Source organism: Streptomyces sp. NPDC051909 (assembly GCF_040681095.1).
Taxonomy (GTDB): Bacteria; Actinomycetota; Actinomycetes; order Streptomycetales; family Streptomycetaceae; genus Streptomyces.
Genome location: NZ_JBFAYA010000018.1, coordinates 1 through 57,105 on the forward strand (window position 1 = coordinate 1; position 57,105 = coordinate 57,105).

Genomic DNA, 57,105 nt, shown 5'->3' on the forward strand with positions numbered 1-57,105 from the left:
AGCAGCCGCCTGCCATGAACGGTCAGCCGGGCATTACGGTGGGACACGAAGACCTCCGTTGTGCGGTGAAGCCTAGACACCTCCACCACACCGGAGGTCTTCGCCATGATCAAGACCCACAACTGTCAACAACGCTCGTGATCAATACACCTAGGGCGTGTCCCGAGGGACGGCGGCGTCCCTTCGGACAGGCGCGCCGCGGCGGTAGGCTCGGCCGGGCCGGGCGGAAGAGAGCGACAAGGAGACACGGTGTTCGTGAAGGTGTGCGGGCTCGCCACGACGGCCGAGATCGACGTGGCCGCGGAGGCCGGGGCCGACGCGATCGGTCTGGTCGTCAGCGGGACCAGCGTCCGCGGTCTGACCCGCGACCGCGCCGCGGTGCTCGCCGCCCATGCCCGCGCCCACACCCCCGAGCACGTGCTGTCCGTCCTCGTCGTCAACGACACCCCAGCCGCCGAGGCGGCCGCGCTCGCCCGGGAACTCGACGTCGACGCACTCCAGTTGCACGGCCCGGCCTACGGCGAGGAGGACTTCGCCGCGGCCGCCCGGGTCTTCCCCCGGCTCTGGCGCGCCACCTCCCTCAAGGAGCGGCCCGACACCCGTGTCGGCGCCTACGGCGAGGAGATCCTGCTGCTCGACTCGCCCCGCGCCGGCTCCGGTTCGCGCTGGGACCTCTCCCTCCTGGACACCGCCCGCCCCGAGGGCTCCTGGCTGCTCGCCGGCGGTCTTGCCCCCGACAACGTCGCCGAGGCCGTCGACCGGGCCCGCCCCTGGGGCGTCGACGTCTCCAGCGGCGTCGAGTCCGCCCCCGGCGTGAAGGACCACGACCTCATCCGCGAGTTCGTCACGGCCGCCAAGGCCGCCGCCACGGGCTGACGCGCCCGGGTCCGGCCCGTTGTCAGACCCTCCCGCTAGCGTGCGAGACGCAGCAAGAACCGCCCAGAACCGCACTCGCACTCTCACCTCTCACCGGGAGAACCGCTCGTGGACATCCTGCTCGTCGCCGGTCTGTGGCTCGACGGATCGGCGTGGGACGACGTCGTGCCCGAACTCTCCGCCCTCGGTCACCGGCCCGTACCGCTCACCCTCCCCGGACAGGGCGACGGCGCCGCCTCCGCCACGCTCGACGACCAGGTCGCGGCGGTCGTCGCCGCCGTCGACGCGGCGCCCGGCAGGCCCTTCGTGGTCGGCCACTCCGCCGCCGCGAGCCTGGCCTGGCTGGCGGCCGACGCGCGGCCCGAGAAGATCGCCGGGGTCGCCCTGATCGGCGGCTTCCCGGCCCCCGACGGCCGGGAGTACGCCCCCTTCTTCCCGGTCCGCGACGGCCTCATGGCCTTCCCCGGCTGGGAGCCCTTCGAGGGCCCCGACGCCGCCGACCTGGACGAGGCCACCCGCGAGCGCCTCGCCTCCGCCGCCCTCCCCGTCCCCGGGCCGGTCGTCCAGGGCGTCGTACGGCTCAGCGACCCGCGGCGCTTCGAGGTGCCCGTGACGCTGGTGTGTCCCGAGTTCACCCCGGACGAGGCCCGGCAGTGGCTTGCCGCCGGCGAGATCCCGGAGCTCACCGCCGCCCGGCACCTCTCGTACGTCGACATCGACTCGGGCCACTGGCCGATGACCACCCGGCCCCGCGAACTGGCCCGGATCCTGGCCGAGGCGGCGGACGGAGCCCCCATGGTGTGACCTGGGTCACATTCGGTCACGGTGGCCGATGACGCGGTGTCCTGCGGGCGAACACCTGGAACCCGAGGAGACACCATGACCGAGAACACCGTGCAGACGACGACGTCCGTGGTCGTGATCGGCGGCGGATACGCGGGCGTGATGGCGGCGAACCGGCTGACCCGGCGCGCCGGCGTGACCGTCACGCTGATCAACCCGCGCCCGGCCTTCGTCCACCGGGTCCGGCTGCACCAGCTGGTCGGCGGATCCCACGACGCCGTCGTCGCCTACGAGGACGTCCTGGCCGACGGCGTCCGCCTGGTCGTCGACAGCGTGACCCGGATCGACGCGGCCGGGCACGCCCTGACCCTGGCGGCCGGCGGCCCGCTCGCCTACGACTACCTGGTCTACGCCGTGGGCAGCGGCAGCGCCCACGGCTCGGGCGTGCCGGGGGCCGCCGAGTTCGCGCTGCCGGTCGCCACCCTGGAGGAGGCGGGGCGGCTGCGCACGGCCCTCGACGCCGAGCCCGCGTCGGCCCCCGTGACGGTGGTAGGCGCCGGTCCCACCGGCATCGAGACCGCCGCCGAGCTGGCGGAGGCCGGCCGCACGGTCACCCTGGTCTGCGGCGGCGTGCTCGGCCCGTATCTGCACCCGCGTGGCCGGCGTTCCGTCGCCAGGCACCTCGGCCGGCTCGGCGTAACGGTCGTCGAGGGGGCGGATGCCGAGGTGACGGCCGTGACCCGCGACGCCGTACGGCTCGCGGACGGGCGTGCGCTGCCGAGCCGGGTCACCGTCTGGACCGCCGGCTTCGGCGTTCCGGACCTGGCCGTCCGCAGCGGGCTGACCACCGACGCCGTGGGCCGCCTGCTCACGGACGAGACGCTGACGAGCGTCGACGACCCGCACATCGTCGCGGCCGGGGACTCGGCGGCGCCGTCCGGACTGCCGCTGCGGATGAGCTGCCAGTCCGCGATGCCGCAGGGCGCGCGGGCCGCCGACACCGTGCTCAGCCGGCTCGCGGGCGAGCGGCCGGAGGAACTCCACCAGTCGTACTACGCCCAGTGCGTCAGCCTGGGCCGGGGCGCCGGCGTCTTCCAGCTCGCGAACAGGGCGGATGTCGCCGTCGGGTTCCATGTCGACGGCCGGCTGGGCGCCCGGTTCAAGGAGATCGCCTGCACGTCCATCCACAAGCAGCTGGTGGGAGAGGCCCGCAAGCCCGGCTCGTACCGCCTGCACCGCCTGGCGGGCGGCGCCGCCAAACGCCGACAGCTCCTGCTCGCCGCCCACGCCGACCGCGAGCAGACCCCGGCCAACCGCTAGGCCAGGGGGCAGCGGATCGGGCCCTTGTCCGGCACCGGCACTCCCCCGGCGGCCGGACGCCGCGGGCTGCGCGGGTTGCGCGAATTCCCCTCGAAGGCCGAGCGGACCGCGCGAGAGGCCTTGGTCATGGCCGGATCGTGATCACCGCCGGCGAGATCCGGATGGCGGGCGGGGGATGGCCGGATGAACCGCCGGTGGCTGAACGCTCGTTCACGCGTTCGTGGCCGCCGGCCGGTCGGTCCGGTCCCCCCGCCCGTCGCTCAGTGCCGCTCAGTGCCGCTCGGGCAGGTCGCGCTCCGCCGGGCGGTCCGTCGCGGTCGGCGTCTCCTGAAGGGAGCGCGCCGACGCGGCCGGCTTCTTCGCGGTCCCGCAGAAGGCCGCCTCCAGGGTCCCGCCGAGCGCCGTGTTCGCCGCCCCGTGGTTGGAGGTGTTCGCGAGGGCGGACACGCTGCGCCGCCCGTCGCGGGTGGCGAAGGCGTACGTGTAGAAGCCCTGGACCGTGCCGGTGTGGCCGTACACCTGCGTGCCGCAGGACAGGTCGTAACGGCGCAGCCCGAGCCCGTAGAACCGGGTGTTGGCGGTGTCCGTCGGCGTCACCGTCGTCATCGCGTCGAGCATCGCGGGGGACAGCAGCCGGCCGCGCATCAGGGCGCTCATGAAGGTGTCGAGGTCGGCCGTGGTGGAGATGACCGCGCCGGCGGACTGGGCCCACGACACGGTCTGCTCGGTCGAGTCGACCAGCGGCGCGCCCGCCTCGTCCGGGTGCAGATAGCCGTGCACGTGCGGGCCCGCGATGCGGGTGTCCGGGTGGACGTACGACGTCCCGCGCAGCTTCAGCGGCTTGAAGATGCGCCGCTGGTACGCGTCGGCCACCGGGCGGCCGGTCAGCTTCTCGATCAGCATGCCGACGACGACGAAGTTGGCGTTGGAGTACTTGTAGGAGACGCCGGGCTCGGTGGTGCGGGGCAGGGCAAGGGAGAGGTCCACCAGCTCCTGGTACGTGAACACCCGGTTCCGCACGGACTCGAAGCCGGGCACGGTGTGCTCGAACATCGGGTCCGTGTAGTCGGCGAGACCGCTGCGGTGGGTGAGCAGATGGCGGACCGTGATGCGGTCGTCGGGCAGCAGGCCGGGGAGGTAGCGGTTGACGGGCTGGTCGAGTTCGAGCCGGCCCTCGTCCACGAGCTGGAGCAGCACGACCGTGGAGAAGGTCTTGCTGACGCTGCCGATCCGGAACCGCGAGCGGACGTCCATCGCCTCGCCCGTGGTGCGGTCCTGCACGCCGACCGTCCGGCTCCTGACGCCCTCCGGGCCGCTGTACCGGGCCATCGCGCCGGGCGCGCCGTTGGCCATGGCGGCGTTCAGCGCGGCGGTGATCCCGGCCATGTCGGGTGCCGGGGCGGGTGCCGGGACGGGTGCCGGGGCGGCGGTACGGGCGGGTGCCTGCGCGGCGGAGGCCTGCGTGGCCGGGACGAGCGTCCCGGCGAACGCGGCGATCAGCGCGGCGCCCGCGCCCGCGGCCAGACGTCGGTGCGGCGAAAGGAGCACGGAATCCCTCGACTTCTTGCTCGATGCGGTCGACCCGGACGTTCCGGACGACTCGTCACCGAGCATGAGTGCCGCCGCACGGGAAGGGTTCCCGCCGCCCAGGGCGTGTTCCGGCCATATCCGCAGCCACGTGGCCGGTTTCGGGGCACCCGCCACGAGCGGAACCGCCCAGCCGGAGCGCCACCCCCGCGAGTAGACTCCGAAGGGGTACGCGTGCCTGTGTCGGAGGTCGACGTGGCCGGTTCCGCCGGGTCCCCGGGGATGTACCCGGGGGCGTCCGACATCGGGGCGGAGTCCGGATTCGCGGGCTTGGCCGCCGAGAACCGGCGGCTGCGCGGGGACCGGGCGCGGGCGCATCTGATGGACCTGGCCACCGGGGTCCTCGCCGCACAGCTGGGCGTTTCCACGGCCGACGCGGCCGAGCACCTGACGGCGCTCGCGGGCGCCACCGGCCTGTCGCCCGAGGACCTCGCCGCGGACGTCCTCACCTCCGTCGCCGGCCCTGGAACGGCGCCCCCGCACCCGTCCCCCCTCCTCGCCCGCCGCAGCCGCCGCACCGCCGCCGTCGCCGAGACGGCGGAGGACGTCGGGGCGGCGGCGGAGGCGCTGCTCGAGGGCGGGCTCGGACCGCTCGGGGCGGACAGCGTGTGGCTGTGGCGGCTGGTCGACGGCGGCTGCCTGCGGCTCGCCGGGCACGCCGGGGTCGGCGCGGCGGAGGCGGCCGCGTGGTGGTGGATCCCGCCCGCCGCGCCGGAGGCGATCCGGGCCGCGCTCGCCGGGAACGCGCCGGTGTGGCTCTCCGAGGGCCCCGCAGGCGCCGCCGCCCTGCCGGGGGCCGGCGAGGATGCCGCACGGGCCGTGCTGCCGCTGCGCCGGCGCGGTACGACACAGGGCGTCGCGCTGATCGGCTGGCCCGGGCCCGTGGACTTCGACCCGGCGACGCGACGGGCCGTCGGCGGCCTGATGGACGTGGCCGTCGCGCTCCTGGACCGGCCGGACGGGGAGGAGGCCGGCGCCCCCGTCCTCGTCGACCTGCTCGACGCGCTGACCCACCCGGCCGCCCTGCTCCGTACCGGAGAGACGACCGGCGCGCCGGCCGTGGAGGTGGAACACGTCAACGAGGCCGCCGCCGGAGCCCTCGGCGGCACCCTCCCCGCCGACGACCGCTCCCTCGCCCGCGCGTTCCCGCACGTGCACACCGAGCTCGGCCGGCTGGCCCGCCGTGCCCGGCACACCCGCCGCCCCGGGCACGCCGCCCGGCTGCCCGCCGGGCCTCCGCGAGGCCCCGAGGACGGACCCGGCCCGCTGCTCGACGTACGGGTGCTGCCCGCCGGACCCGACCGTGCCGTGGTCCTCTGGCACACCACAGGCGACCCCGGGCTCGCCACCGGCCGCGCCGTCGCCCGGCTGCAGAGCGTCGCGACCTTCCAGGACAGCCTGACCGGCGGCGACACCGTGTGGTCGGAGCAGGCGTACGGCATCTTCGGCATGGCCCGCGACGAGGCCCCGCTGCCGCTGCTCGCGCTGCGGTCCCGCATCCACGAGGAGGACGGCGAGGCGCTGACCGCGCTGCTCAGGACGCTCACCGAACGCCGCTCCGGCGCCCAGACCGTGCTGCGGACCGTGCTCCCCGACGGATCCGTGCGGCATGTGCGGGTCGCGGCGGAACCGCTGCTCGACGGCGACACCGTCACCGGATTCGTCGGCGCCTACCAGGACGTCTCCGCGACCCGCCGCACCGAGCTCGCCCTGACCGCGACCTTCGACCGGCTCACCGCCGTCCGCGACCAGGCCGAACTGCGCCACCAGCTCGCCCTCCAGCTCCAGCGGGCGATCGTCCCCGAGGCGACCGCCCTGCGCGAACTCGCCGGACTCACCGTCGCCGCGCGCTACCGGCCGGCCGCCGAGGAGTACCAGGTCGGCGGCGACTGGTACGACGTGCTCCCGCTGCCCGGCGGCAAGGTGCTGCTCGCCGTCGGCGACATCGCCGGCCACGGCATCGACTCCGTCACCGGCATGGTCTCCCTGCGCAACGCCCAGCGCGCCCTCGCCTTCACCGGCCGCCCGCCCCACCAGCTGATGGGCTGGCTCAACGAGGTCACCCTCCGCACCGGCGGCGGCTCCACCGCCACCGCCGTCTGCGCGCTGTACGACCCCGAGGACGGCGGTCTCGTCTGGTCCAGCGCCGGCCACCTTCCGCTGCTGCTGATCCGCGACGGCCGGGCCCGGCTCCTCGAACCGCCGCAGGACGTCCTCCTCGGCGCGGTGCCCTCGTACGCGTACGAGGAACGCCGCACCGCCCTGCACCCGGGCGACACCCTGCTGCTCTACACCGACGGCCTCGTCGAGCGCCGCCACGAGGGCCTGGGCCCGGGGCTCGCGCGGCTGCTCGCGGTCGCGACCCGGGTGGCCGGCCGTGAGAGCCCCGAACTCCTGGTGGACGCGCTGCTCGGGATGGCCCTCGGGGACACGGACGACGACACGAGCGTGGTCGCGGTCCGCCTCCGGCGCCCGGAGGAGGAGAAGGGGCAGAAGTAGGGAGCAGGGGGAGGGAGACGGGGGAGGGAGACGGGGGAGACGTCCGGCGAGGGCGTCAGTCCGCCAGCCGGCGGCGGACCCTGACGAGCAGTTCCGCCTCGTCGACCGGCTTGGCGAGGTAGTCGTCGGCGCCCGCCTCCAGGGCGTGGGCCCGGTCGCCCGGCATGGCCTTCGCGGTGACGACGATGATGGGCAGGTCGCCGCGGCCGGGCATCCGCCGGATCTCCTCGATCGCGCGGTAGCCGTCCATGCCGGCCATCATCACGTCCATCAGGACGAGCCGGACCTCGTCGTGCGCGGCGAGCAGTTCGAGCGCCCGCCGGCCTCCGTCGGCGGTCAGCACCCGCAGCCCGTGCGTCTCCAGGACCTGGGTGAGCGCGAAGACGTTCCGGGTGTCGTCGTCCACGACCAGCACGGTCGCCGAGGGCTCCGGGGCGGGGGCCGCGCTCTCGGCCACCTCGTCCCCGGCATCGGTGCCGGTCTCCGTGCCGGCGGCGTCGGCCGGGCCCGCCGGGGCGGGGGCGGCCTGCTCCGGGAGGTGGAAGGTGAAGGTGCTGCCGCGGCCCGGGGTGCTCTCGACCTCGATCGTGCCGCCCAGGAGCGTGGCCACCTCGCGGCTGATCGAGAGGCCGAGCCCGGTCCCGCCGTACTCGCGCGCGGTCGTGCCGTCGCCCTGCTGGAACGCGTCGAAGATGTGCCGCAGCCGGTCCGCAGGGATGCCCACCCCGGTGTCCGCGACCCGGAACGCGAGCACCCGCCGCCCGTCCCGAAGCGCGGCCGGCACCTGGTCGGGCGGTGTGTGCTCGACGGTCAGCGACACCTTGCCGACCTCGGTGAACTTCAGGGCGTTGGAGAGGAGGTTGCGCAGCACCTGCCGCAGCCGCGCCTCGTCGGTGGTCAGCCGCTCGGGTACGCCGGGGGCGACGGCGACGGAGAAGTCCAGCCCCTGCTGGTCGGCGACCGGGGCGAAGGTGTCTTCCAGGGACTCCAGGAGCTGGGACAGCGCGAAGGGTTCGCGCCGCACCTCCATCTTGCCCGCCTCCACCTTCGACAGGTCGAGGATGTCGTTGATGAGCTGCAGCAGGTCGGAACCGGCCGAGTGGATGACCTCCGCGTAGTCGACCTGCTTCTCCGTCAGATTCCCCTCCGGGTTCTGTGCGAGCAGCCGGGCGAGGATCAGCAGACTGTTGAGCGGGGTGCGCAGCTCGTGGCTCATGTTGGCCAGGAACTCCGACTTGTACATGGAGGTGCGGGACAACTGCTGGGCGCGCGCCTCCAGTTCCTGCCGGGCCTGCTCGATGACCCGGTTCTTCGACTCGATGTCCTGGTTGCGCTCGGCCAGCAGCTCCGCCTGCTCCTGCAGTTCGGCGTTGGAGCGCTGGAGCTCGCGCTGGCGGGCCTGCAACTCCAGGGTGCGGGAGCGGAGTTCGTCGGCGAGGCTGCGGGACTGGGCGAGCAGTTCGTCGGTGCGGAGGTTGGCGACCAGCGAACTGAGCACGGCACCCGCGCTGACCACGAACCGGTCCAGGAAGTCGCGTTGCAGCGCGCCGAAGGGGCGCAGCGAGGCGAGCTCGACGGCGCCGAGGACCTGGTCCTCGACCACGATCGGCAGGACGATGAGCGCGGCCGGCTCGCCGGTGCCGACGGCGGAGGACACCGTCGCGTACCCCTCGGGCACCGGGTCGACGAGCAGGACGCGCCGGTCCCGGGCGGCCTGCCCGACCAGCCCCTCGCCGGTGCGGAAGCGGCGCGGCGGGTCGCCGGAGACGACCGGGAGACCGTACGAGGCGGCCATGACCAGGTCCGGCCCGTCGGGCACGGCACGGCGCGCCGCCGGACCCTCGTCCGGACCCCCGTCCGGACCCGACTCCTTTCCGGTCGCCTTTCCGGTCCGCTCGTCGGCCCCCTCACCCGGCTCGGGCCCGGGCTCGGGCTTCGGCTTGGGCTCGGGTTCGGGCTCGGCGGCCAGGAAGAACGCCCCGTACTGCGCCGATACCAGCGGCGGCACCTCCGCCATGATGAGTTCGGCGATCTCCGGCAGCCCGCGGGTGCTCTGCAGCAGCGCCGTGATCCGGGCCAGATTGGTCTGCAGCCAGTCCTGCTCCTCGTTGGCGCGGGTGGTCGCGCGCAGCGACTCGACCATGGCGTTGATGTTGTCGCGGAGTTCGCCGACCTCGCCCGGCGCCTCGACGGTGATGGAGCGGGTGAGGTCGCCCTCGGCGACCGCGCTCGTGACCTCGGCGATGGCCCGGACCTGGCGGGTCAGGTTCCCGGCCAGCTCGTTGACGTTCTCGGTGAGCCGCATCCAGGTGCCGGAGACGCCCTCCACCTCCGCCTGGCCGCCGAGCTGCCCCTCGGTGCCGACCTCGCGGGCCACCCGGGTCACCTCGGCGGCGAAGGACGACAGCTGGTCGACCATCGTGTTGATGGTGGTCTTGAGCTCCAGGATCTCGCCGCGCGCCGACACGTCGATCCGGCTGGTCAGATCGCCCTGGGCGACGGCGGTGGTCACCTGCGCGATGTTGCGGACCTGGTTGGTCAGGTTGTCCGCCATCGAGTTCACGTTGTCGGTGAGGTCCTTCCAGGTGCCGGACACCCCCCGCACCCGGGCCTGGCCGCCGAGCTTGCCCTCGGTGCCGACCTCACGGGCCACCCGGGTCACCTCCTCGGCGAAGGAGGAGAGCCGGTCGACCATGGTGTTGATGGTCTCCTTGAGCTCCAGGATCTCGCCGCGCGCGTCCACCCGGATCTTCTGCGTGAGGTCGCCGCGGGCCACGGCGGTCGCGACCTGCGCGATGGAGCGCACCTGGGAGGTCAGGTTGTCGGCCATGGTGTTCACACCGGTGGTGAGCTCCCGCCACACCCCGCTCGCCCGCGGCGCGCCCGCGCGCCCGCCCAGCAGGCCCTGCCCGCCGACCTCGCCGGCCACCCGGGTCACCTCGGAGGTCAGCAGCGACAGCCGCTCGACCATGTCGTTGTAGACGGTCGCGATCTCGCCCTGCACACCCTGCGCGCCCTCGGGCAGGCGTACGGACAGCTCCCCGTCCCGTACGGCGGTCAGCCCGGCGAGCAGCCGCCGCAGCCCCTCCTCGGCGGACTTGCCGTCCTGTGCGCCGTCGTGCCGGCCGTCGTGCCGGTCGTCGTGCGTGCCGTGGGGTGCTGGTGTGCGCTCTGCCATGAGGGCCTGCCCGGGCGGGGTCGGACGCCCCGCCCATCCACTCTAGGACCCGCCGGGTCCGGAAGCCTCTGGGAACAGGTCCACCTGGAACCAGACCGTCTTGCCGTCCGGCCCCCGGGGCACCGTGCCCCAGCGCGCGGCGAGCCGCTGGAGCAGATAGAGCCCGTGTCCGGAGGAGCGGTAGGCCCGGTGCGGGCCGTGCGGGCGGGGGCGGTGCGGGTCGGTGTCGCTGACCTGCACCCACAGGGCGCGGTCGGTCCCGTCGAGGCGCAGCTCGGACGGCACGCCGCCGTGCGTGTGCGCGTTGGTGACGACCTCGGAGACCAGCAGCAGCGCGTCCGCCACCGCCCGGGTGTCCGGGGCGTCCGCGGGACCGAACCAGGAGTTCAGGGCCCGACGGGTCGCCTCGCGGCACGCGGCGACGACACCCGGGCCCGGTGGCACCCCCGTCAGGTCGTACCGCAGGGACCGGCCGTGGCCGCGGCCACGGATCTCCTTTCCGTGCGCGATGGTCATACGCTGCGGCTTGCCGCTGCCGCGGTCCGCAAACCGGGGCGGCGGGGACGCCACGGCGGGGACGGTGGCGGGGACGGTACGGCGGGGTGTCGGGCCGGCTCAGTTCCTTCGCCAGGGCGGCCGGGACGGGCGGGTGACCTCGACCCACACGACCTTCCCGGGGGCGTCGTCCGCCTTCGGCGTCGAGCCCCAGGCCCCGGCCAGCCGGTCCAGGACCATCAGCCCGTGCCCGCCGGGCAGCGCGGGGGAGCGGGGCGCGTGCGGGCGGGGCGGGACCGGGCTCGCGTCGGCCACTTCGAGGCGCAGCCGCCCGTCGGCGTGCCGCAGCACCAGCTCCTCGGGTCCCGCGGTGTGCAGACACGCGTTGGTGACGACCTCCGACACCATCAGGAGCACGTCCTCGGCCCGCTCGCGCTCCTCCGGCGTGGCAGCGGGCAGCCAGCCCCAGTCGCGCAGCGCCGCCGCGGTGAAGTCGCGGCAGCGGGTGACGGCCCCGGCAGTGCCGCCGAGGAGGAGGCGCCGGACCTGGGCGTCGGCGAAGGCGGGCGGGTCCGGTGGGCGGTCGCCGTCGTCCGGCCGCCCGCCGGTCCCGGCCCCGGGGGCGCCGTTCCTCATGACCCCTCCGGGGCCGGGGCGTCCGCGAGGGCGCTCGCGACGGTCTCGTACACCCGGAAGACCGAGAGCGCGCCGGTGATCTCGAACATGCGGTCCACCGGGGGCCGCAGGCCCGCGATGTCGAGGCGGCCGCCCGCCTCGGTCATCCGCAGCCGGGCGCGGAGGAGCACGTTCAGGCCGGTGGAGTCGCAGAAACTCAGCTCGGAGCAGTCCACGACGACCCGGCCGCCGTTCCGGCTGCTCCCCGCGTCGCCGCCGTGCTCCGCGAGGGCGTCCCGCAGCGGGCCCGCCGTGTCGTGGTCGAGTTCGCCCGAGAGGGCGAGGACGACGGTGTCGGGGCGCCGTCCGCTCAGTACCCGGACGTCGAGTCGTCCGGTGAAGTCCTCCGCCCGATCCATGGCCTCCATGCGGTGGCGGCCTCCTTCCGGTCCGGTTCCGCCGGACCCGACAACCCTCGTGCCTCGTGCCTCACGCACCATGATCAGGCGAAGCCGAGCACCGCGCGATCCTTGACGATGGTGAACAGCCCCAGCGTCCCCGTCATCGCGAACAGCTGCTTCAGCTGCCGCGGCACCGGTCCGGCGAGGACGAGCCGCCCGTGCGCGAAGTGGGCGGTCAGCAGCTCGTGCAGGAACGACGAGTCGCCGAAGCCGATCCGGGAGATGTCGAGCACGGTCCGCCGAGGGCCCGAGTGCCGGGCCTCGGCGAGCGCCCGGCGCAGGCAGCCGACCGTGTCGACGTCGAACTCCCCGGTCGCCGAGAGCACCACGGTGTCCGGCGCCGGGGAGGTCTCGCGGACCACCCAGGCCGTGCCCGCCGGGGCACGGTAGGTCCGCGGCTCCTGGCCGGCCGGGCTCGGGTCCGGCTCCCCGCCCTGCGGCTCGAACTCCACGGGGACCATGGCGGCACCTCCGCTGGGCGCCTGCCCCGATCCGGGCCGCTCATGCGACCGGGGGCCCGGCCGCGGGGGTGGGGTCAGGGGTGCGGCGGCGCGCTGAGTTCGACGGCGCGCAGGGCCGCCGCGAGCGACAGCTCGTCGGGGATGTCGAGGGCGGTGTCGGTCAGCTTGATCACGTGTTCGTCGCCGTGCGCGAGGGCGCGCTCGAAGACCTCCTCGGGGGTGAGGCGGCCGGGCGGGGCGGGGACGACGGCCTCGGCCGGCGCGTACATCGCGGTCACCGCCGCCGACGCCGTCCACGCGGCGTGCAGGCCGGCCGCCCACAGGTCGCGGGGGAGCGCGGGCAGGGTGCGCAGGACGGCGTTGGGGGCGGTGGCGGCGTGGACCAGCATGGTCTCCTCGCCGTGGCCGTGGGTGGCATAGCGGTGGGTCGCGGCGAGGACGAGCTCGGTGAGCCGCTCGTACGCCGCTTCCGGGCCGGTCACGGACGTCGCCCACACCGGCAGCCGCGCCACCTGCCCGAGCCGGTCGGGGAGACCGCCCTCCTGTCCGTCGATGCGCGGCACCGCGTCGAGCGCGGCGGACGCGGTGGCGCCGTCCGTCCCCGGCAGCGGGGCGACGCCGGTGACGGGGCGGTGCCGGGCGGCCCAGTAGCCGAGGCCGTGCGCCAGCTCGGTGAGCCGCGGGCCGGGAGCCGTACCGCTGTCGCCGTCCGCGAGGAGGGTGCGTACGGCGTGGCCGACGCGGATCACCGGGTGCGTCGAGCCCCCGTACATGCCGGGCAGCAGTCGCGGCCACCACTCGGCGAGGACGTCCTGCCAGGGGCGCCCGTCGAGCTCCCGGCCGAAGTGCCCGATCCAGTCGGCGGCGCGGCGCGGGTCGCCCAGGGCCTCCTGCCGGTTCCCGGCGGTGACGGGGGCGAGCCCGGCCGGGAACTCCTCCAGCTTCGGCGCGTACCGGTCGAGCCACCGGTGCACCGCCCGCGCCTGCCCGTGCGCGGCCAGCGCCTCGACGGCCATCGGCGCGTGATTGGTCAGCCGGCCGAGCCGCTCGGGCCCGGTGGAGTGCAGCCGCTCCAGCGCCTCGTCGAGGACGCCGGTGGTGTCGGTGGTGTGCGTGCCAGTCGTCTCCATACGGGCGACGGTAGGCCGGACCACGGGGGCGCCGTAACGGGCGCGAGGCGTAGGGCGGGAGGCGCCGCCGGTCCAGGGCCGGTCCTAGGCCCGGTCCTGGGGCCGGATCCGCGGGTTACCCTCGGCCGGTCAACCGCGTTCCGTCAGAAGGGGGTTCGACCCGTGATGACCGCGTCTTCCCGTGGCTCGATGCTCGAACTGCTCTCGGCCGACGGTCCCGACCCGGACCACGCCGAGGCGCTGATGCTCTACGGCCGACTCGTCGGCACCTGGCGCATCGAGAACCGCTACCGGTTCCCGGACGGGGAGTGGCGCACCGCGGCGGGCGAGTGGCGGTTCGGCTGGACGCTCGGCGGCCGGGTGGTGCAGGACGTGCTCCACTGCCCCGACTTCCACGGCCCGTTCCCCGGCACCACGGTGCGGATGTACGACGTCACCACCGGGCTGTGGCAGATCACCTGGTTCTCGCCGAAGCTTCCCTCGTACTTCTCCCAGACGGGGCGGCCCGACGGCGCCGGCGGCATGATCCAGGAGGGCACCGACGCCGAGGGCCGGCTCTCGCGCTGGACGTTCGGCGACGTCACGCCGGCCTCGTTCCACTGGCAGGGCTTCGTCGCCACGCCCGACGGCGGCTGGGACCTGTTCCAGGAGATGCACGCGACCCGGGCCGACCTTCCGCACGGGGGTCATCCGACTGGCTGACTCGGGGGTCGGCCGGCCCCGGGCCGCGAGGGCGGCTCAGGCGCTCGTGAGGATCACGAGCTGCCGGGTCGCCCGGGTCATCGCGACATAGCGGTCGACGGCGCCCTCGACGCCGGTGCCGAACCGCTCGGGGTCGACCAGGACCACCAGGTCGAACTCCAGGCCCTTCGACAGCTCCGGGGTGAGCGAGAAGACCCGCTCCCTGCCCCGCGCCAGGGGACCGCCGATGACACATGCGGTCCCTTCGGCGTGCTCGGCCAGCCAGCCGTCCAGGATCCCCTCCAGGCCGGCGACCGGGCCGTGGAGCACCGGGACGCCGGAACGGCGCACCGAGGCCGGCACGTTGGCGTCCGGGAGCGCCGCCCGGATCACCGGCTCGGCCTCGGCCATCACCTCTTCCGGCGTACGGTAGTTGATGCTCAGGGAGGCCGTCTCGACCCGGTCGAGACCGATGCGCTCCAGACGCTCCCGCCACGACTCGGTGAAGCCGTGCCGGGCCTGTGCGCGGTCCCCGACCACCGTGAAGGACCGGGACGGGCAGCGCAGCAGCAGCATCTGCCATTCGGCGTCGGTGAGTTCCTGCGCCTCGTCGACCACGATGTGCGCGAACGGACCGGCGAGCGCGTCCCGTTCGGCGCCCGGCAGCACGCTCTCGTCGACCAGGCTGACCTTCGCGTCCTCGCCGCGCAGCATCCGTACCAGGCCCTCGCCGTCGTCCCCGTCCGCGCCGGAGTCGGCGGCCGCCGCGATCAGGTTGTCGACCACCGCCGACATCTCCCGGCGCTGGGCGGCGAGCGCCTGCTCGTAACGGCGCAGCCGCAGCCCCGCCTCCGGGTCGCCGAGCCGCTGCCGCGCCGCGTCCAGGAGCGGCAGGTCGGACACCGTCCAGGCCCGGGGCTCGGCGCGCTGCAGCAGCCGCACCTCGTCCCGCGACAGCCACGGCGCACAAAGACGCAGATACGCGGGCACGGACCAGAGGTCGCCCACCAGGTCGGCCGGATCGAGCACCGGCCAGGCGCCGTGCAGCGTCTCGGCCAGCTCCCGGTCGGCGCGCAGCGCCGTGCGGAACCGCTCCTCCGGCACCTCGGTGTCCTCGTCCAGCTTCTCCAGGAGCAGGCTGCCCAGCTCCTCCCAGATCCGCTCGCGGGCCTCGTTGTGCGGCACGCCGTCGGCGGCCTCGAAGGCCTCCGCCCAGTCGTCGGCGGTGAGCCGCAGCTCCGCCCACGGGGTGCTGACCGTCAGCGCCCGCGTCGGCGCCTCCTCGTAGAAGCGCACGGCGAGCTCGATCGAGCGCACCATCTCGGCGGAGGACTTCAGCCGGGCCGCCGCCGGGTCGCTCTCGGGCACCGCCGAGGCGCCCTCGGGAACCAGGTCGCGCACGGTGCAGGTGCGCACGCCCTCCTCGCCGAGGCTCGGCAGCACGTCGGAGACGTACGCCAGATACGGCCGGCTCGGGCCGACGAAGAGGACGCCGCCGCGCCGGTGGCCGAGGCGCGGGTCGGAGTAGAGCAGGTGGGCGGTGCGGTGCAGGGCGACGACGGTCTTGCCGGTGCCCGGACCGCCGTCGACGACCAGCGCGCCGCGCGAACCGGCCCGGATGATCGCGTCCTGGTCGGCCTGGATCGTGGCGAGCACGTCCCGCATGCGTTCCGAGCGGTTGGAGCCGAGGCTCGCGATGAACGCGGACTGGTCGTCGAGCGCCGCGTGCCCTTCGAGGCCGTCGGCGGTGAACACCTCGTCCCAGTAGTCGTGGATCCGGCCGCCGGCCCACTGGTAGCGGCGCCGGCTGGCCAGGCCCATCGGCCGGGCGTGGGTCGCCGCGAAGAAGGGCTCGGCGGCCGGTGAGCGCCAGTCGACGAGCAGCCGCCGCCCGGCGGCGTCGGTGAGGCCGAGGCGGCCGATGTAGACGGGGTCGCCGTCGGCGCCACCCGAAGGAACGATCCGCCCCAGACACAGGTCCAGGCCGAAGCGGCGCAGGGTGCGCAGCCGGCCGGTCAGCCGGTGGATCTCGTTGTCCCGCTCCATCGCCTCCCGGCCGATCCCGCCCGGCGCCCTGCGCAGCACGGCGAGCCGGTCCGTGAGCTCGGCGATCGACTGCTCCAGGCTCTCGGCGACGGCCGCGAAGTGCTGCTCGTCGGCGGCGATCAGCGCCGGGTCGGCCTTGGTGGAGTGGATGTCGGACAGATCGAACGCGGACGTATGCGTACGCACGTGGTGAAGCTCCCATTTCCGCAGGTTCCGGCGTCAGGAGAGCGATTGTGCGGCACCAGGGGGGCCTTGCCGCAAGGCCCCCCGTGCGCTATAAGTTGAGAGTGGCGAGGAGAGCGTTCCTCGCCTCTTCTGTTTTCCGGGGCGCCGGGTGAGACCCGGCGCCCCGCGCTACGCCTGCTACCAGGAGGACTTGGTGACTCCGGGCAGGAAGCCGGCGTGCGCGAGCTGCCGGGTGCGGACGCGGGAGAGGCCGAACCGGCGCAGATGACCGCGCGGGCGCCCGTCCACCGCGTCGCGGTTACGCACCCGGGTGGCGCTGGCGTCGCGCGGCTGGCGCCGCAGCTCGGCGAGCGCGTCGGCGCGCTCGGCCGGGGTGGAGCCGGGCCGGCGCAGGATCTCCTTGAGCTCCGCCCGGCGGGCGGCGTACCGCTCGACCGTGCGCCTGCGCTGCTCGTTCTTCGCGATCTTGCTCTTCTTCGCCATCAGACCCTCCCTCCGCGGGCGCGGATACGGGCCACGGCGGCCTCGATGCCGATGGTGTCGACCGTCCGGATCGCGCGGACGCTCAGTGTGAGCCGTACGTACCGGCTCTCGCTCGGCAGCCAGTAGCGCTTGCGCTGCACGTTCGGGTCGAAGCGGCGCGAGGTGCGCCGGTGGGAGTGGGACACGGAGTTGCCGAATCCCGGCTTGGCGCCGGTCAGTTGGCAGTGGGCGGACATGGGTGGGGCTGCCTCTCTCGACGGTCATCGTTAACGTTAATGAAAACCATTGTCACATACTGATGCCGTGCCCGTGCCCGTGCCCGTGCCCGTGGCCGTGGCCCGACCGTCACCCGTTGGAGTGGACCCGTGGCGCGGGGCGCCCCCCTTTCCGGCACAGGCGCCGTGCAACAGGCGGTTCGAGGCGCCGATGTTCGGCGCGATCTACGGGATCATCCTCGCGTTCGTCATCGTCGCCGACCTCGACCACGCGCTCAGCGGGTACGTGCACGCCGTCGTCGAGGACCAGTGGCCGCGGATGCGGGCCGGGCAGCCGGCGTACGGCGCGACCGAGACGCATCTGCGGGCCGCGTTCGACGTGCTCCAGGCGTACGACCCGAAGACCCCGCGCGAGGAGGTCTTCTACGGGCAGGCCGTCGGCCACCTGAACGACGTCGCCGCCCAGCGCCGCGCCCGCATCACCATGGCGCAGCAGGAACTCCCGCCGCTCCTCCAGGTGTTGGCGATCGGCGGCGCGGTCGTCCTCATCCCGCTGACCTTCCTCTACGGCATGCGCAAACTGCGCGTCCAGCTGCTCTTCGTCGCCTCCGTCGCCGCGCTCGTCGGCTTCAGCCTGCTCCTCGTCCTCGTCCTCGACCGACCCTTCGCCGGCGAACTCAGCGTGAGCCCCGCCCCGTACCGGGAAGGCGCCCTCGCCCGGTACTGGTAGCCCTGACGTGGTTCGAGGAGCCGTCAGGCCCTGGGCGCCGTGCTCGTGCCCGGTGTCAGACGGGGAAGGAGCAGGCGGGGCGGCGGCACGGCACCCGGCGGGGTGGCGAGGGCCAGGGCGACCGCCTCACGGGACATCTCGCGCTTCGGCAGGACCACCGAGGTGAGCGTCGAGCGGGACAGCAGGCCCTCCGGGGTGTCGTCGTGGGCGACGACCGAGAGGTCGTGCGGGACCGAGCGGCCCAGGGCGCGGGCCGCCTCCGTGGCCGCCGCCGCGAGGACGTCGTGGGTGGCGAAGAGCGCGGTGGCCTCGGGGTGGGCGCTCAGGGCGGCGAGCGCCGTGTCGAGGCCGGCGCGGAAGGCCGGGGCGGGGGACAGATGGACGGGGGAGTCCTCGCCGAAGGCGCGCCGGAAGCCCTCGACGCGTACGGAGTGGGCGGGGCTCGCCAGGATCACGGCCCGTTCGTGGCCCAGCTCGCGCAGATGGCGGCCGGCGAGCCCGCCGCCGTACGCGTAGTCGATGGTGACCACCGGGAAGCCGGGCGGCACCGGCGCCTCCCACGCGCACAGCACCACCGGGAAGCGGGCGTCCGCGAGCAGCGGCAGATGGCCGGTGAGCCCCTGGTCCCCGGCGATCAGGAGCGCGTCCACCGAGCGGCTGGTGAGCCCCGCCAGATGGCGCCGGGCGCGCTCGCCGTCCAGCCGTGTCGTGCACAGCAGCAGATGGTGGCCCCGCTCCTCCAGGGCGTCCTCGACCTCCTCGACGACGTCCGCGTAGAACGGCGCCGAGACCGTCGGCACGAACAGCCCCACCGTGCGGGTGCTGCCCGTCGCCAGCGAACGGGCCACCAGGTTGGGCACGTAACCGAGTTCGGCGATCGCCGCGCGCACCCGCGCCTCGGTGGCCGGGCGGACCGCCACCCGTCCCGTGACGACGTTCGACACGGTCTGCTTGGTGACGCCGGCCCGTTCCGCCACCTCGCGCATGGTCACCATGGCGTCGCACCGTAGCCCCGTCGCCAACCGCGGTCAAGGGGCGGTGATTTCGGGGGCCGGACTGTGCCGCGCCTCTTGTTTTACCGGTCAAATGAGCCCTATCGTCCGTGGCCGTTCGGCAACTCCGGCCCCCGCCCAGGGAGTTCACGTGCATCCTCCACGTCGCGGCAGGCTCTCGAGCCTGCTCGCCGCCACCGCGCTCGCCGTCACCGCCCCCGCCGGCTCAGCGGCCTCGGCCCCCGCCCCCGCCACGAGCCAGGACACCTACACCGTCACCGTCGGCGCCAAGGGCTCCTGGACCCACCCCGACGACACCCCCGCCAGTCCCTACATCGACAAGGACGGCACCTTCTACTTCCAGCAGGCGCACGCCCTCTACGGCGCGAACGACTCCCGCCAGTGGAACTTCTTCACCGGCACCGACCTCGACACCGCCACCCGCTCCTCCGCGATCAGCGACGCCGTCAACCCGGCCAACACCGCCGACCGCAACAACGACACCACCTGGCGCTGCGACAACAGCCCCACCGGCGTCGAATCCACCCCCGCCCCCGCCGGCAGCGGCTACGCCCACCGCAACTACTGCGACCTCACCGGCATGTGGGTCGACCCCGACACCGGCGACTGGTACGGCCTCGTGCACAACGAGTTCACCCCGCAGCCCTTCGCCGACGGCATCCACTACGACGGCATCGACTACGCCGTCTCCCGCGACCAGGGACGCACCTGGACCGTCAAGGACCACGTGATCACGTCCCCGTACAGCACCGGGCGCGGCGACACCACCGCCTTCCCCCAGCAGACGTACCACTACGGCACCGGCGACCCCCGCCTCTTCACCGACACCGCCTCCGGCTACTTCTACGTCTTCTACGGCTCGCGCATCGTCAACAAGGGCGGCGGCTGGGCCGCCTTCTACGGCCACGTCGCCCGCGCCCCCATCGCCCGGAAGATGGCCCCCGGCTCCTGGCAGAAGTGGTACGGCGGTGCCTGGTCCCAGCCCGGCGTCGGCGGACGCGAGAGCACCATGGTCCCGGTCGGGACCGACAGCACCGGCTATGTGCCCACCGACCAGGAGTACGACCCCGCCACCCCCGGCACCGTCAGCCAGCAGGTCGCCGCCGGGCAGACCCCGCCCACCTCGCCGCTCTTCGTCATGGACATCACCTACAACGCCCACCTCGGGCTCTACATCGGCGAACCGCAGGCCGTCGACCAGAGCGGCAGGGCACCGCAGGAGCTGTACGCCACCGCCGACCTCACCACCCAGAAGTGGTTCAGGCTCGGCGACACCGGCGGCTACACCACCGCCTCCTGGTACCGCTGGTTCCTCGACGCCGGCAGCCGGACCGGCTCCGGCATCGTCGGCCGGGACTTCCGCGCCTACTGCTCCTTCGGCTGCTCCGGCGGCGCGAGCAGCGAGTACGTCAACCTGCGCATCGACAGCAGCCGCCCCGCCGCGCCCGTCGACACCACCAGGACCTTCTCGATCGGCAGCGCCGACGGACGTGTCCTCGCCCAGGTCCAGGGCGCCACGACCACGACGTCCGTCGCCGCCCCCACCGGCTCGGCGCTGGAGTCCTGGACCTTCACGGCCAAGGGCGACGGCGCCTACCGCATCGCCAACGCCGCCACCGGACAGCTCCTCGGGGTCGCCGCCGGCGGCCCGGCCACCCGCGCCTGGGGCACCCGGCCCACCGTGACCGCCCCGGCCGGAGGCACCGGAGCCACCGGCCAGGAGTGGTTCGTGATCCCCGGCGCCTCGGCCGCCGACAACACCCCCACCGGCACGTACCGCCTGGTCAACCGCTACAGCGGCCTCGTCCTCGGCCTCTCCGGCGACCCCGCACGCCCGGCCGCCGAGACCACGCCCGCCCGCAGCTGGACCGACACCACCGGAAGCCCGGTCGGCGCCGGGCGCAGCGCCGCCGAGCAGACCCTCGGCCTGACCCCGACCGGCGACGCGCCGCCCGCCCTCGACGGCGTCCGCACCCTCACCACCGGCGGAAAGGCACTCGACGACCCCGACAGCAGCAGCGCCAACGGCACCCAGCTGATCACCTGGAGCCCGAACGGCGGCGCCAACCAGAAGTGGACCCTCACCCGGCGGACCGACGGCAGCTACGAGCTCCGCAACGGCTCCTCCGGCAAGTGCGCCGACATCGAGGGCGGCTCCACCGCCGCCGGCGCCCGGGTCATCCAGTGGACCTGCCACGGCGGCGCCAACCAGCGCTGGACCATCGCGCGCCTGCCGTCCGGCGGCTACACCGTCGCCTCCGTCGGCAGCGGACTGCTCCTGACCACCGCGTCCACCGGCGACGGCGCCCGCGTCACCCAGCAGCCCGACACGGGATCCGCCCTCCAGCACTGGACCATCACCTGAGGTCCTGGGGCAGCTCCTGGGTCGCCCAGATCGTCTTCCCCCGGGCGGCGAACCGGGTGCCCCAGCGGCCGGCGAGGTGCGTCACCAGGAACAGACCGCGCCCGCCCTCGTCGCCGGGGTCCGCGAGCCGCATGTGCGGGGTGGTGCTGCTGCCGTCCATGACCTCGCAGACGAGCTCACGGTCGCGCAGCATCCGCAGCGACAGGGGCGGCAGCCCGTAGCGGACGGCGTTCGTGACGAGCTCGCTGACGATCAGTTCGGTGTCGTCGGCGAGCTCGTCGAGACCCCACTCCGCCAGCTGCCGTACGGCGAGGGCGCGGGCCTCCGCCACCACCGTCGGGTCGTGCCGCAGCGGCCACTCGGCGATCCGGTCCGCGCCGAGCCGCCGGGTGCGGACCAGGAGCAGGCTCGCGTCGTCCACGGTGCGCGGGTCGTGGCGCTCGCCGAGCGCGTACACGACGTCGTCGCAGAGCTCCGCCGGCGTCCGGCCCGGGCCGCCGAGCACCGTCCGCAGGGTGGCCCGGCCCTCGGCCGCCGAACGGCCCCGGCCCAGGACCAGACCGGAGGAGTAGAGGGCCAGCAGACTGCCCTCGGCGAGCTCCGCGGTCGCGACGGAGAAACCGCCGCCCTCGCCGAGCGGCGGCCCCGGCCGGATCTCCGAGACCTGACTCCGCCCGTCCGGACCGAGCACCAGCGGCACCGGATGCCCCGCGCTCGCGCCCCGGCAGCGCCCGGACACCGGGTCGTACACGAGGTACAGACAGGTCGCCGACGGGGGCTCGACCTGCGTCGACGCAGCCCCGCCCTCCGGTCCGACCTCCCGAGCCAGCCGTACGGTCACCTCGTCGAGACCGGACAGGAGCTCGTCCGGGGCGGGGTCGCGGGCCGCGAGCGCCCGCGCGGCGGTCCGCAGCTGGCCCATGGTGGCCGCCGCCTCGATGCCCCGCCCGGCGACCGTGCCGACGGTCAGCCCGACCCGCGCCCCGGAGAGCGGGATGACATCGAACCAGTCCGCCCCGTCGTCGCCCGGCAGATGCACGTGCGCCGCCTCCACCCCCGTCAGCTCCGGCGGCGCGGACGGCAGCAGCCGGCGCTGCAGGGCGGTGGCGACGGTGCGCTCGCGGGTGTAGGCGTGGGCCTTGTCGATGCCGAGCGCCGTGAGCGTGGCGAGCTGTTCGGCGAGCTGCAGGTCGTCCCCGTCGAAGGGCTCGGGGCGGGTGGTGCGGAGGAAGACCGCGATCCCGAGGGCCGTGTCGTGCACCACGAGCGGCGCGGCGATCAGCGAGTGGGCGCCACCGCCGAACGCCTTCGCCCCCGGGGTGCCGGCGGCGAGCCGGGGGACCAGCCGCGGCCGCAGATCGGCGAGGGCCTGGGAGCACGGGGTGGGGAAGGGGAGCTCGACGAGCGCGCCCGGTGCGACGTCCCCGGCCGAGCCGTCGGCGGCGCGGAACGCGGCACGGCGCAGCGGGCTGCCCGGACCGACCCGGCCGGGCCGCAGCCGGCGCCCCTGGGACACCTCGCCCATCACGTCGACGATCACGACGTCGGCCAGGTCCGGCACCGCCACCGCCGCCAGCTGCTCGGCCGTGGCGGTCTCGTCGAGGCTCGTGCCGATCCGGCGGTGCGCCCGGTGCAGGACCTCCAGGCGGGCCAGGGCCTGCTCGCGGGCGGTGACGTTCTCGGCGAGCGCGGCGAGTCCGAGCACCTTGCCCGAGGAGTCCGTGAGCCGGAACAGGGACGCGGACACGGCGATCTCCTCGCCGTCCCCGGGCTCGGGCCCTTCGGGCCGCCGCCCGCGCAGCAGGACGCCGAGCGCGGACTCGCCGGTCTCCAGGACGCGCCGGGCGGTCTCGTGGAGCTCGTCCGTGACGAGGCTCGGGGCGAAGCCGCCGATCCGGTGACCGAGCACCCGTTCCTCCGGCACCTGCCGCATGCCGTTCGCCGCGTGGTTGAAGCGCGTCACCCGCAGCTCCGGGTCCACCAGGAACAGGCCCACCGGCGCCTGGGTGAAGAGGGCGTCCAGAAGCGCCGCCTCGGCCGCCCGTTCCTCGGCCCCGCGCTCCGCATCGCCCACGGTCGCCACCACCTCCGACTCGCCGGGCAGACGTGTGCCCCGCAAGACCACGATGGCAGCCGCCGGGCGCGCGGCAAGTCGGGGGAAGGACCGGGGAAGGGCCGGGGACGGGCGGGAAGGGCCGGGAGGCCGGTCGGGCCCGCGCCGGGGGCGGCGCCCCCGACCGGGCCCGCGCCCCGCCCCGTACGGCCTCGTCAGCCGGCGAGCCCGCCGCGCCTCACCCGGTCGGCCGGGTGTCTCCGGCTCCGGAGCCCAGCGCCCCCAGGATCCGCTCCGCCGCCAGCGTCGCCGTCAGCTCGCCGTCCCGGACCAGCCGCTCCACCTCGGGGGTGAGCGCCCGGACCGCCGGGTCGGCGTGCAGGCGGTTCAGGAGCTCGTCGCGGACCATCGACCAGGCCCAGTCGACCTGCTGGTCGCGGCGCCGCGCGTCGAGCCGGCCGGTCGCGTCGAGGAGCGCGCGGTGCTTCTCGAGCCGCCCCCACACCTCGTCGAGGCCGGTGGACTCGCGGGCGCTGCAACTCAGCACCGGCGGCGTCCAGAAGGCCTCCTGGCCGTGCATGAGCCGCAGCGCGCCCGCGAGTTCGCGCGCGGCGGCGCGGGCGTCGGTGGTGTGCGGGCCGTCGGCCTTGTTGACCGCGACCACGTCCGCCAGCTCAAGGACGCCCTTCTTGATGCCCTGGAGCTGGTCGCCGGTGCGGGCCAGGGTGAGCAGCAGGAAGGAGTCGACCATGTTCGCCACGGTCGTCTCCGACTGCCCGACGCCGACCGTCTCGACGAGCACGACGTCGTAACCGGCGGCCTCCATCACCACCATCGACTCGCGGGTGGCCTTGGCGACGCCGCCGAGCGTGCCCGCGCTGGGCGAGGGCCGCACGAACGCCGCCGGGTCGACCGCGAGCCGCTCCATCCGGGTCTTGTCGCCGAGGATGGAGCCGCCCGTGCGGGTCGAGGACGGGTCGACGGCGAGCACCGCCACCCGGTGCCCGAGACCGGTCAGCATCGTGCCGAAGGCGTCGATGAAGGTCGACTTGCCGACGCCGGGCACCCCGCTGATCCCGATCCGCCGGGCCCGGCCGCTGTGGGGCAGCAGCCGGGTCAGCAACTCCTGGGCGAGCGCCCGGTGCTGCGGCCGGGTGGACTCGACGAGGGTGATGGCGCGCGCCACGAGGGCGCGCCTCCCGTCCCTTACACCCTTCTCGTACGTGTCGATGTCGATGGCCATGGATCAGGCGTCGTCTCCCGGGCCGGCGTCGTGTCCCGGGCCGGCGTCGTGTCCCAGGTCGGCCGCGAGCCGGCGCACCAGGTCCGCGGCGGCGTCCGGGATCACCGTGCCGGGCGGGAACACCGCGGCGGCGCCCATCTCCATGAGCGTGGGCACGTCCTGGGGCGGGATGACCCCGCCGACCACGATCATGATGTCCTCGCGGCCCTCCGCCGCCAGCTCGTCCCGCAGCGCGGGGACGAGCGTGAGGTGACCGGCCGCGAGGGACGAGACGCCCACGATGTGGACGTCCGCCTCGACGGCCTGCCGGGCCACCTCGGCCGGCGTCTGGAACAGCGGGCCGACGTCGACGTCGAAGCCCAGGTCGGCGAAGGCGGTCGCGATCACCTTCTGGCCGCGGTCGTGCCCGTCCTGGCCCATCTTGGCCACCAGGATGCGGGGACGCCGGCCCTCGTTCTCCTCGAAGGAGTCGACGAGCGCGCGCGTGCCGTCCACGGACGGGGACTCGCCAGCTTCGTTGCGGTACACGCCCGAGATCGTACGGATCTGGCCCGCGTGCCGTCCGTACACCTTCTCCAGGGCGTCCGAGATCTCGCCGACGGTCGCCTTGGCGCGGGCCGCGCGCACCGCCAGTTCGAGCAGGTTGCCCTCGCCGCCGGCGGCCCGGGTGAGGTCGTCGAGCGCGTCCTGGCAGGCCCGCTCGTCGCGCTCGGCGCGCAGCCGGCGCAGCTTCTCGATCTGCTGGGCGCGGACCGAGGAGTTGTCGACCTTGAGGACCTCGATCTGCTCGTCGCCGTCCACCCGGTACTTGTTGACGCCGACGACCGGCTGCCGGCCGGAGTCGATCCGGGCCTGGGTACGGGCCGCGGCCTCCTCGACGCGCAGCTTCGGGATGCCCGCGTCGATGGCCTGCGCCATGCCGCCGGCCGCCTCGACCTCCTGGATGTGCTGCCAGGCCTTGCGCGCCAGGTCGTAGGTGAGGCGCTCCACGTACGCGCTGCCGCCCCACGGGTCGATGACCCGGGTGGTGCCCGACTCCTGCTGGATGAGCAGCTGGGTGTTGCGGGCGATGCGCGCCGAGAAGTCGGTGGGCAGGGCGAGCGCCTCGTCGAGCGCGTTGGTGTGCAGCGACTGGGTGTGGCCCTGGGTCGCCGCCATCGCCTCCACGCAGGTCCGCGTGACGTTGTTGAAGACGTCCTGGGCGGTGAGCGACCAGCCCGAGGTCTGCGAATGGGTGCGCAGGGACAGCGACTTGGCGTTCTTCGGGTCGAACTGCTTGACCAGCCTGGCCCACAGCAGACGGGCCGCGCGCAGCTTGGCGACCTCCATGAAGAAGTTCATGCCGATCGCCCAGAAGAAAGACAGGCGCGGCGCGAACGCGTCCACGTCCAGGCCCGCCTCGCGGCCCGCCCGCAGGTACTCCACACCGTCCGCGAGGGTGTACGCCAGCTCCAGGTCGGCCGTCGCACCGGCCTCCTGGATGTGGTACCCCGAGATCGAGATGGAGTTGTACCGGGGCATGTTCTTCGAGGTGAAGGCGAAGATGTCGGAGATGATCCGCATCGACGGCTTCGGCGGGTAGATGTAGGTGTTGCGGACCATGAACTCCTTGAGGATGTCGTTCTGGATGGTCCCCGCCAGCTTCTCGGCCGGCACGCCCTGCTCCTCGGCGGCGACGATGTACAGCGCGAGCACGGGCAGCACCGCGCCGTTCATCGTCATCGACACCGACATCCTGTCCAGCGGGATGCCGTCGAAGAGCTGCCGCATGTCGTAGATCGAGTCGATCGCCACGCCCGCCATGCCGACGTCGCCGGTGACGCGCGGGTGGTCGCTGTCGTAACCGCGGTGGGTCGGCAGGTCGAAGGCGACCGACAGGCCCTTCTGGCCGGCCGCCAGGTTGCGCCGGTAGAAGGCGTTGGACTCCTCGGCGGTCGAGAAGCCCGCGTACTGCCGGATCGTCCACGGCTGGTTGACGTACATCGTCGGGTACGGGCCGCGCAGGTACGGCGTCACGCCCGGGTAGGTGCCCAGGAAGTCGACGTCCTCCAGGTCGCGGCCGGTGTACAGCGGCTTGACCCCGATGCCCTCCGGCGTCTCCCACAGCAGGTCGTCGCCGCCCGAGGCGCGCTTGACCGCGTCACGCCAGTCGTCGGCGCTGCCGGCCGGGGTGGGGGATCCGAGGTCGATCCCGGTGAAGTCGGGGATTCCCATCAGGACACTCCCATGCGGTCGAGGGTGGCGGAGAGCACGGCGACGGCGTCGCACCCCGCGAAGACGTACGAGTCGGCGTCCGGGTACGCGGCCGGGCGCCCGGCGAGCACGACGTGCCCGGCACCGGCGGCGCGGAACGCGGCGGCCTCCTCGGCGGCCCGCTCCGCGTACACCGCGTCGCTGGAGCACAGACACACCTCGGTCGCGCCGCTGTCCTCGAACGAGCCCTCGGTGACGGGCTCGATGCCGCCGGCCTGGAAGAGGTTGGCGGCGAAGGTGAGGCGCGCGGTGTGCGCGGCGGCCGGGCCGAGCGCGGCCAGATAGACCCGCGGCCGGGCACCGGTCGCGGCGAGATGCGCGTCGGAACGGGCGCGCAGCGCCTCGAACGCCTCGTCGCGGCGGACCCGCGGCAGACCCCCGGAGGGCTCGGCGGGCGCGGGCTCGCGCACCACCGGCTTCTCCGCCAGGTGCGGGAACTCGCTGACACCGGTGACCGGTTCACGGCGCTTGGCGAGCGCCTTGGACCGCTCGGCCCAGGTCGCGCTCAGCCGCTGCTCGATCCACCCGGAGCGCAGCGCGGCGGCCTGACCGCCCTCCCGCTCGATCTCCTGGAAGAACTCCCAGGCGGCGCGGGCGAGTTCGTCGGTCAGCGTCTCCACGTACCAGGAGCCGCCGGCCGGGTCGATGACCCGGGACAGATGCGACTCCTCGATGAGGATCGTGGAGGTGTTGCGGGCGATCCGGCGCGCGAACGCGTCCGGCAGACCGAGCGCGTGGTCGAAGGGGTGCACGGTGACCGACTCGGCGCCGCCCACCCCGGCCGCCAGCGTGGCGACCGTGGTGCGCAGCATGTTCACCCACGGGTCGCGGGCCGTCATCATCACCGGCGAGGTGACCGCGTGCTGGAGCTGCGCCCCGGCCGCCGGCGCGCCGGACGCCTCGGCGACCCGCGCCCACAGGCGGCGTGCGGCACGCAGCTTGGCGATCGTCAGGAACTGGTCGGCGGTGGCCGCGTAGCGGAACTCCAGCTGGCCCAGGGCCTGTTCGAGACCGAGGCCGCCGTCCGTCAGGGCGCGGAGGTAGGCGACGCCGGTGGCGAGCGAGGCGCCGAGCTCCTGCGCGGCGGAGCCGCCGGCCTCGTGGTACGGCAGGGCGTCCACGGTCAGCGCCCGCAGACCCGGGTACGTGTCCGCGCAGCGGCGGGCCAGCGCGACGGAGGCCGGGAAACCCTCGGGGTCGTACCCGGCGCCGGTCCGGGCCTCGGTGCCGAGCGGGTCGGCGCCCAGGTTGCCGCGTACCGCGTCGGCGGCGACGCCCCGGCGCCCGTACAGCGCGAAGAGCTCCTCCGCGGCGGCGGTGGTGTCGGCGCCGGCGTCCAGGACGACGGGCGCGAGGTCGAGATAGACGCCCTCCAGGACCCGGCCGAGCGCGTCCACCGGGATGCCGCCGGAGTCGCCGGAGCCGACGGACAGCCACAGCGAGGTGACGCCGTTCTCCAGGTCGGTCAGGACCGCCTCGGGGTCCGCCGTGCGGTGGCGCTGGCGCACGTCCCAGCCGCCCGCCGTGTTGCCCTCGGCGCGGCCGGAGCGCACGAACGGGGCGAAGCCGGGCAGCCCGGGATCGGGCACGCCGTCGGCGGCGGTGTACAGCGGCCGGGCCCGTACGCCGTCCTCCAGCTGGGTGGAGAGCGCGTCCTCGGCCTCGGTCTCGGGAACGTCCTTGCCCGACCTGCTCAGTACGCCCGCCACGAGGCGCTGCCACTGCGCATGGGTCGCTGCGGGGAACTCGGCGGCCAGGGAGAGGCCGTCGTCAGGCAGCACAGTCATGTTCGGAGCCTAGGTTGTCACGCATACGAGCAGCAGCGCGATCAGCTGTGACCTTGACCTCCCCGGATTTCCCTTGATCAGGGCAGAGGTCCGTGCTGTTCCGGTTACCCGGGGCTGTTCCGGTTACCGGGGCGGGGCCGACTCCGGCCGCGGGCCGCTCGACCTCGCGCCGGAGACCGGAGACCGGAGACCGCGGCCCGGCGACGACGGCGTACGTCAGACGTTGACGCCGAAGTCCAGGGCGATGCCGCGCAGCCCGGAGGCGTAGCCCTGTCCGACGGCGCGGAACTTCCACTCGCCGCCGTGGCGGTAGAGCTCGCCGAAGACCATCGCGGTCTCGGTGGAGGCGTCCTCGGAGAGGTCGTAACGGGCGATCTCCCGGCCGTCGGCCTGGTTCACGACCCGGATGAAGGCGTTGCGGACCTGGCCGAAGCTCTGCCCGCGGTTCTCGGCGTCGTGGATCGACACCGGGAAGACGATCTTGTCGATCCGGTCCGGCACGGCGGCCAGGTCGACCTTGACGGACTCGTCGTCGCCGTCGCCCTCACCGGTCAGGTTGTCACCGGTGTGCTCGACGGAGCCGTCCGGGCTGGTGAGGTTGTTGTAGAAGACGAAGTGCGCGTCGGACACGACCTTGCCGGAGGCGTCGCAGAGCAGGGCGGACGCGTCCAGGTCGTAGGCGGCGCCGGTGGTCGTCCGCACGTCCCAGCCCAGGCCGACCAGAACGGCGCTCAGGCCGGGGGCCTCCTTGCTGAGGGACACGTTGCCGCCCTTGGCCAGGGAAACGCCCACTGTTCTTCCTCCACGGTCGAGCTCACACCTGTTCGCCCAGGGAGACGTGCGAACAGCGCTCGTGGTTGCCCCCAGGAGCGTGCCGGGAGCGTGCCGGGAGCATGCAACCCCGTGGCCCCACCACTCGTCTCCCTCTGCAGGGCCGGACGAACGAGGGCGAACCGATGACTGCCAGGCAACTGCACCATGCTCCGCGACGGCGCCGCGGCGGGCGACTGCTCACCACGGCGCTGGCGCTGCTCGTGCTCGCCGTGTCCGGAGTCGGCTGGATCTACCTCGAACTCGGCGGCGACATCGAGACCTTCGGCGCCGACGGACTCTCCGACAACCGCCCCGCCGGCTCCGACGCCGGGCAGAACGTCCTCGTCATCGGCTCCGACGCGCGCACCGACGGAAACAGCGAACTCGGCGGCGGCGACGCGCACGACATCGGGCGTTCCGACACCGCCTTCCTGCTGCACGTCTACCGCGACCGCCGGCACGCCGTCGCCGTGTCCTTCCCGCGGGACACCCTCGTCGACATCCCGCCGTGCCGCCTGCCCGACGGGACGTGGACCCGGCCGCGTACCCGGGTCATGTTCAACTCGGCGTTCAGCACGGGCGAGACGGCCAAGGGCAACCCCGCCTGCACCCAGAACACGGTCGAGAAGCTCACCGGACTGCGCGTCGACCACACCATGGTCGTCGACTTCAAGGGCTTCGCCGCGCTGACGGAGGTCGTCGACGGGGTGCGGGTGTGCCTGCCCGACGACGTGTACCAGAAGGACCTCAACCCCAAGCGCGCCACGCGCGGCGACCTCCTCTTCCCCAAGGGCGAACAGACCGTCGCGGGGCAGCAGGCCCTCGACTACGTGCGGCTGCGGCACGGCATCGGCGACGGCTCCGACATAGGCCGGATCAAGCGCCAACAGGCCTTCGTGGGCAGTCTGTTCAAGAAGATCAAGAGCGACGGACTGACCCCGGCGAAGCTGCTGCCGCTGGCGAACGCCGCCACCGAGTCCCTGACCGTCGACCCCGGGCTCGGCTCCGCCGACAAGCTGATCGACTTCGCGATGTCCCTGAAGGACGTCGACCTGCACGACACCACCTTCGTGACGCTGCCCTGGCGGTACGAGGGCGCGCGCGTCGCGATCGTCGAGCCCGAGGCGGACGCGCTCTGGGCGGCCCTCCGCGCCGACCGTCCCCTCGACGCCCGCCCCGGTCCGGGGGCCACCCCGACGGCCACCCCCTCCCCGGCGTCCGGCGCGGGCATCTCCGTCGCCGTCCGCAACGGCACCCGCACCAGGGGCCTCGCCGCCCGCGCCGCCGAGATGCTCCGCGAGGCCGGCTTCACCGTCACGGACACCTCCACCGCCGCCGACCAGACCCACCCCCTCACCCTGATCGCCTACGGCCCCGGCGAGCAGGCCCGAGCCGCGGCCGTCGCCACCCACTTCCGCTCGGCCGAACTCACCCCGACCGCCACCCCGGGCATCACCGTGACCCTGGGCCGCTCCTACGCCGACACCCCGACGACGACCGCCTCCCCGAGCAGCGCACCCCCGACGGTCCCGCCCGCCGACACCCGCGCGGCGGACGAGGACCCGTGCGCGGACCTCTCGTACGGCTGACGCGCTCGGCTGACGCGCTCCGGGGCGCCGCACTCCCCGTCCCTCCCCGTGACCCGGCTCAGGTCCGTGACCCGGCTCAGGACACGCTCCGGATGCGGCCGACGAGCAGGCCGCCGAGCAGCGTGACGGCGGCGGCCGCGGCGTACAGACCCGTGTAGCCGCCGAGATGGGCGATGACGGGGGAGGCGAGGGCGGGGGCCAGGACCTGGGGGCCGGAGTTGGCGATGTTGATGACGCCGAGGTCCTTCGCACGGTCCGCGGCCTCCGGCAGCACCTGCGTGACCAGGGCCTGGTCGACGGCCAGATAGATCCCGTACCCCGCACCGAGCACGGCCGCCGCCGCGAGCGCCGCCGGCCACGTGTGCACCAGCGCGAGCAGCAGCGCCGCGGCGGTCATGACCAGCGAGCACAGCACGACGAAGGACTTGCGACGCCCGACGCGGTCGGACAGCACCCCGGCCGGAATCGCCGTGACCGCCGCGCAGAGCGTGTAGACGACGGTGAGGATCAGCACGCCCGTGCCGGGGTCGGCGTAACGGACGGCGTCGGCGAGGAAGTAGAAGAGATAGAGCGTGCCGAGCGCGTTCCCCAGGTTGATCAGGAACCGGGTGAGCCAGGCCCAGCCGAAGTCGGGATGCCGCCGCGGGCTCACCCAGAACGAGCGGGCGAAGGCCCGCGCGTCGAACGCCGGCCGCAGCTCCCGCGGCAGCGCCGGCTCGCCGTGGCGCAGCACGAAGGGCAGCGCGAGCACGACGGTGAGCACGGCGAGCGTGGCGTAGCCGGAGCCCACGCCGGTGACCACCAGTGTGGTGAGCAGCGCGCCGAGGACGAGTCCGAAGGACTGCATCAGGCCGGTCCAGCCGGAGACCTGCGCGCGCTGGGCGAGCGGCACGCGGTCGGCGACGGGGGTGGTGACCCCGGCCAGCATCGCGTTCAGGCCCGCCTGCGCGAGGCACCAGCCGACCGCGACCCCGGCCACGGTGTGCTGGGCCGCGGTGAACACGAGACCGGCCGCCCCGGCGAGCGCGCCCCCGACGATCCACGGCCGCCGCCGCCCGAACCGGCTGGTCGTCCGGTCCGACCACGCCCCCGCGAGCGGATTGGCCAGTACGGCGACGAGCGCGCCGAGCCCGGTGACGAGCGAGAGCGCGTCGTTCTTTCCCTGCGGGTCGATCCGCTCCAGTTGCAGGGGCAGCAGGATCTGGATGGGCGTCATGAACGCCATGAAGACGGCGAGGGTGGCGAGCGAGAGGCCCGCCGTCCAGCCGTACCCGACCGGTGTGGTCGGTTCGGCGAGGACACTGTGCGTGGTGGGGGACACCCCGGAATCCGCCGCGGACGAGTGGGTCATGGGCCGGCTGCTCCGTCGCTCAGGACCGCTCGGCATGCTGGGAGCGTGAGGAGTGCTGGGAGTGCTGGGAGTGCTGGGCGCGCTGGGAGGCGATCAGTGCGCGGTACCACTCGAAGCTCGCCCGGGGCGTGCGCGCCCCGGTGGCGAAGTCGACCTCGACCAGGCCGAAGCGCTGGTGATAGCCCTCGGCCCACTCGAAGTTGTCGAGCAGCGACCAGGTGAAGTAGCCGCGCACGTCCACGCCGTGGGCGATGGCGCGGGCGATCGCGCCGATGTGCCCGGCGAGGTAGTCGACGCGTGCCTGGTCCCGCAGCCCGGCCGGCTGCGAGCAGCCGTTCTCGGTGATCCACACGGGCGGAAGGGCGCTGCCGTAGCGGGACGCGAGGCCGGTGAGCAGCTCCGTGAGCCCGTCGGGCACGACCGGCCAGCCGAACGCGGTGCGCTCGTACGCCGCTTCGAACCCCTCGGACCCCTCGGACCCCTCGGACCCCTCGGACCCCTCGGACCCGTCCGACCCCTCGGGCTCGGCGAGGTCGAAGGGCAGCCCGGCCGCGGGATCGGCCGGGGCCGTGACCCAGGTCGGGTTGTAGTAGTTGACGCCGAGCCCGTCCAGCGGCGCGGAGATCGTGTCGAGATCGCCCTCGCGCACCACGCCGCCCCAGTCGGGGTCAGCCCTGCCGTAGGCGGTCAGGTCGGGGTAACTACCCAGGATCAGTGGGTCGTTGAAGAGCCGGTTGTGCAGGGTGTCGTACGCCGAGGCCGCTGCCGCGTCCTCCGCGCGCCGCGCGTCGGAGCGCAGCCGTACGGGCGTGCAGTTGTTGGCGACGAGCACCTGAGCGTCCGCCACGGTGGCCCGCAGCGCCGCCGACGCAAGGCCGTGGCCGAGGAGTTGGTGGTGCGCGACGGGCAGGGCGTCGAGCATCAGCGCGCGGCCGGGGGCGTGGACGCCGAAGCCGTAGCCGAAGGACATGTGCACGAAGGGCTCGTTCAGGGTGATCCACCGTCGGACCCGGTCGCCGAGCCGCTCGGCGACCACGGCCGCGTACTCCCCGAACCGGTACGCCGTCTCGCGGTTCAGCCAGCCGCCCTCGTCCTCCAGGGCCTGCGGCAGGTCCCAGTGGAACAGCGTCGGCGTCGGCTCGATGCCCGCGTCGAGCAGGGCGTCGACCAGCCGGTCGTAGAAGTCGAGGCCGCGCGGCTCGACCTTGCCCGCCCCGGTCGGCAGGACGCGCGGCCAGGAGAGCGAGAAGCGGTACGCGTCGAGGCCGAGCCCGCGCATCAGCGCGACGTCCTCGTCGAGGCGGTGGTAGTGGTCGCAGGCGACGTCCCCGGTGTGCCCGTCACGAACGGCGCCGGGACGCCGTACGAAGGTGTCCCAGATCGACGGGCCCTTGCCGTCCTCGTCGGCCGCGCCCTCGATCTGGTACGCGGCGGTCGACGCGCCCCAGACGAATCCGGCCGGGATCGGGAAAGGGGTGATGGAGCTCGTGGTCACGGGCACCTGCCTCGGTCGTGCCGACGTCGACGCCTCGCCGGTGCGAGGGTCCTCACGGCGGCCGCAACATAACATGAACACTCGTTCACGTTCTATGGTTCGGACAGGCGGCTCCGCAGGTCCTCCCAGTAGGCGTTCAGCATCCGCTTGAGCTCGTCCACGGTCCCGGGGTCCGCCGCGCCGCCGCCCTTGTGGACCTCGTGCAGCACGGCGTTCGCCGCCCACACCACCATCCGCGTCGCCCGCTCCAGCACCTCGCCGCCCGGGCCCCCGGTCAGGTGCTCCACGATGCGCCGCAGCCCCTCGGCGATGAGCGCGTTGCTCGCCTCGTCGGCCCGCGCCAGCTCGGGGCTGAGGTGCCGCCCGGCCCAGAGCGCCATGCCGCCCGGCTGCGACCGGAACAGCTCGGCGTACACGTCGACCATCGTGCCGACCAGATCGGTCAGCTCACCGGCGACCGCCCGCTCGACGAGGGCGTCGATCGCGGTCCTGAACCCCTCCAGATAGCGCCGGCCGAGCGCGTCCACCACGGCGCCCTTGTCCGCGTAGAACTGGTAGATGCTGCCGACCGGCGCCCCCGCCTCCTCGGCGATCCGCCGCATCGTCAGGGCCTCGTACCCCTCCTGTGCCAGGATCCGGTCGGCCGCCCCGAGAATCGCCTCGACCCGGGCCCGGCTCCGCGCCTGCCGTGGCTGCCGTGGCCGGCGCGGCTCCTTCCGCGGTCCGGGCCCGGCCTTCGCCCCGGCCTCCGGCCCCGATGCCGACTCTTCCGTCACGCCACGCTCCCGGTGTTCCGCTCGATCCGTCCGACGAGGGGGGAACGTAACCCATGAGCGGCGCCTACAGCAGCGCCTGCCCCTCTCCCCGGTAGGTGGGTACGACGGCGGTGACGCGGTCGCCGTCCACCAGGTGGAGCTCGTTGACGCGCTCGCACAGTTCGCCGGCCTTGGTGTGGCGGAACCACACGCGGTCGCCGAGGGCGAGCGGCGCGGCGCCGGGGCCGGTGAGGGGCGTCTGGACCTCGCCGGCGCCTTCGAGGCGGGTGAGCCGCAGGCCCGGTGGCCAGACGGGGGTGGGGAGGCGGTCGGGCCCGTGGGCGCCCGAGGCGGTCCAGCCGCCGCCGAGGACCGTCGCCCGGGCGGCCGAGGGGCGGCGGACGACGGACTGTACGAAGAAGGCCGCGGGGCGGGGCCGGAAGGCGCGGTAGGTGTCGAAGAGGGTGGGGCCGTACAGGCCGGAGCCCGCGCCGAGTTCGGTGACGGCGGCTTCGGCGGCCGTGGACTCCAGGCTGCCGGTGCCGCCGCCGTTGACGAACTCCAGCGGCGCGACCGACCGTACGGCGGCGACGGCCGCCGCCCGCCGCTCCCTGAGCTCGCGCCGGGACAGGCCCTGCAGCGTCCGGACGGCGGCCCGGCGGAGCATCGGGCCCGGGGCGTCGTCGCCGACGCCGGCGATCTGCGCCTCGTACGCCATGACGCCGACGAGTTGGAGTCCGCGGCGCTCGACCACGGCCCGCGCGAGGCTCCGGGCCTGCTCGGGGTGGTGCAGCGGGGAGCGGTGGGTGCCGAAGTGGAGCCTGCCCCCGAGGGACTTGAGGGAGGCGTCGAGATCGAGGCAGATCCGTAGCGGATGCGCTCCACCCGTGGTCCGGGCTGCGGCGATGAGCTCCAGATGGGCGGGGGAGTCGGCCATCAGCGTCACCCTGGCGGCGAGCCGCGGGTCCGCCGCGAGGCGGCGCAGGGCGGCGTCGTCGGCGGTCGGGTAGCCGACCAGGACGTCGTCGAACTCCTCGGCCAGCCACAGGGCCTCGGGCAGTGTGAAGGCCAGGATCCCCTGGAATCCGGGCATCGCCAGCACCGAGCGGATGACGTCGCGGCTCCGTACGGACTTGCTGGCGAGGCGGATCGGCTTGCCGCCGGCGCGCCGCCGCATGGTGGCGGCGTTGTGCCGCATCGCCCGCACGTCCAGGACGGCGAAGGGCGGTTGGAGGTCGTGGGTGGCCCGTGCGAGGGCGGCGAAGTCGGGGGCGTACCCGGGTGCGTACACGGGCGGGTCAGCCGATCCGGTCCGAGTCGCCCGGAATACCCAGGACGCGGTCCAGGTAGGCGTTGCGGAAGACCCCCTCGGGGTCGAGGCGGTCGCGCAGTGCGGTGAACTCGTCGAAGCGGGGGTAGCGCCGCCGCAGCCGTTCCGCGTCCAGGCGGTGCAGCTTGCCCCAGTGCGGGCGGCCGTCGGCGGTGTCGAAGATCGACTGGACCGCGTCGAAGTACGTCTCGTACGGCATCCGGTGGTACTGGTGGAAGGCGATGTACGCGCCGGCGCGCCCGTGGCCGGGGGAGAGCGGGATGTCGTCCGCGGCCGAGAAGCGGACCTCCAGCGGGAAGGACACCTTCTCGTCGTGGGTGTCGGTCCAGCGTCCGATCTCCCGGATCACCTCGGCGGCGTGCTCGCGGGGGACGGCGTACTCGCCCTCCCGGAAGCGGACGTCGCGCCGCGAGGCGAACACGCGGTGCGAGACGTCGGTGAAGTCGCGCGCGGAGACGGCGGCCGTCGCGAACCGGGTGATCGCGGGGACGGCGGCGGGGAAGCGGGCGCCGAGGCGCAGCAGACCCTCGTACGCGGTGTTGGTGACGAAGTCGTCGTCGAACCAGCGCCGCAGCGGGCTCACCGGGGCGAGCGTGGCGTCGGCCGGCAGCCGGGTCAGCCGCTTGGTGAGCGCGGTGCGGGTGTGCGGGAACCAGAAGAACTCGAAGTGGTCGCTCCCGTCGACGAGTTCGTCGAGCCCGTCGAGCACGCGGTCGAGCGGCATCGGCTGCTCGACGCAGCGCAGCGCGAAGCTCGGCACGCACTGCAGGGTGACGGCGGTGATGACGCCGAGCGCGCCGAGGCCGACCCGGGCGGCCGAGAAGAGCTCGGGGTTCTCGTCGGCGGAACAGTGCACCGCCGTGCCGTCGGCGAGGACGAGGTCGAGGGCGCGCAGCTGGGTGGAGAGGCTGCCGAAGCGGACGCCGGTGCCATGGGTGCCGGTGGACACCGCGCCGGTGATCGTCTGGCGGTCGATGTCGCCCATGTTCTCCAGGGCGAGGCCGTGCTCGGCGAGCAGCGGGTTGAGCCGGTGCAGCGGCATCCCGCCGCCGACCGTGACAAGGCCGCTCGCCCGGTCCACCGAGTGGATTCCGTCGAGCCGGTCCATCCGCAGCAGCACGCCGTCGGTCGCGGCGATCGAGGTGAACGAGTGGCCCGAGCCGACCGCCTTGACGCGCAGCCCGTCCCGCCTGGCGGCTCCGACGGCCTCCGCGACCTCGTCCGGTGTCGACGGCGTGACGGTGCGGGCGGGCCGGCTGCGGACGTCACCCGACCAGTTCTGCCAGGTCGCTCCGTTCTGCCGGGTCGGCCCGTTCTGCCGGGGCGCAGGGGGTGCTTGCATGATCGACTCCCGTCGTCGGGGGTGCGTCGCGTGCGTGCGGCTCGTATGGGCAGCCAACGTAGGGGCGCGCCGTTACCCGGGGAAACAAAGAGTTGCGCCCGCATCTACAATCAGCGGTTGTGGATGTCGCCACGCAGAAACTGCGGAACTTCGTGGTGGTGGCCGAGGAGCTGAACATCAGCCGGGCCGCCGCCCGCCTCTTCGTCACGCAGCAGGCCCTGAGCAAGCAGCTCCGGGATCTCGAGGACGCGATCGGCGTGCGCCTCGTGGAGCGCACCACTCGCAGCATGGCGCTGACCCCGGCCGGCGAGGTCTTTCTGGCCTCGGTACGGGAGGCCCTCGCCGCCCTGGACGCCGGCGTCGCCGCGGCCCTGAGCGCGAGCCGTGGCGTGTCGGGCACGGTCCGCCTCGGGTTCGTGATGGGCGGCGCCCTGGAGCTGACCGCGCCGATCCTGGCCGAGTTCTCGGCGCTCTGCCCGGACGTCCAGCTGGAACTGCGTGAGACGGGCTTCGACGACCCGTCGGCCGGACTCGCCGACGGCTCCTCCGACGTCGCCTTCGTCCGGCTGCCGCTGTCGGTGCCCGACCTCGACGCGATCCCGCTCTTCGTCGAACCCCTCGTCGTCGCCCTGCCGGCCCGCCACCCGCTCGCCGACCGCGCCGCCCTCACCGCCGCGGACATCGTCGACGAACCCCTCGCCGTCGGCCGTACCGCCGACTCCGTCTGGCGGCGCTACTGGACCCTGGACGACCGCCGCGGGGGCCGCCCGCCCAAGACCGTCCGGACCACCACCTCCCACACCGAGGAGCTGCAGGTGATCGCCGCGGGCCTCGCCTGCGCGATCACCGTCACCGGCGCCGCCCGCTACACCCCGCACCCCGGTGTGCGCTACGTCCCGCTCACCGGAGTCCCCGGCTCCGCCCTGGCCGTCGCCTGGCGCCGCGGCCACCGCACCCCGGGCGTGGAGCGCTTCGTGACGGCGGCGCGCCGGGTCCGCGACCGGGAGCCGGCGCTCGTCGCGACGATCGAGACTCCGCTCCCGGCCCTTCCGACCCCTTGACATTCGGTCATGCTCCTGACAGCTCTTGGCTCTGCATCATTCCGACGAGCGGCGGTAACCCGAAGGGGGCGATCAGGGCATGACCAGGCCCGAGAGCGCGGGACACGAGCACGAGCACGAGCACGAGCACGAGGGCGACAACAAGGGCGGGGGCGACTACGACGTCGTCATCAGCGGGGCGAGCCTCGCCGGCAGCACGGCGGCGATCCTGCTCGCCCGGCGCGGTGTGCGCGTGGCGCTGCTTGAGCGGCGCTCGGACCCCGAGGCGTACAAGGTGCTGTGCACCCACTCCATCACGGCGAACGCGCATCCCGTCCTCGACGAGATCGGCCTCCTCCCCGCCCTTGAGAAGGCGGGCGCGCTACGGAACGACGCGCGCTGGTACACGCGTTGGGGGTGGATCGAGCCGCGGGCCGCGGCCGGCGGGCCCGAGCTTCCGCACGGCTACAACGTACGGCGCAGCACCCTCGATCCGCTGATCCGGGCCCGCGCGGCCGAGACGCCCGGCGTGGACCTGCTGCTCGGCCACCAGGTGACCGGGCTCGTACGGGACGGCGGACGTGTCGCGGGGGTGCGGGTGTCGACGCCGGACGGCGAGCGGGTGATCCGGGCCCGGCTGGTGGTCGGGGCGGACGGCAAGGACTCGTCCGTGGCGAAGTTCGCCGAGGTGCCCACCCGGAAGCACGAGAACACCCGGTTCGGCTATCTCGCGCACTTCCGCGACCTCCCGCTGCGCGGCGGCACCGGCCAGACCTGGTTCCTGGAACCGGACATGGCGTACGCGTTCCCGAACGACGACGGTGTCACGGTCCTGGCCGTCCTCCCCGACAAGAAGCGGCTGCCGGCCTTCCGCGAGGACCTGGAGGGCAGTTTCCTCGACTTCGTGCGCGGTCTTCCCGAAGCGCCGCCCATCGACTCAGCCGAGCGCGTCTCGAAGATCATCGGTACGGTCGACTACCCGCTGGTCAGTCGCCGACCGACGGCCCCGGGGCTCGCGTTGATCGGCGACGCCGCCCTCACCGGCGACCCCTTGTGGGGCGTCGGCTGCGGCTGGGCCCTGCAGACCGCCCACTGGCTCGCGGAGGCCGTCGCCCCGGCCGCCGCCGGCCGTGGCGACCTCGACCAGGCTCTCGCCCGGTACGCCCGCCGCCACCGTCGCAGCCTGCGCCCTCATCAGCAGCTCGCCGTCGACTTCGCCAAGGCCCGCCCGTTCAACCCCGGTGAGCGCCTGATGTTCGCGGCGGCGGCCCGCGACGAGGCGATGGCCCGCCACATGTACCTCTTCGCCGCCCGCCTGATCGGCCCGCTGCGCTTCCTCAGCCCCCTGGCCCTGGCCAAGGCGGCGCTCATCAACCTCAGGCACCGCGGGACGCGCCCCGGGCCGCCGGACCGTCCGCGGGCGTGAACCCGGCGTGATCCGGAAGGCACGGCCTGGGTCTGGGGCTGGGCCTGGGGCTGGGCCTGGGGCACGGCCTGGGGCTGGGGCTAGGCCTCGGCCTTTGCCTCGACATCGGCCTCTGCCTCGATGTCGACGCCGTACGCGCGGGCCAGGGCCTCCAGGTCGTGGTCGTAGCCCTGGCCGACGGCGCGGAAACGCCAGCGCGGGCCGCGGCGGTAGACCTCGGCGAGGAGGAGGGTCCGCTCGCTCGTGGCGGCGTCGAGGGTGGCCTGCGCCGCGGCGGGGGCGTCCGCGCCCGGGGCGAGCGTGATCTGGACGGCTCCGACGTCACCGAAGGCGGCGGCCCCGTCGATGGCCGCGGCGACGGCGACCCGGCGGACGCCGGACGGCAGGGCCGCGAGATCGAGGGAGACGGTCTGCTCGGTCGGGCCGTCGCAGAGCAGCCGGGTGGCTCCGTCAGGGCTCTCGGGCGCACCGTAGAAGACGAAGTCCCCGTCTCCGGCGACCTGTTCGTCCTCGTCGAGGACGAAGGCGACGACATCGATCTCGCAGCCTTCCTGCCGCGCCCAGGAGGCGGTGACGTGCCAGCGGGCGGCGGAGCGGAGGGCGGGCAGGTCGACGACTCCGCCACGGGGGAGCACCTCGGCCTCGGGGGAAGCGGTCGCGGTGGCCGTCTCGGGGGCGGGCCCCTCGAAGACCGGCTCGTGGAAGGTGGGCGAGGCGAGCCAGGCGGGGGCGTGGACCGGCAGCCCCATCGAGCCGACGCGGCCCATCCGGCGGTCCCGCTCGCCGCCGGCCAGGACGACCACGTCGGTGACGCTCGCGGAGAGGTAGATCGCGGCGGCCCCGCCCAGGTCCACGACCCGGCTCCGGGCGGCGGCCGCCTCCTCGTGCGTCCCGCCGAGGACCAGGACCCGCCGCCGGCCGAACGGCCGGAACGCGGGTGTCGGCCTCGGTGCCTGAGCCGGTGTCTGTGCGGGTGTCTGTGCCGGTGCGGGTGCGGGTGCGGGTGCGGGTGCCGGTGTCGGCGTCGTCTGGGGTCGTGGCGCGGTGCGGGGCGCCGGTACGGCGGGGCGCGCGGGTGCGGGCGCGGCGGTGGGCGCGGGGGCCGGGGTGTCCACCACCAGGGGCGGTTCCGGCTCCCGGGGCGGCTCCTCGGTCCGGGGTTCCTGGGCCCGCTCTTCGTGCGGCGTGCCGGGGTGGACGTCCTTCAGGAGGGCGAGGAAGGAGTCCTCGTCGAGGACCGGGACGCCTTCGGCGAGCGCGCGCCGGGCCTTCGCCGAGCCGGACGAGCCGTCGTTGGTGACGAGGACGCTCGTGTGCCGGCTGACCGACGACATCACGTTGAGTCCGGCGGCGACGGCCCGGGCCGTCAACTCGGCCCGGGAGAGGCCGGTTTCGCCGGTGACGGCGACCTTCATGCCCTGGACGAGCGGACCGTCCGGTGCGAGCCGGCCGGGATTCCGGTAGGCGCAGGGGGTCTTCGGGGGCTTGGGCTCGAACCGCGGATCCTGCCGGGGAGGACACGGTACGAGCGGCAGCGGGAGATCGAGCCGAACGGCCTCGGCGAGGGAGGCGCGGAAGACGCCCGCGAGGACACGGGTGTCGTCGAGCGCGTCGTGGGCCCGCGTCTGCGGAACGCCGTAGTGCGCGGCGAGCGAGGCCAGGCCGAGGTCGCCGGTGGGCGGCTCCACGCGCCGGTTGAGCGCCAGGGTGCACAGGCGGTTCGTGACGGGGAGGTGGCGTCGGGCGCGGGCGAACTCGTGGGCGAGGAAGTCGTAGTCGAACTGCGCGTTGTGGGCCACCATGACCCGCCCCCGCAGCAGCGCGCCGACCTGCTCCGCGACCTGGCCGAAGCCGGGCGCGCCCCGCAGCCGTTCCGGGGTGAGCCCGTGGACGTGCACGGGGCCGGGGTCGCAGCCGGGATCCACCAGGGTGCTGAACTCCCCGGTCTGCGTCCCGTCAGGCCCGAAGGTCAGCACCGCGATCGACAGGATCCGGTCGCGGCGGGCGACGAGCCCGGAGGTCTCGACGTCGACGAGGGCCCAGTCGTGGGCGTAGCCGGGGAGGTGCGACACATCGAGTGTGGCAAGTGCGGGAGGCATGACGGCAAGGATGATCCGGACGTGACGGCCGATTCAACCCGAACGCCGATTTGTCCGTGGATGAGTGGTGTGTGCGGCGACTCGGCGAAGCTACGCGCCGGGCCGGCCGGTCGTGGTCGCGGCCGTGGGACCGCTCGCGGGCGTCGCGTCGAGGTTGGCGAGCAGCCGGAGGCTGTCCTCGTCCGCGCTGCCGGGCTCGGGTGTCAGGGTGATCAGCTCCTGGCCCGATCCGTCCGGCAGGACGAAGCGCTCCTGGTGCAACGTGATCACGCCGATCAGGGGGTGTCGGAAGCGCTTGGGGCCGTGGCTGCGCACCCGGACACGGGCGGCTCCCCACAGTTCGCTGAAGCGGCGGCTGCCCATGGACAACTCGCCGATCAGCGCGGCCAGTTCGGCGTCGTCGGGGAACTCGCCCGCCGCTTGCCGGAGATGGGCCACGGTGTCCTCCCGGCACGATTCCCCGTCGAAGTAGGTTCCGCAGCGCTCGGCGTCCAGGAAGATCATCCGTGCGAGATTGCGCTCGGCTGCGGGCATGGAGTCCAGATCGCAGTAGAGCGTGCCGGCCGGCCGGTTGTACGCCAGCATGTCCACGCGGTGGTTGATGATCAGGGCCGGGAAGCCGGGCATCGCGTCGAGCACCTGCCTCAACTGGGGCCGCACCTCTGCGGGGTAGTGGGTGAGCGGCGGCCTGCGGCTGCCCAGCCGGGCCAGCCGGTGCAGATGGGCGCGCGCGGCCTGGTCGAGGCGCAGCGCGCGCGAGAGCGCGTCCAGCACGTGCTCCGAGGGCTGTGTGGCCCGTCCCTGCTCCAGCCTCGTGTAGTAGTCGACGCTCATCCCGGCCAGCTGCGCCAGCTCCTCGCGCCGCAGTCCGGACACCCGCCGGCGGGCGCCCACCGCGACACCGACCGACGCGGGCGTCACCTGTGCCCGGCGGGACTGAAGGAATGCGCCGAGATCGCCGAGATCGTCCATTCCCCCAGTATGTGCGGCGAACGGCCGCGGCGGGGGCGCCGAGGGTGGCCCTGTCAGTCCTAGGAATCAGGATCCGTAGGAACGCGGGACCGGCGGACAAGCGGGTCTCTGGTCGGGTCCGTCGACCGGGCGGACGATCGACGGCATGAAGGCACTCATCGTTCACGCACACCCCGACCCCCACTCGCTCACCACCTCCCTCAAGGACGTGGCCGTGGAGACACTGCTCGCCCAGGGCCACGAAGTCGCGGTCAGCGACCTGTACGCCATGAAGTGGAAGTCCGCCGCCGACTACGACGACTTCGACGCCGTCACGGGCCCGGACTTCATGCGCGCCTCCGGCGAGGCGTACGCGTCCGCCCGGCTCGGCGAGGACATCCGCGCCGAGCAGCGGAAGCTCCAGAAGGCCGACCTGGTGATCCTGCACTATCCGCTGTGGTGGTTCACCATGCCCGCGATCCTCAAGGGCTGGATCGACCGGGTCTTCACCTACGGCTTCGCGTACGGCGCCGAGGTGCCGCGCTACGGCGAGGGGCCGTTCGCCGGCAAGCGGGCCATGGTCGTCACCACCGCCGGAGGCAGGGAGAGCAACTACACCGCGCGAGGGGTGAACGGCCCCATGGAGGACCTGCTGTTCCCCGTGAACCACGGCGTCCTGTGGTTCACGGGCTTCCAGGTGCTGCCGCCCTTCGTGGCCAACCGGGCCGTCGACCTGACCGAGGAGCGCTTCGCCGAACTGGCCGAGCGCTACCGGACCCGCCTCGCGGGCATAGCGACCGCCGAGCCCCTCCCGTACCGCCCGGAGCGGGGCGGTGACTACGACGACACCCTGCAGCTGAAGCCGGGGCGCGGCGCGGAGGGCGCCTCGGGCTTCGGCCTCCATCTGGCGGACCCGGTCTGACCCTCGCGAGACCCGGTGCCGGATCCGGGCTCAAACCCAGGCGTTGCGCAGCGCCTCGTGGTGCGCGGCGAGCCAGGTGGAGAAGTCCTGGAGGGCGGGATCGAGGCCGCGTACGGCGTCGAGGTCCCGGGCGTCGGTGAAGCGCTGCTCGCACTCCGCGTAGTACTGGAACATGTTCCCCGACTCGTCCGCCCCGGGGAATCCCTGGGCCCGCCACTCGTCCGGGGTGAGCGGGCGGTAGCGCACCGGCCGGTCGACCGCGTCGGTGAGCGCCGCCGCCATGTCGGCGACCTTGAGGTGCTCGCCGGCGATGCTGATGGTGGCGGCGACGACGGAGCCACCGAGGCGGAAGAGCGACAGGGCGGTCTTGCCGACGTCCTCCGACGCGATCCCCGAGAGCCGGCTGTCGCCCATCGGATACGTCAGCCACAGCGCGCCGTCGGCGCCGTGCTGAGGGGCGAAGGAGCCGAGCAGGTTCTCCCAGAAGAAGGTGGTGCGGAGGAAGGTGGTCGGCACGCCCGAGTCGGTGAAGTGGTGGTCGGCCTCGGCCTTGCCGTCGAAGTGCGGCACCTTGTAACGGTCCTGGAGGGTGGGCATGCGGGGGTCGTCGAGCGGGATGCACTCCCGGGTGTCCTCCAGGGTGGACCAGATCGCGTGCTGGACCCCCGCGTGCGCCGCGGCCCGGGCCACCGCCTGGGCCTGGACGCCCTCACGTTCGGCGGACATGTGCTCCCAGAAGCTCGTCATGCAGAACGCGCCGTACGCGTGCTCGAAGGCGGCCGGGAGACTGGCCTCGTCGTCCATGTCGGCCTGCACGATCTCGGCGCCCAGCCGCTTCAGCTCCTGGGCCGGCTCCGAATCGGGGTGCCGGGTGACCGCGCGTACGGCGAACTCGGCGTCGCCGTGTTCCGCGAGGGCGGCCCGAGCCAGGCCGCCGCCCTGCCGGCCGGTGGCACCGAATACTGTGATGATCTTCTTCTCGGTCATGACGTCATGCGCCTCCTTCGGCGCGTTCCCGGGCCGAAGCCAGGTATGCGCCGGGGCGCGGCGGATTCCCGGGGATGAGCGGGAGCTCGGTGGGCAGGCGACAATGAGGAAGCCCTTTTGCGTACACCCCGGTGGGCGGTTTGATCATGAGTAGAACCAGCGTGACGGGGCCCGCCACGACCGGGCCCGCCGGGACCGGACCGCCGAACGACCCGGTTCCGCCGAGCCCCACTCCCGCGCCGGGCCCCGGGCCCGGTCCACAGCCGGGTCCGGTCCCCGGACCGGTGCCCGCGCCCGGCGGTCCGGATCCGGTGCCGCCGGCCCCGCCGCGGCCCGGCCCGGACCCGCAGCCGGGCGGCCCCCGCCCCGAACCGAGCCCGCACCCGGGTCCGCTGCCCGGCCCCGTCCCGGCGCCGGAACCCGTGACCTGACCGAAGGGACTGCGACCATGAACACCCATGAGCAGGAGCGACGCGTCGTCGTCGGCGTGGACGGTTCCCCGGCCTCGCACGAGGCCCTGCGCTGGGCGGTGCGGCACGCCCGCCTGATCGGCGGGACGGTGGAGGCCGTCGCCGCCTACGACCTGCCCGGAGCCGTCGGCTGGTCCGCACCGGCCGTCGACGCCGCCTTCGACGCGGAGGCGGCCGGACGCGCCCTGACCGACGAACTGCGCGACGAACTCTCCCAGACGTCCGGCATCCCCCTGAACGAGCACGTGGTCCGCGGAAACCCGGCCCAGGTGCTGATCGAGGCGTCCAAGGGCGCGGAACTCCTGGTGGTCGGCAGCCGGGGCCGCGGCGGCTTCTCCAGTCTGCTGCTCGGCTCCGTCAGCCAGCAGTGCGCCGTGCACGCCTCGTGCCCGGTCGTGATCGTCCGCACCGGTACGACCGACCTGGAGGCGGGAGCGGCCTGAGGTCGCCGTTCACGACTGCGCTCACGACTGCGCGCGCTCCGGTGCCGCGGGGAGGCGGCTCCGGAGCGTGCGGATGATGGCCGCGGAGAACGCGTCCAGGTCGCCGGGACGGCGGGAGGTGATCAGCGGGAAGCCGCCGCTGGTGTCGATCACGACCTGTTTGTCGCGCCAGGTGCCGCCGCCGTTCTCGATGTCGGTGCGCAGCGAGGGATACGAGGTCAGCTCGCGGCCCCGGGCGACCTCGCTGTCCACCAGCAGCCACGGGCCGTGACACACCGCGGCCACCGGCTTGCCGGCCTTCGCGAACGCGCTGACCAGGCGCTGGGCGTTCTGATCGGTGCGCAGCCGGTCGGCGTTGAGCGTGCCGCCGGGGACGACGACCGCGTCGTACTCCTGCGCCACGACCTCGGCCATGGCGGTGTCCGCGCCCACGACGGTGCCGGGCCGCCGGTCCGAGACCAGGGTCAGGATCGGCGCGGCCCGCTGGGCGGCGACCGTGACGGCCGCCCCCGCTTCGCGCAGGGCCGCCGCGGGCCGCGTGAGTTCGTCCTGCTCGACTCCGTAATTGGTGGTGAGGACGAGGACGTTCATTCCGTCGAGGGTCATGGTGCAGCGCTCCTTCGGCGCCCCGGAGGCCTCAGTGCCCCAGGGAGCGCTTGAGTTCGGCCTTGTTCATGTGCGAACGGCCGTGGATGTCGCGACGCTGCGCCTCCGCGTACAGCTGGTCGTAGGTCGGCCCCTTCGCCCCGCTGTGCGAGCGCTGCCCGCCGCGCCGGGAGGACGACATGTCCTGCGTGGAGCTCCTGCTCGCCGTCTCGGACTCGCCGGCCCTGGCCCGTTCCTTGTTCACGGTGCGCGAGGCGATCTCCTTCGCGCGCTTCTCGCTCTCGCCCCGCTTCAGGGCGCTCTGCTTGATGTGCTCGTACTGCCGTTCACGCTTGGCACTCGATCCACGGGGCATGATCCCGCTCCTTTCGCCACAAGCCCCCGTCCGGCCGCTGCCCGTGCCGCGAAGGTTCATGCGGGCCGATCGCGTGCTGACCGGACGGCGGCCACCAAGCTCGGCAAGCCCGTCACCCACTGGTCGACCCGCAGACTCGCCCACCACGATTCTCGCCTCGGCCACAAGCCTGGCGCACCAGGACGAGCCGGCCGAGGAGCGGGAAGCCCCGTGCCGGTGGCCTCGGCACAGTGGCGACGGTTCTCAGGGAGGTGGCGCAACGGGACATATGCGCCTGACTCGCCGCCGGCATCACACGAGAATCGCTGACGGGCCATCTCCGACGGTCTGTGCGTCGGCTTCAGTGCGCTGCCGGGTAGACCCGCAGGCGATCTCCCGGGACTTCGCCGAGGCGGACATCGAATCCTGGTTTGTGGCGCCGCCTCTTCCCGAATACGTCTCCGACAGTACGCGCAGGCTCGGAGCCTCAACCGGGTTGACCCCTTCGGCCCAGGGCCGCGTGGCGCGGAGGACGCCCGGATGCGATTGACGGCTTACTAGGGAGGGCCGCCGGGTCCGCCGTATACGGCCGTGAATTCTGTCGGAGGCGTGAGCCGTGACGCAGAGCGAGACGACGTTCGATCACATCCCCTCAAGGACCCAGCTGACGCGGGTGGAGGTCGCGGGCGCCCGACCTGGCGACGCTGTCGCACTCGGCGAGATCGTGGTCGCCTTCGGCGTCGCCTCGCTCGTGGTCAGCAGCGCCGCGCAGCCGAGCGGAGACACCGGGGCGACGAGGTGACCACCGCGCAGACCCGCCGCGAGCGCGCGGTCAGGACGCTGACCCTCTGGTTGCGTCCCGCCTTCGTCCTGCGCGTCGTCAGCCGCTTCCAGAGGGCCGTGGGATTCGACCGTGCGATGTCCCTGGCGTCCAGCGCTCTGACCGCGTTGGTCTCGCTCGCCATCGTCTCCAGCTCGGTCCTGTCCCTCTTCCGGCACACTGACACGGCGGAGCGGATCATCAAACGCTACTCCCTCACCGGCGGCGGCGCGGACGCGGTCACGGCCGTCTTCTCCGCGCCCGAGGACACCAGTGCGGGAATCGTCGGATCGCTGCTCCTCATCGTCTCCCTGCTGAGCTTCACCCGAGTGGTTCAGCGGTTCTTCGAGCAGACATGGGAGCTCAAGCCACTCAGTGTGCGCAACACGCTCAACGGCCTGCTGTGGATCGGCGTGTTGGCCGGGTACATGGCCGCCGCCGGCTGGATCCGCGCCGCCGCCGGACGCGCTCCCCTGGAAGTCGGGGCCTCCCTTCTCACCGCCCCGCTCACAGCCGTGTTCCTGATCGCCACCGGTCGGCTCCTGAGCGCTCGGCGACTCACCTGGCGGGACCTGCTGCCGTTCGCGGCGGCCGCCGCTGCCGCGGAAGCCGGCTTCGCCGTGGGCGCGACCGCGTACCTGCCCCGCTACTTCAGTTCCTCCGCGACCCGGTACGGGCCGGTCGGGGCCGTCTTCGCGATGATCTCCGCACTCTTCGTCGTCATGCTGGTCATCGTCGCGTGCGGCGCTCTCGGCCGGGAAGTCGGAGTCGAACTCGACCGCATCCGCCGCGGCGAGCGGCCCCCTGACAACGAGGTCCGCCAGGAGTGGGACATCGTTCTCGACCAGGTCCGGCTGCGCTGGAACAGCAGGCGCACGCGGCCGGACAGACGTCAGGACGATGGAACGCCCGGTTCTTCCTGAGACCCCGACCTGGTTCGGGTCACCGGCAGGACTGGCGCGTACGCGAGCAGGACCGGCCAGGACGTCCACGCGGTCCCGAGCAGGCCACCCGGCCCGGCCCATGCCGGGAGCGCGCCGAGCCATGCTCCGGAGCACGGGAGCGGCCTCACGCCGCCCTGGCCCGTGGGCGCCCTTCCCGACCTCACCATGGGCCGGCCCGCGGAGGCGGTCTCCAGGCTGCGCGCACTCGCTCCGTGGGCAGCGGACCGACTGCGTGGACCGGCCACCGACGCCCGCCAGGAAGACGCGGACGATCCACCTGACAGTGGGCCCGCGATCGAGTCGCCCGCCGAGCGAAGATGTCGAGTCGTGGGCATGGGCGCGTCCCCGCCCGTCGGAGGTAGTGATGTCCGAACTCGTCATCATCGGCTACGACGACCCGGGCGTGACGGAACAGGCGTTCGCCACGGTGCAAGACCTGCAACGCGACTACGTCGTGCATCTGAACGCTCTGGCGGTCGTGTCCGTGGACGCCGACGGCACGACCCATGTCGACACGGCGATCCGCATCGTCGGGGCCTCCGCCGCCTCCGGAGCCCTGTGGGGCACGATCTTCGGAATCCCGTTCCTGCTGCCCGGGGTCGGGCTCTTGACGGGAGCGGCTGGCGGCGGGTTGATCGGCAAGCTCGGCAAGTCCGGGTCGACGACCAGTTCCGCGGACAGGTGCGGGACCTGCTGAAGCCGGGATCTGCGGCGGTCGTGATCACGGCGTCGAAGATCCTCGCGAAACTGCGGCAGCCCCGCCCCTACCCGGCCCTGTCGCTCGTGGAGGAGACCGGCCCTTTGGACGAGGGCGTGCTGACCGTCCAGGGTGGCGGGCTCGCACAAGGACCGGCCGAAGCGGTGCGCCAGGGGCGGTCCCGACGAGGTGTGGCGGGGCGCGAAGGACGGCCGGGACGGCTCCTGGCGGTCGAGGAGCGCTACCGCGCCGTTGTGCGCGACCACGGCGACCACCTGGAACCCGCGGATTCCTCTGATCTCGACTCGCGTGACGACATCGTGGACGAGATCATCGAACAGGCCCCTGGAGACCGGCGCCGAGGTCCGGTTCGTACCCGACGACACGCTGACCGGCCAGGAGCGGATCGCCGGAGTGCTGCGGCACTGAACACGGCCACGGCTACGGCCGCACCACAGGAAGGACACCGTGAACCCCACACCGGCACGCACACACCGGTCGGTCCGCGCACGAGCGGCGACCGCGGCCGCCGCAGCCGTCATCACCGCGCTCTCCCTCACGACACTCGTGGCGTGTGGGTCCGACGGCGACGACACGGGCGGCCCAACCTTCAGCGAGCGCCCCACGGCACCGGACACCGGCTCCTTCTCGGGCGTCCCGCCGTCCTCGCTGGCCTCGTCCGCCGCCGAGGCCGTCGAGTCCGCCCGCGCGTCCGCCTCGTCCGCCGCCGCCTCGGCGTCCGCGCGGGAAGCCTCGCGCAAGGCGTCGATCGGGGCCGAGATCGAGCGATCGCGCCAAGCGGCCGAGGCCGTCTTGAAAAACGTGGACGGCCGGGGGAACGCCCTGGCCGAGGTCGCGCTGACCGGCAAGCCCCGTGCCCAGACGGGCGGTCTGCTGACCGCCGTCGTGACCATCACCAACAAGACCGATGCCACGGCCTCCTACGCCGTCCAGGTCGACTTCTCGGACTCTGCCGGGAAGGTCGTCGAGACCCAGTTCGTCGGTGAGGAAGACCTCGCCCCCGGGGAGCGCCGGCAACGCCAGGTCATCAGCCGGCAACCGGCCGAGCCCGTACTCACGGCGCAACTCGCCAAGGCACAGCGGTACTGACCGCCACCCCTCAAGGAGAACCCGAATGTCCGAACTCATCGTCATCGGATACGAGGACCGCGCCGTCGCCGACAAGGCGTTCGCAGCGGTGCAGCGGCTCCGGGACGACCACGTCGTCGAACTCAACGGACTCGCCGTCGTCTCGGTGGACGAAGACGGCAAGACCCACGTGGACACGCCCGCCAAGAGCGAGGGGAAGGTCGCCCTCTCGGCCACGGCCGGCGCTTTGTGGGGCATGGTCTTCGGCATGTTGATCCTCACCCCGGGGATCGGCGTGGTGGGTGCCGCCGTCGGGGGACTGATCGGCAAACTCAACCAGATGGGCGTCGACAGCAAGTTCCGTGAGAAGGTCCAGGAACTCCTCCGGCCCGGCTCGTCGGCCGTCGTGATCATGGCATCCAAGGTCACCGAGGACAGGTTCGCCACAGCGATGGGCCCCTTTGGCGGAACCGTCCTCAAGACCTCTCTCCCGGAGGAGAGTGAGCGGGAGCTCGCGGAGCAGCTCGCCGGTCCCGAAACGGCCGGGTGATCCGGAAGCGTGACAGTTCGGCTGCTCGTGAGCCCGACGAGTTGAAGGCTCCGAACCGCGAGTTCAAGTTCGATGCACCCTTCGCCCCCCCGGTACCCCTCCCGGCGGCCCGCGGGTGTCTCGGCCAGACGGCCGGGCCCCTGCCGCGGGGCAGGGGAGTGACGGCCAGCCCGTGTCCACCGGCCCGTCCTCGTCCCGCCGCCGTCCGTCGGGTTCCACGCGGCGAAGCTCATGTTGTACCGTGCCCGGCCGCCTTCGCCGTCTTCAACGAGGAGTCAAGGGGCCGTGTCGTCCGCAGTCATGAGGAACAGCGTCTCGCCTCGGTCGGTGCTGGCGATCGGCCAGAGTCCGTTGCGGGTGCCGAGGCTCAACTCCGTGAGCCCGAGCAGCAGGCATGGGTCCTGGTCCGGGTCGAGGTCTTCCCAGGAGGCCTCGGACCAGGGGCGGACTGTGTCCCGTATGTCCTGGCCCAGATTCCTGCGTTCGGTCGCGGGGTGATGCGGGTACAGGTGGCCGTTGAGCCGGATGGGAGCGTATGCGTCCACGAGGGTCTGGTAGTCGGTCGGGAGCCGGATGCCGAGTTCTTCGTGGAGCCGGTCCCAGGCGGCGGGGTCCGCGTAGCGGTTCTGGGCCGGGCCGACCATCGCCGTGGCGGCGGCGATGCCGGCGAAGGCCAGGAAGCGTTCGGCCTCGCGCTCGTGGCGACGGTGCTTACGGCAGTCCCGAACCTCGGTGATGATCCTCTCGTTCGTCGCCCAGGCGGCCCGCGGGCTGGGTCGGCCCGCCGTGTCGCAGCGCGAGATCGACCGGTCGGAGAACATCGTCGAGCGGTTCATGATCCGCTGGCGCGGGGAGCCGGACCCCCGGCACGTCAAGGCCGTCGACACGTACTGGATGTCCGCCGCCGAGCACGGCATGAACGCCTCCACCTTCACCGCCCGCGTGGTGGCCAGCACCGGCGCCGACGTCCCGGCCTCTCTCTCCGCCGCCATCGGTGCGATGTCCGGGCCGCTGCACGGCGGGGCCCCCTCCCGCGTGCTCCACATGCTGGACGAGGTCGAAGCCGCCGGCGACGCCCGTCGTTACGTCAAGAACCTGCTCGACAGCGGCAAGCGTCTGATGGGCTTCGGTCACCCTGTGTACCGCGCCGAGGACCCGCGGGCCCGGCTCCTGCGCCGCACAGCGAAGGAGCTCGACGCGCCGCGCTACGAGGCCGCCGCCGCCCTGGAGGCCGCCGCTCTCGCAGAGCTCCGGGAACGCAAGCCGGACCGTGTGCTCGCCACCAACGTCGAGTTCTGGGCGGCCGTCGTCCTCGACTTCGCCGAGATCCCTGCCGAACTGTTCACCCCGATGTTCACCTGTGCCCGCACCGCTGGCTGGAGCGCTCACATCCTGGAGCAGAAGCGCCTGGGCAAGATCATTCGCCCCTCCGCCGCATACGTGGGTGACATCGACATCCGTCCCGCTGAGGTCGCGGGCTGGGACCGGGCGGTCAAGCGCCAGGGCAACCGCGTCTTCGGCGGCTGACCCCGCGGGGCGGTCCCCAGGACCGCCCCTCCCCGGCATTCATGAGGAAGTCGGGTCGGGCAGCCACTCCAGGCGCTGACCGTGCGGGCCGGTGCGGGCGAGCGGATGCTCGTTCAGGGCGAGGGTGAACAGCAGACGGTCGGGACGGGGACCGAGCGGCAGCCGACGATCCACGGCCGGGAGGATGCCAGGAGCCTCGTTGGAGATCCAGGGGCAGCCCAGCTCCCGCATGGTGGCGGTGAAGGCCTCGCGCTCCTCGGGCGGCAGGTAGGCGAGGACCGCGCTGTGGAGGACGACCGGGGTGGCTCCCGCCGGAGCGGCGGCGAACAGGTCGCGGATGGTCTCGTTGAGGTCGCCGCGGACCAGCGTCGGGGGCTCGGCGCACGCGATCCGCATGGCATCCCGCAGCCGGGCCAGGCGCTGGTGCTGCTCGGGCCAGACCAAGCACTCCAGCCAGCGCGCGTCCTCGGGATCGGTTACGTCGAGCGGGTTCAGGTCGACACCGGCTCGCCAGACGACCTCCGGCAGCCGGGCGGGCAGCGGAGCGGCGCCGGTCGTGTCGCATACCAGGACGACCGCGCTGTCCGAGGGGCCGAGCGTGGCACCCCCGTCGTAGCGGTAGCGGTAACGGTCGGGGTAGAGGCAGAGCCCGGCCGAGGCACCGACCTCGATGAGCGCCAGCGGCTGGGGCAGGCGGGCCAGCACGGGAAGCAGGACGGAACATCGGCCCGGCTCGTTGGTCTGGGTCCGCCGCTCAAGCATCGTGGAGCGGACCCGACCCCAGTGGACGAGGGTCCACTCCTGGAAGGCGGCGAGGTCATCGACCGGACCACCTAGAAAACGCACCGCGGCCAGCAGCAGATTGGGCTGCCGCTTGGCAGGCGGGAGTTGGTCGATCAGCGCCAACAGGCCCGGAACCTCGGCGATCGCGGCGGTCAGCCGCTCGTATGTCGGGGAATGACCCCGCGCCTCCATCGTCGCGAATCTCCGGTATCGCTCCGCCGTGTCCACCACCGCTCCCCCTCCTCGCCGGCCGAACGGCAGCTTAAGCCACCGGAAACGGCATGCCCGGGGCCGGTGACCGATCCGGCCGACGATGTCGCCCTGTTCCACGAAGTTCTCGCCCAGGCCCGTTGAGGTCGAGATACAGGTTGAGATGCCCGACTGAGGCGACGGGCCTTCCCGCAGGCGAAGACGGGCCCGACGCCCGCGGCGGTGTCCCGCACCCTCAACGTGCCGTCGGCCGTGGAGCCGTAAGGCACCGTCCGTGTCACTGGCTGTGATGCGCCACGGCCTCGGGTCTCCCCGGCACCCGAATCGACGATGCCACTCGGTGGAGGGCGGTCCGGCAAGACCACCCCTGGCATGCCGTCAGCCCACCACATTCCCGACGATGCTTCAGACCAGGCCAGACAGCCCCCACGATCACAGGGGGTCGAGAAGCACCGAGCTGCCCAGCCAGCGACACGCGATCAGCGCGAGTTCGAGGTCCAGGCGGTCCTCGTCGATCGGCCGGCCGCGCTCCTCGACGGCCTTCTCGATCCGGTACTTCACCGTGTTCTTGTGCAGATGCAGGCGCTGGGAGGCCGCGAGGTAGCTGCCCTTCTCGGTGATGAAGACCAGCATCGTCTCACGCAGCCGCTCGGCGCTCTCGGTGTCCACGGCCAGCCCGCCGAGCGCGATGGCGACGAGGCGCCGGGCTCCGTCGAGGTCCCCGACCAGCAGGGACGTGGCCCGCACCCCGGCGTCGCCGTACGACGTGACCCGCGACGAGCGCTCCTGGGCCGCCCATGCGACCTGCTGGGCCCGCAGCGCCTCAAGATGAGTGACCCGGAACCCGTCCGGCCCCGACGCCGGCGTTCCAAGAGCCACACGTACCCGGGGGTCCAGGTCGGCGAGAGCGGCCTCCAGCTCGCCCGCGTCGGGCGCGGTGTCCCCGGGACCAGGGGTGAACCACACCCAGCAGGTGGTTCGGTCCTTCGGCCACAACAGCGGGCTGCCCTGCCCGCCGACCGCCTTCGAGAGCCGGAAGGCGACGTTCTCCAGGACATCGAGGTCGGCATCCCGTGACGACGGGTCGGAGATCCACAGCAGGGCCCCCAGGTGGCACTGCCGGAGCCGGTGCCCGAGGCCGGACTCGGCCATGGCGACGTCGACCGGCTCCCCTGCGATGAGACGTCCGAGGATCTCGGCGCGGACCGTGCTGCGACGGGCCAACCAGCGCTCGCGCTCCTGCTGGTACTCGGCGATCACCTGCTCGGAGACCGAGTCGATGTAGCGGTGGGTGATCTGGGAAAGCGCGTGGTACGACTCCAGCGCGAGACGTCCGTCGGGCTCGCCGTCCGCGATGAGCGCGTACGCCCAGTCCAGCACCATGCGCTGTCCGAGCCGGTAGGCGCGCACCAGCGCGTTGGGGGACACGCCGTGCTGGGCGAGCCTGCGCGCGTACTCCCGGGCCCCGGTCGGCGTGGTCACGTCGTCCACGTCCACGACGTGGCGGAGTACCTGGACCACGGTCTCCAGGTTGCTCCTGACACTGACCGCCAGCAGCTCGACGAGGACTCTGTCGCCGCGCAGGTCGAGGATCCGTCCCGTCATCTCGTCCTGCAGGACCCGGGTGAGCTCGGGCAGGTCGCGGGCGAGCCGTTCGCCGAGTTCGGTGATCCGGGCGGTGACGCGGGGGTCGGCCATGGTGCCTCCTACGGCCAGTCTGGCATCCGGCAACCACCGGGATCCGTTCTTCTCATGCTGGCAGGCCGATCCACTCGCGCCCGCGGTGCCCGGGGAACGAAGCCGTGATGGTTCTTTGGTCTCCGGGGACAGTGATCGCCCGCACACGCGCTCGTACCGTCATCGGCCAGAGCCGTCCGACAAAGGAGTCCCACCCATGGCTGATCTCGGCTATCTCCCGTGGCACCGACCTGCGGTGTACGACGACCTGCCGTGCGTCCGTGACGACCGGCACGACCTTACCTATGCCGAGTTCGCCGCGTGGGTCGACGCGGTGGCCGAGCAGTTCGCGGAATACGGCGTCGGCCCCGGTTCCGTGGTGGCGGTCATGCTGCCGAACCGGGTCGAGCTCCTCGTCTCGCTGGTCGCGGCCTGGCGCCTCGGAGCGGCCGTGACCCCGATCAATCCGGTTTTCACCGCGAACGAGGCCGACTACCAGATCGCCGACGCCGACGCGGCCCTCGTGGTGAACCTCGGCCCCGAGGCGCCGAGCGCGGGCCGGACCAGCCTTGCCGTCGACGACCTCCGCCGGGCGGCGGCCGGCACCGTCGCGCTCCCGGAGCACTCCACGAAGCCGGACCACCTGGCCCTGCTCATCTACACCAGCGGCTCCACCGGCCGGCCGAAGGGCGTGATGCTCGACCACGCCCATCTGGATGCGATGGCGTCCATGATGGCCGGGGGTTTTGGCGTCACCGGCCAGGACCACTGTCTGCTGGTCCTTCCGCTGTTCCACGTCAACGCGATCTGCGTCAGCTTCCTCACACCGATGACCGTGGGCGGGCGGCTGAGCCTGCTGGAGCGCTTCCACCCCGAGCGCTTCCTCGACGCGGTGCGGACGCTGCGGCCGACGTACTTCTCAGCCGTGCCGACCATCTACGCCCACCTGGTGTCCCTGCCAGAGGACGTCGCTGTGGACACTTCCTCCGTCCGTGTCGCCATCTGCGGTGCGGCTCCGGCGTCGAAGGAGCTGCTCGAGGCGGCCGAGAGCCGGTTCGGTTTCCCCGTCGTCGAGGGCTATGGCCTGACGGAGGGCACCTGCGCCAGCACCGTCAACCCGCTCCAGGGCGTGCGCAAGCCGGGGACCGTCGGCCTGCCGCTCCCCGGGCAGGCGGTCCGGATCATGGCACCGGACGGCTCCTTCCTCCCGGCCGGTCAGCGCGGCGAGGTCGTCATCCAGGGGCCCAACGTCATGCGGGGCTACCTCAACCGGCCCGAGGCCACCGAGGAGACCCTGCGCGACGGCTGGCTGCACACCGGCGATGTCGGCGTCCTCGACGAGGACGGCTATCTGCGCATCGTGGACCGGATCAAGGACATGATCATCCGCGGCGGCGAGAACATCTACCCCAAGGAGATCGAGGCCGTCCTGCACGGCTGCCCCGGCGTCCTCGAGGCGGCCGTCGTGGGCTCCCCTCATCCGGTGTACGGCGAGGTCCCGGCCGCCTATGTCACGGCCTATCCCGACACCGCGCTCGATCTCGACGCGCTGACCGAGCACTGCCGCACCCACCTGACCAAGGTCAAGGTCCCGGCCGTGATCCACCGCGTGGACGCGCTGCCGAGGAACCCCGTCGGCAAGATCGACAAACCCGCGCTGCGCGCGCGTGGCAGCCACATCCCCGCCCCCTCCACGACGGGAGCCTGACATGCCGTTCCTCACTCCCACCGTCCCGCCGTACGCGCCCCAGGAGTTCATGGCCCGCCCGCGCGCGGAGCGGATCCGGCTGCTGACCGCCTTCTGGGCCGAGAACGGCTTCGGCACCCCGCGGATGGTGCACACGATCTACATCGTGAAGCTCGTCCTCTTCTACGCGCTGGGCGGCGTCCTCGCCGCCACCCTCACGTCTCACGTCGGTTCGCCGCTCGACATCGCCGGCTGGTGGGACGAACCGGTCGTCTACCAGAAGCTCGTGCTGTGGACGGTGCTGCTTGAGCTGTTCGGCCTCGCCGGCACCTGGGGCCCGCTCGCGGGCCATTTCAAGCCGATGACCGGCGGCGCGGCGTACTGGCTGCGGCCCGGCACCATCCGGCTGCCTCCCTGGCCCGGCAAGGTCCCGTTCACCCGAGGCGACCGCCGTACCGGCTTCGACGTCCTGCTGTACGCCGCGGCGCTGGGCTCCCTCGCGCTCGCGCTCGTGCTGCCCGGCGTGCACAGCGCCGCACTGACCGCGGCACGGCCGGAGGCCACCGGCGGTCTGGTCCGCCCCGCGCTGATGGCGCTCCCGCTGGTCCTGATCGTGCTCTGCGGCCTGCGCGACAAGGTGCTCCTCCTGGCCGCCCGCGGCGAACAGTACCTGCCCATCATGCTGTTCTCGGCGACGCTGCCGTTCAC

At 73.4% G+C, this 57,105-nt stretch carries 49 protein-coding genes and 1 pseudogene (1 of these 50 only partly in view); 20 read left to right on the forward strand and 30 right to left on the reverse strand.

All coding sequences use genetic code 11. The features are described 5' to 3' along the window. Positions 1–249: 249 nt before the first annotated feature. The 3 genes from AB0M18_RS26115 (at position 250) to AB0M18_RS26125 (ending at position 2,979) form a co-directional block, all read left to right on the forward strand. Positions 250–876: a phosphoribosylanthranilate isomerase gene (locus AB0M18_RS26115; protein WP_365762047.1), complete on the forward strand. Its 627-nt coding sequence runs from the start codon at positions 250–252 to the stop codon at positions 874–876. Positions 877–984: 108 nt separating this feature from the next. Beyond that, positions 985–1,680, forward strand: coding sequence for an alpha/beta fold hydrolase (locus AB0M18_RS26120; RefSeq protein WP_365762049.1), 696 nt, complete (start codon positions 985–987; stop codon positions 1,678–1,680). 75 nt (positions 1,681–1,755) lie between these two features. Then, on the forward strand, positions 1,756–2,979 hold the full coding sequence (locus AB0M18_RS26125) for an FAD-dependent oxidoreductase (protein WP_365762051.1): 1,224 nt from the start codon (positions 1,756–1,758) through the stop codon (positions 2,977–2,979). Here AB0M18_RS26125 and AB0M18_RS26130 read toward each other — a convergent pair. Both AB0M18_RS26130 and AB0M18_RS26135 read right to left on the reverse strand, forming a co-directional pair. Then, positions 2,976–3,107: a hypothetical protein gene (locus tag AB0M18_RS26130; protein WP_365762053.1), complete on the reverse strand. Its 132-nt coding sequence runs from the start codon at positions 3,105–3,107 to the stop codon at positions 2,976–2,978. The two genes, AB0M18_RS26125 and AB0M18_RS26130, sit on opposite strands and share 4 nt — an antisense overlap. A gap of 142 nt (positions 3,108–3,249) precedes the next feature. Beyond that, a complete protein-coding gene (locus AB0M18_RS26135) occupies positions 3,250–4,527 on the reverse strand; it encodes a serine hydrolase domain-containing protein (protein WP_365762055.1) in 1,278 nt (425 codons plus the stop codon). A gap of 213 nt (positions 4,528–4,740) precedes the next feature. Between AB0M18_RS26135 and AB0M18_RS26140 the strand changes: the two genes are divergently transcribed. After that, positions 4,741–7,065, forward strand: a complete 2,325-nt coding sequence (locus AB0M18_RS26140) for a SpoIIE family protein phosphatase (RefSeq protein ID WP_365762057.1) — start codon at positions 4,741–4,743, stop codon at positions 7,063–7,065. Positions 7,066–7,120: 55 nt separating this feature from the next. Here the strand turns inward: AB0M18_RS26140 and AB0M18_RS26145 are convergent, their stop codons facing one another. The 6 genes from AB0M18_RS26145 to AB0M18_RS26170 form a co-directional block, all read right to left on the reverse strand. After that, the gene (locus tag AB0M18_RS26145) at positions 7,121–10,243 is read right to left on the reverse strand and encodes a HAMP domain-containing protein (RefSeq protein ID WP_365762059.1); all 3,123 of its coding nucleotides are present in this window, start codon (positions 10,241–10,243) and stop codon (positions 7,121–7,123) included. 42 nt (positions 10,244–10,285) lie between these two features. After that, positions 10,286–10,759, reverse strand: coding sequence for an ATP-binding protein (locus AB0M18_RS26150; RefSeq protein WP_365762061.1), 474 nt, complete (start codon positions 10,757–10,759; stop codon positions 10,286–10,288). A gap of 99 nt (positions 10,760–10,858) precedes the next feature. Beyond that, positions 10,859–11,374, reverse strand: a complete 516-nt coding sequence (locus tag AB0M18_RS26155) for an ATP-binding protein (protein ID WP_365762063.1) — start codon at positions 11,372–11,374, stop codon at positions 10,859–10,861. Beyond that, positions 11,371–11,772 (reverse strand): STAS domain-containing protein, encoded by a 402-nt coding sequence (locus AB0M18_RS26160; RefSeq protein WP_365762282.1) that lies wholly within the window; start codon positions 11,770–11,772, stop codon positions 11,371–11,373. The genes AB0M18_RS26155 and AB0M18_RS26160 overlap by 4 nt, the downstream gene beginning before the upstream one ends. Positions 11,773–11,855: 83 nt before the next feature. After that, positions 11,856–12,275, reverse strand: a complete 420-nt coding sequence (locus AB0M18_RS26165; RefSeq protein WP_365762065.1) for an STAS domain-containing protein — start codon at positions 12,273–12,275, stop codon at positions 11,856–11,858. A gap of 74 nt (positions 12,276–12,349) precedes the next feature. After that, the gene (locus AB0M18_RS26170; protein ID WP_365762067.1) at positions 12,350–13,405 is read right to left on the reverse strand and encodes a hypothetical protein; all 1,056 of its coding nucleotides are present in this window, start codon (positions 13,403–13,405) and stop codon (positions 12,350–12,352) included. Positions 13,406–13,570: 165 nt separating this feature from the next. Here AB0M18_RS26170 and AB0M18_RS26175 point away from each other — a divergent pair, with 165 nt between their 5' ends. After that, positions 13,571–14,107, forward strand: coding sequence for a hypothetical protein (locus tag AB0M18_RS26175; RefSeq protein WP_365762069.1), 537 nt, complete (start codon positions 13,571–13,573; stop codon positions 14,105–14,107). A gap of 36 nt (positions 14,108–14,143) precedes the next feature. Here AB0M18_RS26175 and helR read toward each other — a convergent pair whose 3' ends face one another. The 3 genes from helR to rpmB form a co-directional block, all read right to left on the reverse strand. After that, complete coding sequence (gene helR / locus AB0M18_RS26180; RefSeq protein WP_365762071.1) at positions 14,144–16,318, reverse strand: RNA polymerase recycling motor ATPase HelR; 2,175 nt, start codon at positions 16,316–16,318, stop codon at positions 14,144–14,146. Positions 16,319–16,495: 177 nt separating this feature from the next. Then, positions 16,496–16,801: a 30S ribosomal protein S14 gene (gene rpsN / locus AB0M18_RS26185; protein ID WP_365762073.1), complete on the reverse strand. Its 306-nt coding sequence runs from the start codon at positions 16,799–16,801 to the stop codon at positions 16,496–16,498. Beyond that, positions 16,801–17,037: a 50S ribosomal protein L28 gene (gene rpmB / locus AB0M18_RS26190; protein ID WP_365762075.1), complete on the reverse strand. Its 237-nt coding sequence runs from the start codon at positions 17,035–17,037 to the stop codon at positions 16,801–16,803. The genes rpsN and rpmB overlap by 1 nt, the downstream gene beginning before the upstream one ends. A gap of 190 nt (positions 17,038–17,227) precedes the next feature. Here rpmB and AB0M18_RS26195 point away from each other — a divergent pair, with 190 nt between their 5' ends. Beyond that, positions 17,228–17,746, forward strand: a complete 519-nt coding sequence (locus tag AB0M18_RS26195) for a hypothetical protein (protein ID WP_365762077.1) — start codon at positions 17,228–17,230, stop codon at positions 17,744–17,746. 23 nt (positions 17,747–17,769) lie between these two features. On the opposite strand, the gene AB0M18_RS26200 is transcribed toward AB0M18_RS26195, so the two are convergent. Continuing rightward, a complete protein-coding gene (locus tag AB0M18_RS26200; protein ID WP_365762079.1) occupies positions 17,770–18,741 on the reverse strand; it encodes a LacI family DNA-binding transcriptional regulator in 972 nt (323 codons plus the stop codon). Between the two features lie 148 nt (positions 18,742–18,889). On the opposite strand from AB0M18_RS26200, the gene AB0M18_RS26205 reads away from it, so the two are divergent. Continuing rightward, positions 18,890–21,124, forward strand: a complete 2,235-nt coding sequence (locus AB0M18_RS26205; protein WP_365762081.1) for an RICIN domain-containing protein — start codon at positions 18,890–18,892, stop codon at positions 21,122–21,124. On the opposite strand, the gene AB0M18_RS26210 is transcribed toward AB0M18_RS26205, so the two are convergent. The 5 genes from AB0M18_RS26210 to AB0M18_RS26230 form a co-directional block, all read right to left on the reverse strand. Continuing rightward, positions 21,117–23,243 (reverse strand): SpoIIE family protein phosphatase, encoded by a 2,127-nt coding sequence (locus AB0M18_RS26210; RefSeq protein ID WP_365762083.1) that lies wholly within the window; start codon positions 23,241–23,243, stop codon positions 21,117–21,119. The genes AB0M18_RS26205 and AB0M18_RS26210 overlap by 8 nt on opposite strands. A 172-nt stretch (positions 23,244–23,415) precedes the next feature. After that, positions 23,416–24,420, reverse strand: a complete 1,005-nt coding sequence (gene meaB / locus AB0M18_RS26215; RefSeq protein WP_365762085.1) for a methylmalonyl Co-A mutase-associated GTPase MeaB — start codon at positions 24,418–24,420, stop codon at positions 23,416–23,418. A 3-nt stretch (positions 24,421–24,423) separates the two neighbouring features. After that, positions 24,424–26,634, reverse strand: a complete 2,211-nt coding sequence (gene scpA / locus AB0M18_RS26220; RefSeq protein WP_365762087.1) for a methylmalonyl-CoA mutase — start codon at positions 26,632–26,634, stop codon at positions 24,424–24,426. Further along, a complete protein-coding gene (locus tag AB0M18_RS26225) occupies positions 26,634–28,460 on the reverse strand; it encodes a methylmalonyl-CoA mutase family protein (RefSeq protein WP_365762089.1) in 1,827 nt (608 codons plus the stop codon). The genes scpA and AB0M18_RS26225 overlap by 1 nt, the downstream gene beginning before the upstream one ends. A gap of 216 nt (positions 28,461–28,676) precedes the next feature. Then, positions 28,677–29,252: a TerD family protein gene (locus tag AB0M18_RS26230; RefSeq protein ID WP_365762091.1), complete on the reverse strand. Its 576-nt coding sequence runs from the start codon at positions 29,250–29,252 to the stop codon at positions 28,677–28,679. A gap of 164 nt (positions 29,253–29,416) precedes the next feature. Between AB0M18_RS26230 and AB0M18_RS26235 the strand changes: the two genes are divergently transcribed. Beyond that, on the forward strand, positions 29,417–30,862 hold the full coding sequence (locus tag AB0M18_RS26235; RefSeq protein ID WP_365762093.1) for an LCP family protein: 1,446 nt from the start codon (positions 29,417–29,419) through the stop codon (positions 30,860–30,862). Between the two features lie 76 nt (positions 30,863–30,938). Here AB0M18_RS26235 and AB0M18_RS26240 read toward each other — a convergent pair whose 3' ends face one another. The 5 genes from AB0M18_RS26240 to AB0M18_RS26260 form a co-directional block, all read right to left on the reverse strand. Continuing rightward, complete coding sequence (locus AB0M18_RS26240) at positions 30,939–32,213, reverse strand: MFS transporter (protein WP_365762095.1); 1,275 nt, start codon at positions 32,211–32,213, stop codon at positions 30,939–30,941. A gap of 19 nt (positions 32,214–32,232) precedes the next feature. Then, complete coding sequence (locus AB0M18_RS26245) at positions 32,233–33,714, reverse strand: family 1 glycosylhydrolase (protein WP_365762097.1); 1,482 nt, start codon at positions 33,712–33,714, stop codon at positions 32,233–32,235. 86 nt (positions 33,715–33,800) lie between these two features. After that, positions 33,801–34,484 (reverse strand): TetR/AcrR family transcriptional regulator, encoded by a 684-nt coding sequence (locus AB0M18_RS26250; protein WP_365762099.1) that lies wholly within the window; start codon positions 34,482–34,484, stop codon positions 33,801–33,803. A 64-nt stretch (positions 34,485–34,548) separates the two neighbouring features. Continuing rightward, the gene (locus tag AB0M18_RS26255) at positions 34,549–35,754 is read right to left on the reverse strand and encodes an amino acid deaminase/aldolase (protein WP_365762101.1); all 1,206 of its coding nucleotides are present in this window, start codon (positions 35,752–35,754) and stop codon (positions 34,549–34,551) included. A 7-nt stretch (positions 35,755–35,761) separates the two neighbouring features. Then, positions 35,762–37,135: a D-arabinono-1,4-lactone oxidase gene (locus AB0M18_RS26260; RefSeq protein WP_365762103.1), complete on the reverse strand. Its 1,374-nt coding sequence runs from the start codon at positions 37,133–37,135 to the stop codon at positions 35,762–35,764. A 119-nt stretch (positions 37,136–37,254) separates the two neighbouring features. On the opposite strand from AB0M18_RS26260, the gene AB0M18_RS26265 reads away from it, so the two are divergent. Next, positions 37,255–38,196: a LysR family transcriptional regulator gene (locus AB0M18_RS26265; protein ID WP_365762105.1), complete on the forward strand. Its 942-nt coding sequence runs from the start codon at positions 37,255–37,257 to the stop codon at positions 38,194–38,196. Between the two features lie 79 nt (positions 38,197–38,275). Beyond that, positions 38,276–39,601, forward strand: coding sequence for an NAD(P)/FAD-dependent oxidoreductase (locus AB0M18_RS26270; protein ID WP_365762107.1), 1,326 nt, complete (start codon positions 38,276–38,278; stop codon positions 39,599–39,601). Positions 39,602–39,681: 80 nt separating this feature from the next. On the opposite strand, the gene AB0M18_RS26275 is transcribed toward AB0M18_RS26270, so the two are convergent. Next, positions 39,682–41,700, reverse strand: coding sequence for a TerD family protein (locus tag AB0M18_RS26275; protein WP_365762109.1), 2,019 nt, complete (start codon positions 41,698–41,700; stop codon positions 39,682–39,684). A 90-nt stretch (positions 41,701–41,790) separates the two neighbouring features. Then, positions 41,791–42,672 carry a helix-turn-helix transcriptional regulator gene (locus tag AB0M18_RS26280; protein ID WP_365762111.1) on the reverse strand — a complete coding sequence of 294 codons (882 nt, stop codon included), beginning with the start codon at positions 42,670–42,672 and terminating at the stop codon, positions 41,791–41,793. A 145-nt stretch (positions 42,673–42,817) separates the two neighbouring features. Between AB0M18_RS26280 and AB0M18_RS26285 the strand changes: the two genes are divergently transcribed. Then, a complete protein-coding gene (locus tag AB0M18_RS26285; protein WP_365762113.1) occupies positions 42,818–43,573 on the forward strand; it encodes an NAD(P)H-dependent oxidoreductase in 756 nt (251 codons plus the stop codon). Between the two features lie 30 nt (positions 43,574–43,603). Here AB0M18_RS26285 and AB0M18_RS26290 read toward each other — a convergent pair whose 3' ends face one another. Further along, the gene (locus AB0M18_RS26290) at positions 43,604–44,560 is read right to left on the reverse strand and encodes an NmrA/HSCARG family protein (RefSeq protein ID WP_365762115.1); all 957 of its coding nucleotides are present in this window, start codon (positions 44,558–44,560) and stop codon (positions 43,604–43,606) included. 448 nt (positions 44,561–45,008) lie between these two features. On the opposite strand from AB0M18_RS26290, the gene AB0M18_RS26295 reads away from it, so the two are divergent. Beyond that, a complete protein-coding gene (locus tag AB0M18_RS26295; protein WP_365762117.1) occupies positions 45,009–45,473 on the forward strand; it encodes a universal stress protein in 465 nt (154 codons plus the stop codon). A gap of 21 nt (positions 45,474–45,494) precedes the next feature. Here AB0M18_RS26295 and AB0M18_RS26300 read toward each other — a convergent pair whose 3' ends face one another. Next, complete coding sequence (locus AB0M18_RS26300) at positions 45,495–46,079, reverse strand: DJ-1/PfpI/YhbO family deglycase/protease (RefSeq protein WP_365762119.1); 585 nt, start codon at positions 46,077–46,079, stop codon at positions 45,495–45,497. 31 nt (positions 46,080–46,110) lie between these two features. Next, a complete protein-coding gene (locus tag AB0M18_RS26305; protein WP_365762121.1) occupies positions 46,111–46,434 on the reverse strand; it encodes a plasmid stabilization protein in 324 nt (107 codons plus the stop codon). A gap of 595 nt (positions 46,435–47,029) precedes the next feature. Between AB0M18_RS26305 and AB0M18_RS26310 the strand changes: the two genes are divergently transcribed. The 5 genes from AB0M18_RS26310 to AB0M18_RS26330 all read left to right on the forward strand — a co-directional run bounded on the left by AB0M18_RS26310 (position 47,030) and on the right by AB0M18_RS26330 (position 50,513). Next, the gene (locus tag AB0M18_RS26310) at positions 47,030–47,215 is read left to right on the forward strand and encodes a hypothetical protein (protein WP_365762123.1); all 186 of its coding nucleotides are present in this window, start codon (positions 47,030–47,032) and stop codon (positions 47,213–47,215) included. After that, entirely contained in the window at positions 47,212–48,156 is a 945-nt protein-coding gene (locus AB0M18_RS26315) for a YhjD/YihY/BrkB family envelope integrity protein (protein WP_365762125.1), read from the forward strand. The genes AB0M18_RS26310 and AB0M18_RS26315 overlap by 4 nt, the downstream gene beginning before the upstream one ends. 385 nt (positions 48,157–48,541) lie before the next feature. Beyond that, complete coding sequence (locus AB0M18_RS26320) at positions 48,542–48,874, forward strand: DUF1269 domain-containing protein (protein WP_365762127.1); 333 nt, start codon at positions 48,542–48,544, stop codon at positions 48,872–48,874. Between the two features lie 468 nt (positions 48,875–49,342). Beyond that, entirely contained in the window at positions 49,343–49,984 is a 642-nt protein-coding gene (locus tag AB0M18_RS26325) for an FxLYD domain-containing protein (RefSeq protein ID WP_365762129.1), read from the forward strand. Between the two features lie 25 nt (positions 49,985–50,009). Continuing rightward, positions 50,010–50,513: a DUF1269 domain-containing protein gene (locus AB0M18_RS26330; protein ID WP_365762131.1), complete on the forward strand. Its 504-nt coding sequence runs from the start codon at positions 50,010–50,012 to the stop codon at positions 50,511–50,513. A gap of 275 nt (positions 50,514–50,788) precedes the next feature. On the opposite strand, the gene AB0M18_RS26335 is transcribed toward AB0M18_RS26330, so the two are convergent. Then, entirely contained in the window at positions 50,789–51,334 is a 546-nt protein-coding gene (locus AB0M18_RS26335) for a hypothetical protein (protein ID WP_365762299.1), read from the reverse strand. Between AB0M18_RS26335 and AB0M18_RS26340 the strand changes: the two are divergent. Beyond that, positions 51,237–52,040, forward strand: a pseudogene (locus AB0M18_RS26340) (citrate synthase 2); the annotation flags it as partial. The gene AB0M18_RS26335 and the pseudogene AB0M18_RS26340 sit on opposite strands and share 98 nt — an antisense overlap. A 39-nt stretch (positions 52,041–52,079) precedes the next feature. Here the strand turns inward: AB0M18_RS26340 and AB0M18_RS26345 are convergent. Both AB0M18_RS26345 and AB0M18_RS26350 read right to left on the reverse strand, forming a co-directional pair. Beyond that, positions 52,080–53,054, reverse strand: coding sequence for a DUF2332 domain-containing protein (locus tag AB0M18_RS26345; protein ID WP_365762133.1), 975 nt, complete (start codon positions 53,052–53,054; stop codon positions 52,080–52,082). A gap of 411 nt (positions 53,055–53,465) precedes the next feature. After that, positions 53,466–54,731: a helix-turn-helix domain-containing protein gene (locus AB0M18_RS26350; RefSeq protein WP_365762135.1), complete on the reverse strand. Its 1,266-nt coding sequence runs from the start codon at positions 54,729–54,731 to the stop codon at positions 53,466–53,468. Between the two features lie 196 nt (positions 54,732–54,927). On the opposite strand from AB0M18_RS26350, the gene AB0M18_RS26355 reads away from it, so the two are divergent. Both AB0M18_RS26355 and AB0M18_RS26360 read left to right on the forward strand, forming a co-directional pair. Continuing rightward, positions 54,928–56,418, forward strand: coding sequence for an AMP-binding protein (locus tag AB0M18_RS26355; protein WP_365762137.1), 1,491 nt, complete (start codon positions 54,928–54,930; stop codon positions 56,416–56,418). Between the two features lies 1 nt (position 56,419). Then, positions 56,420–57,105, forward strand: the start of a protein-coding gene (locus AB0M18_RS26360; RefSeq protein ID WP_365762139.1) for a DUF3556 domain-containing protein. It continues 1,138 nt past the right edge of the window; only the first 686 of its 1,824 coding nucleotides appear in the window; it begins with the start codon at positions 56,420–56,422; its stop codon lies beyond the right edge, outside the window.

Coding starts and splice junctions, on each gene's coding strand:
- AB0M18_RS26260 (WP_365762103.1), bottom strand. CDS start 37,135: ATGCAAGCACCCCCTGCGCCCCGGCAGAACGGGCCGACCCGGCAGAAC.
- AB0M18_RS26355 (WP_365762137.1), top strand. CDS start 54,928: ATGGCTGATCTCGGCTATCTCCCGTGGCACCGACCTGCGGTGTACGAC.
- meaB (WP_365762085.1), bottom strand. CDS start 24,420: ATGGCCATCGACATCGACACGTACGAGAAGGGTGTAAGGGACGGGAGG.
- AB0M18_RS26330 (WP_365762131.1), top strand. CDS start 50,010: ATGTCCGAACTCATCGTCATCGGATACGAGGACCGCGCCGTCGCCGAC.
- AB0M18_RS26175 (WP_365762069.1), top strand. CDS start 13,571: ATGACCGCGTCTTCCCGTGGCTCGATGCTCGAACTGCTCTCGGCCGAC.
- scpA (WP_365762087.1), bottom strand. CDS start 26,634: ATGGGAATCCCCGACTTCACCGGGATCGACCTCGGATCCCCCACCCCG.
- AB0M18_RS26350 (WP_365762135.1), bottom strand. CDS start 54,731: ATGGCCGACCCCCGCGTCACCGCCCGGATCACCGAACTCGGCGAACGG.
- AB0M18_RS26160 (WP_365762282.1), bottom strand. CDS start 11,772: ATGGATCGGGCGGAGGACTTCACCGGACGACTCGACGTCCGGGTACTG.
- AB0M18_RS26155 (WP_365762063.1), bottom strand. CDS start 11,374: ATGAGGAACGGCGCCCCCGGGGCCGGGACCGGCGGGCGGCCGGACGAC.
- AB0M18_RS26165 (WP_365762065.1), bottom strand. CDS start 12,275: ATGGTCCCCGTGGAGTTCGAGCCGCAGGGCGGGGAGCCGGACCCGAGC.
- AB0M18_RS26290 (WP_365762115.1), bottom strand. CDS start 44,560: ATGACCGAGAAGAAGATCATCACAGTATTCGGTGCCACCGGCCGGCAG.
- AB0M18_RS26335 (WP_365762299.1), bottom strand. CDS start 51,334: ATGTTCTCCGACCGGTCGATCTCGCGCTGCGACACGGCGGGCCGACCC.
- rpmB (WP_365762075.1), bottom strand. CDS start 17,037: ATGTCCGCCCACTGCCAACTGACCGGCGCCAAGCCGGGATTCGGCAAC.
- AB0M18_RS26225 (WP_365762089.1), bottom strand. CDS start 28,460: ATGACTGTGCTGCCTGACGACGGCCTCTCCCTGGCCGCCGAGTTCCCC.
- AB0M18_RS26275 (WP_365762109.1), bottom strand. CDS start 41,700: ATGCCTCCCGCACTTGCCACACTCGATGTGTCGCACCTCCCCGGCTAC.
- AB0M18_RS26170 (WP_365762067.1), bottom strand. CDS start 13,405: ATGGAGACGACTGGCACGCACACCACCGACACCACCGGCGTCCTCGAC.
- AB0M18_RS26145 (WP_365762059.1), bottom strand. CDS start 10,243: ATGGCAGAGCGCACACCAGCACCCCACGGCACGCACGACGACCGGCAC.
- AB0M18_RS26125 (WP_365762051.1), top strand. CDS start 1,756: ATGACCGAGAACACCGTGCAGACGACGACGTCCGTGGTCGTGATCGGC.
- AB0M18_RS26195 (WP_365762077.1), top strand. CDS start 17,228: ATGTTCGGCGCGATCTACGGGATCATCCTCGCGTTCGTCATCGTCGCC.
- AB0M18_RS26305 (WP_365762121.1), bottom strand. CDS start 46,434: ATGCCCCGTGGATCGAGTGCCAAGCGTGAACGGCAGTACGAGCACATC.
- AB0M18_RS26200 (WP_365762079.1), bottom strand. CDS start 18,741: ATGGTGACCATGCGCGAGGTGGCGGAACGGGCCGGCGTCACCAAGCAG.
- AB0M18_RS26240 (WP_365762095.1), bottom strand. CDS start 32,213: ATGACCCACTCGTCCGCGGCGGATTCCGGGGTGTCCCCCACCACGCAC.
- AB0M18_RS26285 (WP_365762113.1), top strand. CDS start 42,818: ATGAAGGCACTCATCGTTCACGCACACCCCGACCCCCACTCGCTCACC.
- AB0M18_RS26320 (WP_365762127.1), top strand. CDS start 48,542: ATGTCCGAACTCGTCATCATCGGCTACGACGACCCGGGCGTGACGGAA.
- AB0M18_RS26300 (WP_365762119.1), bottom strand. CDS start 46,079: ATGACCCTCGACGGAATGAACGTCCTCGTCCTCACCACCAATTACGGA.
- AB0M18_RS26235 (WP_365762093.1), top strand. CDS start 29,417: ATGACTGCCAGGCAACTGCACCATGCTCCGCGACGGCGCCGCGGCGGG.
- rpsN (WP_365762073.1), bottom strand. CDS start 16,801: ATGGCGAAGAAGAGCAAGATCGCGAAGAACGAGCAGCGCAGGCGCACG.
- AB0M18_RS26270 (WP_365762107.1), top strand. CDS start 38,276: ATGACCAGGCCCGAGAGCGCGGGACACGAGCACGAGCACGAGCACGAG.
- AB0M18_RS26130 (WP_365762053.1), bottom strand. CDS start 3,107: ATGACCAAGGCCTCTCGCGCGGTCCGCTCGGCCTTCGAGGGGAATTCG.
- AB0M18_RS26150 (WP_365762061.1), bottom strand. CDS start 10,759: ATGACCATCGCGCACGGAAAGGAGATCCGTGGCCGCGGCCACGGCCGG.
- AB0M18_RS26295 (WP_365762117.1), top strand. CDS start 45,009: ATGAACACCCATGAGCAGGAGCGACGCGTCGTCGTCGGCGTGGACGGT.
- AB0M18_RS26280 (WP_365762111.1), bottom strand. CDS start 42,672: ATGGACGATCTCGGCGATCTCGGCGCATTCCTTCAGTCCCGCCGGGCA.